Raw genomic sequence first — 52418 nt, 5'->3', positions numbered from 1 at the left:
TTCCATAAATAATATATGGTTAATATATAGGAGGAGAAATAATGAATAAATTCAGACTCTCCCGTCGGTATCACTTTATGCTTACGGATACCGACGAGGTAACAACCGTTATTATTTCTCAGGCAATTTAATATCTTTAAACATGGCTTCAATATCATCGTTGGAACGCAGTGCCACCGCCGTGTCCACCACATCACGCGTCAGATGCGGCGCGAAACGTTGAATGAAATCATACATGTAACTACGTAAGAAGGTGCTGCGACGAAAACCAATTTTGGTGGTGCTATGGCTGAAGATATCGTGCGCATCCACACGTACCAGGTCAGGATCGGAAACAGGATCAACCGCCATACTGGCAATTACACCCACGCCGAGACCCAGACGGACATAGGTTTTAATAACATCGGCATCGGTCGCGGTAAAAACAATACGCGGCTCCAGACCCGCACGGTTAAACGCGGTATCCAGCTCCGAACGCCCGGTAAATCCAAAGGTGTAGGTCACCAGTGGATACTGTGCCAGTTCCTCAATAGAAACCGAAGATTTTCCCGCCAGCGGATGATCCGGCGTGACGACAATCGAACGGTTCCAGTGGTAGCAAGGTAACATCACCAGATCGTCATACAGATGCAGGGCTTCCGTCGCGATGGCAAAATCCGCATTCCCTTTCGAGACGGCTTCGGCAATTTGCGTCGGCGATCCCTGATGCATATGCAATGAAACACGAGGATATCGCTCAATAAAACCTTTAATCACGTTCGGCAAAGCGTAACGTGCCTGGGTGTGCGTGGTGGCAATATACAGCGAGCCTTTATCCGGCCAGGTATGTTCGCCAGCAACGGACTTAATAGCATCTACCTTAGACAGTACTTCGCGCGCAATACGGATAACTTCCTGCCCCGCTGGCGTAACCTGGGTCAGATGCTTACCGCTACGGGCGAAAATCTGGATGCCAAGTTCATCTTCCAGCATACGAACTTGCTTACTGATACCGGGCTGAGAGGTATAAAGCCCTTCCGCCGTTGAGGAGACATTAAGGTTGTGGTTCACCACCTCAACAATGTAGCGAAGCTGCTGTAATTTCATGTTATGCCATCCCGATTCGCGCCATCAAATCATCGTTTCAGTGCAGGCTCGTGGGCGCTGCTAATACGATTTAATAATAAAAAGTCTGTTAACTATAACCACTATATCATTTATATGTACGCTGTATAGGTATGACAAAAAATAATATGCCAGAAACAAAAAGGGCCGCTTACGCGACCCTTTGAGGAGAAATTCAGCCGAAACGCTGTTATTTCTTCCCTTCTACCCATTTACCGTCAACGAAGAACGCGGACCAGCCTGTCGCCTTACCGTCTTTCTCAGCGGCAACGTATTGCTGCTTGGTTTTACGGCTGAAACGAACCATAGACTTGTTACCATCCGGGTCTGTTTGCGGCGCATCTGCCAGATAACGCAGTTTTTCCGGCAGGCGATCGCGGAAGCGGTACAACTCTTCCACCAACGGCGCACGAGTCTCACGTGATTTCGGGAACGTATTGGCCGCCAGGAAGATACCTGCAGCACCATCACGTAACACGAAATACGCGTCAGATTTTTCACACGGCAGTTCCGGCAGCGGAACCGGATCTTCTTTCGGCGGAGCAACTTCACCGTTACGCAGGATCTTACGGGTGTTTTTACACTCGTCGTTAGTACACGCCATGTACTTGCCGAAACGTCCCATTTTCAGGTGCATTTCAGAACCACATTTTTCGCACTCTACGATAGGACCGTCATAACCCTTGATACGGAATTCACCCTCTTCGATCTCGTAGCCGTCGCAGGTTGGGTTATTACCACACACATGCAATTTGCGCTTAGGATCGATGAGATAACTGTCCATTGCCGTACCGCACTTCTGGCAGCGGCGTTTGGCGCGCAATGCGTTCGTTTCCGCGTCATCGCCTTCCAGCACGTTCAATACTTCGTTTTCCGGCACCAGGTTAATGGTGGTTTTGCAACGCTCTTTCGGGGAAAGTGCGTAGCCGGAGCAACCAAGGAAAACGCCGGTACTGGCGGTACGAATACCCATCTTGCGTCCGCAGGTCGGGCAATCAATGCTGGTCAGCACCATCTGGTTCGGACGCATACCGCCTTCTTCAGGATCTTTCTCGGCTTTATCTAACTGCTGAGTAAAATCAGTGAAGAAGTTGTCGAGTACGCCCTTCCATTCGGCTTCGTGATTCGCCACCTGGTCGAGGCTGTCTTCCATCTGCGCGGTAAAATCGTAGTTCATCAGTTCGCGGAAGTTTTCTTCCAGACGATCGGTGACGATTTCACCCATTTTTTCAGCGTAGAAACGACGGTTTTCAACGCGAACATAACCGCGATCCTGAATCGTAGAAATGATCGACGCATAGGTGGATGGACGACCAATGCCACGCTTTTCAAGCTCTTTAACCAGCGAAGCTTCACTGAAGCGCGCAGGCGGCTTGGTGAAATGCTGCGCAGGTGTCAGCTCGATAAGCGTCAAGGTATCGCCTTTGTCCACCGCCGGTAAGATGCGATCTTCATCGCCCTTACGCAGTGCGGGCATCACTTTGGTCCAACCATCGAAACGAAGAATACGACCACGCGCTTTCAGACGGAAATCACCCGCACCCACGGTCAGGGTGGTAGAGTCATATTTCGCTGGCGTCATCTGACAAGCTACAAACTGGCGCCAGATCAGCTGATACAGTTTTTGCGCATCGGCTTCCATATCTTTCAGCGATTCCGCCAGTACAGCGACATCGGAAGGACGGATAGCTTCGTGTGCTTCCTGCGAGTTCTCTTTGCTGGCGTACTGGTTCGCGCTCTCCGGCAAATATTTTTTGCCAAAATTATCACTGATGTAATCGCGAACCATGGTGACAGCATCCTGGCTCAGATTGGTTGAGTCAGTACGCATGTAAGTGATGTAACCCGCTTCATACAAGCGCTGCGCCATCATCATGGTTTTCTTCACACCAAAGCCCAGACGCGTGCTCGCAGCCTGCTGTAGCGTGGAGGTAATGAACGGAGCACTCGGCTTGCTGCTGGTCGGTTTATCTTCACGTTCCAGGACGCTATAGCGCGCTTTTTCCAACAGGCTAACCGCGGCAAGCGTTTGTTCCCGATTTACGGGACGGAACGGTTTATCATTTTGATGCGTCACCTCAAGCGGCAACGCGTCGCCGCCCGGCGTGGTCGTGTTAGCATCAATTTCCCAGAACTCTTCTGGAACAAATGCTTTGATTTCGCGTTCACGCTCAACCACCAGACGCACAGCCACAGACTGTACGCGACCGGCAGACAGACCACGCGCAATTTTTTTCCACAGCAGTGGCGACACCATATAGCCCACAACACGGTCCATAAAGCGGCGCGCCTGTTGCGCATTAACACGATCGATGTTCAACTCGCCCGGTTTTTCAAACGCCTGGCGAATAGCATTTTTGGTAATTTCGTTAAACACCACGCGGCTGTAGCGGGTGTCGTCGCCACCGATGACTTCCCGCAGGTGCCATGCAATGGCTTCCCCTTCGCGGTCAAGGTCGGTTGCGAGATAGATGTGGTCGGCTTTTTCAGCCAGTTGCTTCAGTTCAGAAACAACTTTCTCTTTACCAGGCAGCACTTCATAGCGCGCATCCCAGTTGTGCCACGGGTCAACACCCATACGGTTGACGAGAGCGCCACGTTCATCCTTTTTGGGCTTTTTAGCCGTTTTGGTGGAGGTTGAGTCGGCGCTCTTTTTAGTTGCTGAGCCACTGGTCGGCAAATCACGGATATGACCGACGCTGGATTTCACCACGTAGTCATTACCCAGATACTTGTTGATCGTTTTGGCTTTTGCCGGGGACTCAACGATGACAAGAGCTTTACCCATATTCACCTTTACCTAATTTGATTCTTCCAGAATGCGTCGCACGTTGATTCACCTTCCACTGGCGACGAGACATCGATATGGTCTCTGCGTCGGCGGATATCAACCCCTTAAACTGTTTTGCGCTTGTAATGTAACTCTCATGTAACTGAGTTAACAGGCTTTTTTTCTCACAAACGCTCTAGCACGACGAAGTATTGGTCGAATGTCAAGCAAATCTGTTGCCAGATTGACGAAAGCGTCACACTGTACCTGATAAAATGCGTTACGCAACTTTATTAGCATGCAAAAACAAATCTCGCCAGTTGTAACACTGTCGTAAAACCTTCATTTATGTCAGGGAATATTTGCCCATAAGGCGGGCTCAGCGTAGACTAATGTCCTTGTTTAAGGAGTAAATCATGCATAAAGACACTCAACCCATCGATCGCGAAACACTGCTGATTGAAGCCAACAAAATCATTCGTGAGCATGAGGACACGCTGGCGGGGATTGTCGCCACCGGCGTTACGCAGCGAAACGGCGTGCTGGTTTTCAGCGGAGATTACTTTTTAGACGAGCAAGGGCTACCAACGCCCAAAAGTACGGCTGTGTTTAATATGTTTAAACACCTGGCGCACGTACTTTCTGAAAAGTATCACTTGATCGATTAACTCGAGAAATAATTTGCCGGATGGCGGCAACACCTTATCCAGCCAACATTGATGCCTATTTGTAGGCCGGATAGGATATGTAAGCATCGCTATCCGGCAATGACAATTTTACATCAGTGGCTTCTGCCCCCGCTGCCACCAGCGCATCAGCAAACGATCGGCGCTCTCCGCCGCACTACCGGTAAAACGATCCATCAGCTTTTTACGCTGCAGATAGCGAACGTTCAACACTTCACGACCTTCCATCAGCCCGAGGATCACCTCATCGCTGGTGTTGATCTCATCCACCAGCCCATTTGCCAGCGCCTGTTGACCAAACCAGTGTTCACCCGTGGCAACCTGCTCAATGTCCAGAGTCGGGCGCATACGATGGACAAAATCTTTAAACAAATGATGTGTTTCGTTCAAATCTTCACGGAATTTCTGCCGCCCTTCTTCCGTGTTCTCGCCAAGCAGCGTCAGCGTACGCTTGTACTGTCCGGCGGTGTGCAGTTCGATATCAATATCTTTCCCTTTCAGGAAGCGGTTAAAGTTCGGGATCTGCGCCACCACGCCAATTGAGCCGACGATAGCAAACGGCGCCGAAACAATTTTATCTGCCACGCAGGCCATCATATATCCGCCGCTCGCAGCGACTTTATCTACCGTGACGGTCAGTGGGATCTGCTTATCGCGCAGGCGTTGTAACTGGGACGCAGCCAGGCCATAACCATGTACCACACCGCCCGGGCTTTCCAGACGAACCACCACCTGATCCTGAGGTTTAACAACCGCCAGCACCGCCGTCACCTCTTCGCGTAATGCGCTGACCTCGTGGGCATCCATACTGCCTTTAAAATCAAGCACCCATACACGGGGTTTATCTGATGACGTACTGTCACCCAGTTTCGCTTTTGCCTTGGCGGCCTTCGCCTCCAGCTTCTGTTTCTTTTTCTGCGCCTTATGCCAGAATTTTTGCTGATGCCCATCCAATAAGGCCAGCGACAGGTCTTCCTTCATCTCTTTATATTGATCGCTGAGGTTAATAACCCGCAATTCCCCACGCTGACGTTTGCGTTGTGTCGCGTTTACGATCAGCATCACCACCACTGCAATAGCCACCACGACAGTGACAATTTTTGCCAAAAACAACCCATATTCAGACAACAATTCCACGAGACCCACCTTGGTTAAACAACGCGACTTCCGCTCAGTGTACAACAGGCGTGTCACCTCGTCTTGCTTCATACATCCAGTGCTGAATCAGTAAAAAGCATGACAAAGCGTTCATTTTGCGGTGTTATTGCCTTTGGCTGATTGAAAAAGAACAGGGTTTAAGGCATAAAGCCCAAAAGTTATTGCGAACGAGATGGCCAGGGCGTCGCCGAGGAGTAGCCGTGCATTACCAACCTAAACAAGACCTTTTACAGGGCCGCATTATTCTTGTCACCGGTGCCAGCGATGGTATCGGACGCGAAGCCGCGCAGACCTATGCACGCTATGGCGCGACCGTTATCCTGCTTGGGCGTAACGAAGAAAAACTGCGTCAGGTTGCCCGCACTATCGCCGATGAAAACGGAACACAACCACAGTGGTTTACACTGGATTTACTGACCTGTACCTCTGAAGAATGTCACCAGCTTGCGCAGCGCATTGCCGCACATTTCTCACGTCTGGATGGCGTACTGCATAACGCCGGATTACTCGGCGATATTTGCCCAATGAGTGAACAAAACCCGCAGGTCTGGCAGGATGTGATGCAGGTAAATGTGAATGCCACTTTTATGCTGACTCAGGCATTGCTGCCGTTGTTACTCAAATCCGATGCCGGATCGCTGGTCTTTACCTCTTCCAGCGTCGGCCGCCAGGGACGCGCCAATTGGGGGGCGTATGCCACCTCAAAATTTGCTACCGAAGGGATGATGCAGGTTCTGGCTGATGAGTATCAAAACCGTCATCTGCGCGTAAACTGTATCAATCCTGGTGGAACACGAACTGGCATGCGAGCCAGCGCATTCCCCACGGAAGATCCACAAAAATTGAAAACTCCCGCCGATATTATGCCGCTCTACCTGTGGCTGATGGGCGATGACAGCCGCCGTAAAACCGGTATGACTTTTGACGCCCAGCCGGGCCGTAAACCAGGAATTGCCCAATGAGTGAAGAACGCTATCAGCAACGTCAACAGCGCGTAAAAGATCGGGTTGACGCACGCGTTGCCGCCGCTACGGACGAGCGCGGGATCATCATCGTATTCACCGGAAATGGTAAGGGTAAAACTACCGCCGCATTCGGTACCGCCACGCGCGCGGTGGGCCACGGTAAAAAAGTCGGCGTCGTACAATTTATTAAAGGTACGTGGCCAAACGGAGAACGTAACTTACTTGAACCCCACGGCGTAGAGTTTCAGGTTATGGCGACAGGATTTACCTGGGAAACGCAAAACCGTGAGTCCGACACCGCGGCCTGTATGGCCGTGTGGGAACATGGCAAGCGGATGCTGGCCGACGATGAACTGGATATGGTGGTGCTGGACGAGCTGACCTATATGGTGGCATACGACTATCTGCCGCTTGAAGAGGTCATCACTGCCCTAAACGCGCGCCCTGCCCATCAAACGGTGATTATCACCGGCCGTGGATGTCATCGCGATATTCTGGAGTTAGCGGATACGGTCAGCGAGTTGCGCCCGGTCAAGCATGCGTTTGAAGCGGGCGTAAAGGCCCAGATAGGGATCGATTACTGACAGTAGGCCGGATAAGGCGCTTGCGCCGCATCCGGCTCCACGCTAACGCCTGATGGCGCTTTGCTTATCAGGCCTGGTCATAATTAACCGTTGTTGCTACGACCACCCGGACGACGGCTGCTACCGACCTGTGAGTGGCGCTTCACCGCACGACGGATCTGATTTGCCTTCATGCGACGACGATCTTTCTCGACGGCAACTTTAGAGGTCGTTTCCGGCTTCAGCTCCACCAGTTCACGCAGATAGTTGGTCTGCGCGAGGTCAAGCTCGGTCCAGCCACCACGCGGCAGGCCTTTCGGCAGCGGGATATCACCGTAACGAACACGAATAAGACGGCTTACCTGTACACCTACAGCTTCCCACAGGCGACGGACTTCACGGTTACGCCCTTCGGTCAGCGTGACGTTATACCACTGGTTGATCCCTTCACCACCGCTGAATTTGATCGTTTTAAATGCCGCCGGACCATCTTCCAGCTGTACGCCACGACTCAGATCGCGCAGTTTGGCATCATCAACCTGACCAAACACACGTACCGCATATTCACGTTCAACTTCACGGCTTGGGTGCATCAGACGGTTAGCCAGTTCACCATCGGTGGTAAACAGCAGTAAACCGCAGGTATTCACGTCCAGACGCCCTACGGCAATCCAGCGCGCATCACGCAGTTTTGGCAAACGATCGAACACGGTCGGACGACCTTCCGGGTCGTTACGGGTACACAGTTCACCTTCTGGCTTGTAATAGGCCAGAACGCGGCAGATTTGCTCCGCAGACTCTTTAACCGAAATCAGATGACCGTCGATACGGATTTTCAGACCCGGAGTGACTTCAACGCGATCGCCGAGCGTGGCAATTTTGCCATCAACGCTCACGCGCCCCGCGGCAATAATAGATTCGATTTCACGGCGAGAACCGTGGCCAGCGCGCGCCAGCACTTTTTGTAACTTTTCGCTCATAGAGCTTCCTTTAGATGTCGCCTTCACAGGCGTCGAACAGGAGAATCAACGGCGCCAGTCAGCGCCATTTTAAGGCCGCGTAGTATAGCGGTTCGCGCCCTTATAAGAAAGGTTTAACGTCGCCGACGCCTTCACGCAACACCACCGGAGAATCGTCGGTTAAATCGATGACCGTGGTCGGCTGCTGGCCGAGATAGCCACCGTGGATAATCAAATCCACCAGTTTTTCCAGACGGTCTTTAATCTCTTCTGGGTCTGACTCAGTAAATTCACTGCCCGGCAGCATCAGCGATGTAGATAGCATCGGCTCGCCCAGTGCTTCCAGCAGCGCCAGCGCAATCGGATTCGATGGCACACGCAGGCCGATGGTCTTACGTTTTTCCTGCAACAAACGGCGCGGAACTTCTTTCGTCCCTTTCAGGATGAAGGTGTAGTTACCCGGCGTGTTGTTTTTAATTAAACGGAATGCCACGTTGTCGACAAACGAATAGGTCGACAGTTCGGACAGGTCACGACACATCAGCGTAAAGTTGTGTCCGTCCGGCAGGTGACGGATGCGGCAAATGCGCTCCATGGCGCCTTTATCTTCAATTTTGCAGCCCAACGCATAACCGGAATCGGTTGGATAGACGATCACCCCACCTTTACGCACGATTTCAACGGCCTGATTGATCAGTCGCTGCTGCGGGTTTTCGGGATGAATATAAAAAAACTGACTCATACTTTCCTCTCTGTGATCTCGGGCTGCTCCCAAAGTTGCCAGACGCCTTCTACGCCTGCGGGCAACCAAAGTTTACGGCCCAACTCAATCCATGGGCAGGGTAGATGAAAATCAGACCCTTGCGATGCCCACAGTTGATGCGAACGCGCAAGCGTCGCCAGATGGGTGCGTTCATTGGGAGACTGCTGGCACTGTGCTACTTCCATCGCGTCGCCGCGGTGTTCAGCAAAATGCGCAACCAGTCTTTTCAGCCACTTAGCGCTAAGATCGTACCGCCCAGGATGAGCCAGAACAGCCTTACCGCCAGAATGATGAATGACATCAATAGCTTGTTCTATTGTACACCACTGTGGCGGAACGTAACCGGTTTTCCCACGGGCAAGATATTTTTTAAAGACATCCGCCATGGTTGTGGCTTTTCCACATTCCATCAGGAAACGCGCAAAATGGCCCCGCGTAACCGCCCCGCCATCGGCCAGGCGTAACGCCCCTTCCCAAGCGCCGGGGATATGCGCTTTGTCGAGTCGTTCTGCAATCAGGCGTGCACGCTGCTGACGACGTTCCGTTTGTTGCGCCAGAAACTCACACATCATGGGATGGGCGATATCAATGTTCAGACCCACTATATGGATCTCATGGTTTTCCCAGACCGTTGATATCTCGACGCCAGGGATCAAATTTAAGGCTAAACCTGAACGTGAAATTTCTTCTCTTGCCGCCGCAATGCCGGCCGTGGTGTCATGATCGGTGATCGCCAGTGTACCGACTCGCATCTCTACCGCACGGTGTACTAAGGCTTCTGGCGTTAACCGCCCATCGGAGGCTGTAGTATGACTGTGCAGGTCATAAATCACTGCGTAATTCGTGTCGCTCAAGGCGGCTCCCGTTTCAATAAATGTCGTATCACGCCCATCATAGCGGTTTCGACAAATATACTGAAATCAGGTGTTGACTTTATTCCACCGAACTAGTTAACTAGTACGCAAGTTCACATGAAGAAGGTATCTGAGATGAAAGCAACATTTGTTCTGCACGGTTGGTGGCGCACTTCCTGATTTCGGGCAGTGTCTTACGTCTGCAATATGCAACCAGATACCCGGCCCGCCAAATGAGCGGGCTTTTTTTTGAACAAAATTAATGAGAATAACGATGCAAACTCAAAAACCGACACTCGAACTGCTTGCCTGCGATGCCGCCTACCGTGAGAATCCGACGGCGCTGTTTCATCAAGTGTGTGGCGCACGTCCAGCAACACTGCTGCTGGAATCTGCAGATATCGACAGCAAAGACGATCTGAAGAGCCTGCTGCTGGTCGACAGCGCATTACGCATTACTGCTCTCGGTGACACTGTCACTATTCAGGCATTGTCCGCAAACGGCGCATCGCTGCTGTCGCTGCTGGATGTTGCCCTGCCCGCTGGCGTTGAGAACGAACAACAGCCGAATGGTCGTCATCTGCGATTCCCTGCCGTCAGCCCACTGCTCGATGAAGACGCCCGCTTATGCTCCCTGTCCGTATTTGATGCATTCCGTTTATTGCAGGAGCTGGTTAATGTTCCAGCGCAAGAACGTGAAGCAATGTTCTTCGGCGGTCTGTTTTCTTACGATCTGGTTGCGGGTTTTGAAGAGTTGCCACAGCTTGAAGCGGGCAACCGTTGCCCTGACTACTGCTTCTATCTGGCAGAAACGCTGATGGTTATCGACCACCAGAAAAAAAGCACCCGTATTCAGGCCAGTATTTTTACCCCCAATGATGCGGAAAAACAGCGTCTTAATGCTCGTCTGGCGCAATTGAGCCAGCAGCTTACCGAGCCTGCGCCGCCGTTGCCGGTCACTGAAGTCCCGCAGATGCGCTGCGAGTGCAATCAGAGCGATGAAGAGTTTGGCGCCGTAGTTCGTGGCATGCAAAAAGCGATTCGCGCGGGCGAAATTTTCCAGGTGGTGCCATCCCGCCGTTTCTCGCTGCCCTGCCCATCTCCGCTGGCGGCCTACTATGTGCTGAAGAAAAGTAACCCCAGCCCATACATGTTTTTCATGCAAGACAACGATTTCACACTGTTTGGCGCCTCCCCGGAAAGCTCGCTGAAATACGATGCCACCAGCCGCCAGATTGAGATCTACCCGATTGCTGGTACTCGCCCGCGCGGTCGTCGTGCGGACGGTTCGCTTGATCGCGATCTCGACAGCCGTATCGAGCTGGAGATGCGTACCGACCATAAAGAGCTTTCTGAGCACCTGATGCTGGTTGACCTTGCGCGTAACGACCTGGCACGCATCTGTACGCCTGGCAGCCGCTATGTTGCTGACCTCACCAAAGTCGATCGTTACTCCTTCGTTATGCACCTGGTTTCGCGCGTGGTCGGCGAATTGCGTAGCGATCTGGATGTGCTGCACGCTTACCGCGCCTGTATGAATATGGGCACGTTAAGCGGAGCGCCAAAAGTTCGCGCCATGCAGCTTATCGCCGAGGCCGAGGGTCGTCGCCGTGGCAGCTACGGCGGTGCGGTAGGTTACTTCACGGCGCATGGCGATCTGGATACCTGTATTGTCATTCGCTCCGCCCTCGTGGAAGACGGTATTGCCACCGTACAAGCCGGTGCTGGGATTGTTCTGGATTCTGTACCGCAGTCTGAAGCCGATGAAACCCGTAATAAAGCGCGCGCGGTTCTGCGTGCTATCGCTACCGCGCACCACGCACAGGAGACCTTCTAATGGCTGACATTCTGCTGCTTGATAACATCGATTCTTTTACCTATAACCTGGCGGATCAGCTGCGTACTAATGGTCACAATGTGGTGATTTACCGCAACCATATTCCGGCCCAGACGTTGATTGACCGCTTAGCAACCATGAAAAATCCGGTGCTGATGCTTTCTCCAGGACCAGGCGCGCCAAGCGAGGCAGGTTGCATGCCGGAGCTGTTAACCCGTTTGCGCGGCAAGCTGCCAATCATCGGTATTTGTCTGGGACACCAGGCCATTGTTGAAGCCTATGGTGGATATGTGGGTCAGGCCGGAGAGATCCTTCACGGCAAAGCGTCCAGCATTGAACACGACGGTCAGGCGATGTTTGCCGGTCTGGCGAATCCGCTGCCGGTGGCACGCTATCATTCACTGGTTGGCAGCAACGTACCTGCTGGGTTGACCATTAACGCCCACTTTAACGGCATGGTGATGGCGGTACGTCACGATACCGATCGCGTCTGCGGCTTCCAGTTCCATCCGGAATCAATTCTGACCACCCAGGGCGCGCGTTTGCTGGAACAAACGCTGGCCTGGGCGCAACAGAAGCTTGAACAAACCAATACGCTGCAACCCATTCTGGAGAAACTGTATCAGGCCCAGACGCTGTCCCAGCAGGAAAGTCACCAGCTGTTTTCCGCAGTCGTTCGCGGTGAACTGAAGCCGGAACAACTGGCTGCGGCGCTGGTGAGCATGAAAATTCGTGGCGAACACCCGAATGAAATTGCCGGTGCGGCAACCGCGCTGCTGGAAAACGCCGCCCCGTTCCCGCGCCCTGATTATCTGTTCGCCGATATTGTCGGTACCGGCGGCGACGGCAGCAACAGCATCAATATTTCTACCGCCAGCGCCTTTGTTGCGGCGGCTTGCGGACTGAAAGTTGCCAAACACGGCAACCGCAGCGTCTCCAGCAAGTCTGGCTCTTCGGATCTGTTAGCGGCATTTGGCATCAATCTGGATATGAACGCTGATAAATCCCGTCAGGCGCTAGACGACCTCGGGGTGTGTTTCCTGTTTGCGCCGAAATATCACACCGGTTTTCGCCATGCCATGCCGGTACGTCAGCAGTTGAAAACCCGCACGCTGTTTAACGTGCTCGGCCCGTTGATTAACCCGGCGCATCCGCCGCTGGCGCTGATCGGTGTTTACAGCCCGGAACTGGTGCTACCGATTGCTGAAACGCTGCGCGTGCTGGGATATCAACGAGCAGCCGTGGTGCACAGTGGTGGCATGGACGAAGTTTCGCTGCATGCGCCGACCATTGTGGCAGAGCTGCACGATGGGGAAATCAAGAGTTATCAACTGACGGCAGAAGACTTTGGTTTGACGCCTTACCACCAGGAACAGCTGGCTGGCGGCACGCCGGAAGAAAACCGTGACATTCTTAGTCGCTTGTTACAAGGTAAAGGTGAAGCCGCTCATGAAGCTGCTGTTGCCGCGAATGTCGCCATGTTAATGCGCCTGCACGGTGAAGAAGATTTAAAAGCCAATGCGCAAACCGTGATTAATGTACTGCGTAGCGGTGCGGCCTATGACCGCGTCACTGCACTGGCAGCAAGAGGGTAAATGATGCAAACCGTTTTAGCGAAAATTGTCGCAGACAAGGCGATTTGGGTAGAAGCCCGCAAACAGCAACAACCGCTGGCCAGCTTTCAAGATGATGTTCAGCCTGGCTCACGTGATTTCTACGATGCGCTGCAAGGTGCACGCACCGCCTTTATTCTGGAATGCAAAAAAGCATCTCCATCAAAAGGCGTGATCCGTGATGACTTCGACCCTGCACAGATTGCGAGCATCTATAAACATTATGCTTCCGCGATCTCCGTACTGACCGATGAGAAGTATTTCCAGGGGAGCTTTGATTTCCTGCCTATCGTCAGCCGCATCGCACCGCAGCCGATTCTGTGTAAGGACTTTATTATCGATCCTTACCAGATTTACCTGGCGCGTTTCTACCAGGCGGACGCCTGTTTGCTGATGCTGTCGGTGCTCGATGATGAGCAATATCGTCAACTCGCCGCCGTCGCCCACAGCCTGAAAATGGGCGTACTGACCGAAGTCAGTAACGAAGAAGAGCTGGAGCGTGCTATCGCACTGGGCGCCAAAGTCGTTGGTATCAACAACCGTGACTTACGCGATCTGTCGATTGATCTGAATCGCACCCGTCAACTGGCACCGCGACTGGGTCATGGTGTGACCGTCATCAGCGAGTCCGGCATCAATACTTACGGTCAGGTGCGCGAGCTCAGCCACTTCGCTAACGGTTTTCTGATTGGCTCCGCGCTGATGTCGCATGCTGATCTGCACGCCGCCGTGCGACGCGTACTGCTCGGCGAGAATAAAGTCTGCGGTTTAACCCGGGCTCAGGATGCAAATGCGGCATACGAAGCGGGTGCCATTTACGGCGGCTTGATTTTTGTCCCCACATCACCGCGCGCGGTCAACGTTGAACAAGCGCGAGAGGTCATGACCGGCGCGCCGCTGCAATACGTCGGGGTGTTTCGCAACTCAGATATTACCGACGTGAGCGCAACAGCGGCGGAGCTGGGACTAACTGCCGTGCAACTGCACGGTAACGAAGACCAGTCCTATGTTGACGCCCTGCGCGACTTACTGCCCGCACAGGTGCAAATCTGGAAGGCACTCAGCGTCAGCGAGACGTTGCCAGCCCGTGATTATCAGCATGTCGATAAATACGTCTTCGACAACGGCCAGGGCGGCAGCGGTCAACGCTTCGACTGGTCACTTTTAGGCGGACAATCGCTGGATAACGTTTTACTGGCTGGCGGACTCGGCGCAGATAACTGCGTTGACGCGGCAAAAACCGGCTGTGCCGGTCTCGATTTCAATTCTGGCGTAGAGTCACAGCCGGGCATCAAAGATGCACGTCTTCTGGCTTCGGTCTTTCAGACGCTGCGCGCATATTAAGGAAAAGGACATGACAACATTACTCAATCCGTACTTTGGTGAATTTGGCGGTATGTATGTGCCACAGATTCTGATGCCTGCCCTGCGCCAGCTGGAAGAAGCTTTTGTCAGCGCACAAAAGGATCCTGAATTTCAGGCGCAGTTTACAGATCTGCTGAAAAACTATGCGGGTCGCCCAACCGCACTGACCAAGTGCCAGAACATTACTCAAGGCACCAACACGACGCTGTATCTCAAGCGTGAAGACTTACTGCACGGCGGTGCGCACAAAACCAACCAGGTGCTGGGTCAGGCGTTACTGGCGAAGCGTATGGGGAAAACGGAAATCATCGCCGAAACCGGCGCGGGTCAGCACGGCGTTGCATCTGCTCTCGCCAGCGCACTGCTGGGGTTGAAATGCCGTATTTATATGGGTGCGAAAGACGTTGAACGTCAGTCGCCTAACGTTTTCCGTATGCGTTTGATGGGCGCTGAAGTTATCCCCGTTCACAGCGGTTCCGCAACGCTGAAAGATGCCTGTAACGAAGCGCTTCGCGACTGGTCTGGCAGCTACGATACCGCGCACTACATGCTCGGTACGGCGGCTGGTCCGCACCCCTTCCCGACCATTGTGCGTGAGTTCCAGCGCATGATCGGTGAAGAAACCAAGGCGCAGATTCTGGAAAAAGAAGGTCGTCTGCCGGACGCCGTTATCGCCTGCGTAGGCGGCGGTTCTAACGCCATCGGGATGTTCGCCGATTTTATTAATGAAACCAGCGTCGGTCTGATTGGCGTAGAGCCAGGCGGTCACGGGATTGAGTCTGGAGAACACGGCGCACCGTTGAAGCATGGTCGTGTCGGGATTTACTTCGGCATGAAGTCCCCAATGATGCAGACTGAAGAAGGACAGATTGAAGAGTCTTACTCTATTTCTGCAGGGCTGGATTTCCCATCGGTCGGGCCACAGCATGCATACCTGAACAGCATTGGTCGCGCCGATTATGTTTCAATCACCGATGATGAAGCACTGGAAGCCTTCAAAACGCTGTGTCTGCACGAGGGAATTATTCCGGCACTGGAGTCCTCCCATGCCCTGGCGCACGCGTTGAAAATGATGCGTGAGAATCCAGAAAAAGAGCAGTTGCTGGTGGTTAATCTCTCCGGTCGCGGCGACAAAGACATTTTCACCGTACACGATATTTTGAAAGCGCGAGGGGAAATCTGATGGAACGTTACGAAAACCTGTTTGCACAGCTGAAGGACCGCAAAGAAGGCGCTTTTGTCCCCTTCGTAACCCTGGGCGATCCGTCTGTTGAGCAGTCACTGAAAATCATTGATACGCTGATTGAAGCCGGTGCCGACGCGCTTGAGCTCGGCATTCCGTTCTCCGATCCGCTGGCAGATGGCCCAACTATTCAGGAAGCCACCCTGCGTGCGTTTGCCGCCGGCGTTACACCGTCGCAATGCTTTGAAATGCTGGTGCTGATTCGCCAGAAGCATCCGACGATTCCCATTGGGTTGCTGATGTATGCCAACCTGGTCTTCAGCAAGGGCATTGACGAGTTTTACGCCCAGTGCGAAAAAGTGGGTGTGGATTCTGTGTTAGTGGCCGATGTTCCCGTTGAAGAGTCTGCACCATTCAGAACTGCAGCGCTCCGTCACAATATTGCACCAATTTTCATCTGCCCGCCGAACGCTGATGAAGAACTGCTACGCCAGATTGCCTCTTATGGTCGTGGCTACACTTATCTGCTTTCACGTGCAGGCGTGACCGGTGCCGAAAATCGTGCGGCATTACCGCTGCATCATCTGGTTGAAAAGCTGAAACAATATGATGCTCCACCTTCTTTACAGGGCTTTGGTATTTCTGCGCCTGAACAGGTAGCCGGTGCTATTGAAGCCGGTGCTTCCGGTGCAATTTCCGGCTCGGCAATTGTGAAAATCATTGAGAAAAATGTTGCGGCACCGGAACAGATGCTGGCTGAGCTGAAAGCGTTTGTCAGCGCGATGAAAGCCGCCACCCACCAATAAGCTAAATCAACCGCCAGAAATTTCTGGCGGTTTTATCCTTCTTTCGTGTGCTTCATTCTATACATAGCGCTATCCGCATTCTGAATGGCCACATCAAGTTCACCATTCACCTCTGCAATCCCCCACGATACTGACAATGGCACGGTATGGCCATCCACCACAAACACATGGCTGGTCACCTGCCCACTAATACGTTGCGCGATTGCTATAGCGTCAGTTGCCTGCGATCGAAACAGCAGGATCATAAATTCATCCCCGCCGGTACGAATCACAATATCGTGACTGGTGCGGGTGTTTGACAGCATTCTGTTGGCGATAATTTGCAGCGCACGATCGCCTGCCGCGTGGCCCCAGGTGTCATTGACGGCCTTGAACTTATTACAGTCAAGTAGCACCACCGAGCAGTGTGATAAATCCCGACGCTTGATGATGTCGAGAATTCGGCGGTTAAAACAGCCGGTCAGAGTATCGATATAAACTTTTAGGTCGCTTTCGTTTAGCCATGACTTTAACGAGAAGCTAATGATGATGAAAAAGAACGGCGCCAGCAGGATAACAATCCCGGCATGTGCGTCGCGCGCCATAAAACGGCCTAATGAAAGCGAATAGTGCAGCGCATATTTCTCCGAAAAATTGCGCACCATAAAGCGGGATTGACCGGTACATTTACCGGATAAACAGAGACTCTCATGGTTTGTTAAATTCACCAACTCCACATTCAGCTCCGGTGGAATTTGGTTGTCAAATGCCTGGGCTAACGCTTCCTGCAATTCGGGCTTTGAATGGTCATAGACCAGATAGGCTACGATTTGGTCTGATATCTCTTTGCCAGACAGATCGTAGATATAACTAACCACGCTATAAGCTTTTTCACCGGTAATTTTATCGGTATAAAAATTCGTCGAACTAAGGGCTTTGTTTTTGACGTTTTTTTGCAGTAATCGAGTATAGAAATCGACCGGAGGATAGAAAAAGTTGGTGATATCCCGTGCCATTTCAGAATTAGAGAAACTGAAATTGCGCGAATCGGAAGCCATAAACCAGTAAAAATAATCTGAGTTTTTGGCGATAATATAACGATGTGCATCAAAACTGCCCGGGTTTAGCTCATTGACCATACCACGAATAAATTCAGCCGCTGTATACATACACAGCGCATTGTGGCTGGTTTGCTGGGCAACCATTGTCCCGGTCGCTGAATGCAGCCGCTTTGGGTCGGCGTTAATTCCCCATTCCTGATCATTCCGAGGAACAAATCGAGACATATCGCCACATTGCTCGCCATTTTTGATGTGGTGATAGCGCTCACCAATCGCATCAGCGATCAGCTCATTATCGTTAAAAATGTCCATCATGCGCGCTTGCAGGCGGTTGACACCTTCGCTGGCAGCGGCCATTCGCTGTTCATAAATAATAAACAGAAACAACGACGTAAATACCAACGTAATGAGCCCTGATACCAGCAGTGCCTGCCTGTTTCTGAGCTTATCCTGCACAATCTTCACGAGTCCACCCTGATAGTTAACAGTGTTGCCAAATCGGTTACCCGTTTATGTTGTTGCATAACAGCGTTGTACGTTGATAGAGAATGTTCGCCACCCCGAAGCAGGTAAGTTGATGCAGCCCGCAGTCGCGCGCTTAGGTTACAGTTTTATACAACAAAAGCACATATTTGTTAACATAAGCGCAAACTAATCATCACCTTCAATAGGATACCCTGCCCGTCGAATGGCCTCGCGGCAGTCGTTTACGCCTGCGGCATAGCCCGCCTCAATCTCACAAACCGGACTGGCGCTGCAATAAGGTAGTGTAACCGGAGTCGCAATAAGTTTCTCCAGCGCCTCAATTTTATCCATGCAAAGCAATAACTCACGTGCAGCACTCACGGCAAACGCTGCCGTTTGATCTTCGGAGAACGGTTCCAGAAGTGTTATTTTTTGCTGTAGCAGATGGCGGGTCAACATCATCAGCAATACCCTCAAAGTTGTTTTGCTTAAAGAGTAGCACTACATCAAAGGGAGAAAGGTAGGATGGGATTGTTTAAACGATGGGTCGAGGTAAGGATATTGTCTGAAAACGGTAACAGACAGCTCCGTGCGAATCTCTGGCGAAGATCAGAAAATTTAGTTGATGACGATGGAAAATATCCGAGTTTGTAATAATGGTGCACTCATTTTTTCCATACTGTCTGAGACTGTCAATCATTGGACTATTCTGTGCAAGAAGCGGACCACATAATCTGATGTAAAGCTTCACTGATAATGTCGGGACAGTGATGAGTGAGAAACTCACGTTGTGCTTACACCAGGATTATCTGGAATGATGGAGTTAACATCTCAATTGTTCATAGCGGCGCTGAGTGGATGCAGGATATCGCGGGGCATATTGGACGTATAACGTTTATCGCGTACCTAAGAAGTTAAGGCCAGAGATTTTAATTATTACATTTTCTTTTTTAAGATAGTGGTTTTTATCAGTTTTTTAGAATAGATATATCTGGCCAGACATTCTTCTTCATAACAACTTTATGAGTTAAAAAAATCTGCCATAATGACAGATTCTTTTAATCTATCATTAGAGATTAGCAACGTTATGATATACTTTTTGAACATCATCGTCATCTTCAAGGGCATCAACAAGCCCTGCAAAGACTTCTAAATCTTCTGGTGAAAGTTCAATTTCTGATTGAGCAATCATCTCTAATTCTGTGGTAGAGAATTCAGTAATCCCTGCGGCTTTTAAAGCTGCAATGCCTTTGTGAAGATCTGTAGATTCTGTATAAATAACGATGTTTCCTTCTTCTTCGGTTACATCACGAACATCTACTTCAGCATTAAGCAAAATTTCAAAAATGTGGTCAGGATCTGTCCCTTCAAATACAATCACTCCGGTATTGTCAAACATATAGCTGACAGAACCAGCCGCTCCGATATTCCCGCCTTTTTTATTAAAAATTGAGCGGACATTAGCAATCGTACGGTTAACATTTGAAGTCAATGTTTCAGCGATAATCAGTGAACCACTGGGACCAAAGCCTTCATAACGCCCTTGCACGAACGTTTCATCGCTGCCGCCTTTGGCTTTATCAATGGCTTTATCAATAACGTGTTTTGGAACCTGCGCTTGTTTAGCACGTTCAATAACGAATTTTAAAGATGTATTTAATTCTGGGTCTGGTTCGCCTTGTTTAGCAGCAGCATAAATTTCGACACCAAATTTTGCATATACATTAGACGTTGCACCGTCTTTAGCTGTTTTTTTAGCAACAATATTTGCCCACTTACGTCCCACTGGAATGATCTCCTCAAAAATTCATTTACATAGCCGACAGGTAAATAACCTAGCATTACATTATATCATGACGTATAAATCCTCGTCTATTAAAAATAAAAATATTATAATTTTACGACATGTTACTTTAATTTTATCAATAGTTAACATTATTGATAAATTATCCTCTGGTTCTTTTTTGTTCTTAATAAATGGTCCGCAGCAATAATGCATAAGTGAAGAGAAACAAAAGTGATATTCCAGACAAACACTTCTACTATTAAAGTTGCTGCTGCACTGCTTATAGCGAGGTTTCGACACACAAATTTTGTCAGGCCAGAGGCGCAAAATAATGGCCGTTCAAGACAACGACACGCGTGGAAAAGAATGAAAAAAAACTGGTCACTTGATGACCAGTTTTGCAGGGGTTTTGCAGAAGAACTTAAAAACGATAACCCGCAGAGAACATAAACACCCACGGATCGAGGCGTACACTGTCTCGCTGCTGGACGCCACCCATTTTATAGCTTGCGGTGGTATCGATATCCATGTACCACACCGACATGTTAATCAGCCAGTCACGGTTAATCAGATAGTCCATACCGACTTGCCCTGCTGCGCCCCAGGAATCTTTCAGGCTCAGGTCCGATAACCCCGTTTTTTTACCGTTATCGTTAAAGCCTTCATCGAAGAAGGTCGTGTAGTTCACCCCAACACCTACGTACGGACGCAGTTTACTGCTGGAGTCACCGAAGTACCACTGCGCCATTAACGTCGGCGGTAAATGATGTACGGTGGCAATATCACCCGTTGCAGCAGTGCCGATTTTATGACGGAACGGCGTAGCTGCCAGTAATTCAACACCGATATTGTCGGTTGCCATGTAGGTAAATGTCAGACCCAACTGCGTGTTATTGCTGACATCAAAGCCACCTAAACTGCCCAGCGTACCACCTGCACCTTCCGTCGGCCTGACGGTGGCAGAACCTGCACGAATAAAGAACTCTCCAGCTTCATGCGCAAATGCGTTACCAGAGAGAAGAGTTGTTAAAGCCAATGCTGCAACTGTTAATTTTTTCATGTCCGCTCCATCGTTATGGTTATAAAAGCGGAACGAATATACCCACATTGGAGTAATAAGTGATCTAACATGGATCACATTGACTTTGATAATTTAACATTTATTGATCCAGATTAAGTTAGAACTTGCATTCAAAATCCTGGTTAAATTAATTCAGATCAATTTTGATATATTTTCAATGTGCAAGTACCCCCAGCTCATTGCTGATGGGTGATGGATATCTGCGCGTGATGCGCAGATAACAAACAGCGTTTATGCACGACGCTGAAGTCATAGCCAAAAATTACTGCAGCTTTACAAAGATATGCTTTTCCATACATCGCGCGATGCTGCCACTGTAGAGTTATCCAGGGTACAATTGCCCGCAAATGAACACCTGCAAAACTCAAGGAGAGTGCATGTCTATCACGGCGAAATCCGTTTACCGTGACACGGGAAACTTTTTCCGTAATCAATTCATTACCATCTTGCTGGTATCGTTGTTGTGCGCGTTTATCACAGTGGTGTTAGGGCATGCCTTTTCCCCCACTGACGCACAAATTGCGCAACTCAGTGAAGGCGATCAGTTAACCAGCAGCGTGGGGCTGTTCGATCTGGTGCAAAACATGACCCCGGAGCAACAGCAAATTTTGCTACGCGCTTCCGCGGCGTCGACGTTTTCCGGTCTGATTGGTAATGCCATCCTCGCCGGGGGGGTCATCCTGATGATTCAGCTGATTTCAGCAGGTCATCGGGTCAGTGCGTTACGTGCTATCGGCGCCAGTGCGCCAGTGTTGCCGAAGCTGTTTATTCTGATTTTTTTGACTACTCTGCTAGTGCAAATCGGTATTATGCTGGTTGTTGTTCCCGGTATTCTGCTGGCGATCCTGCTGGCACTCGCACCGGTGATGTTGGTACAGGACAAAATGGGTGTCTTTGCCGCGATGCGCAACAGTATGCGTCTGGCGTGGTCCAATATGCGACTGGTTGCGCCGGCAGTGATCGGTTGGTTGCTGGCAAAAACGCTGCTGTTGCTTTTTGCGCCAAGTTTTGCAGTACTTACGCCGAATGTAGGCGCGGTATTGGCGAATACGCTGAGCAATATGATCTCCGCCGTGTTGCTGATCTATTTGTTCCGCCTGTACATGCTGATTCGCCAATAAACCCTGAACGCATTCCGGGCTTGTTCCCGGTGCTTTTGATGACGGAATCGAAGAATGAAGCAGTTTCTTGATTTTTTACCGCTGGTTGTCTTTTTTGCTTTTTATAAGCTTTACGACATCTATGCGGCGACCTCGGCGCTGATTGTCGCGACGGCTGTAGTGTTGATTTACAGCTGGGTTCGCTATCGCAAGGTCGAGAAGATGGCGTTAATCACCTTTGTCCTGGTGGCCGTATTTGGTGGCCTGACTATTTTTTTCCACAACGATGAATTCATTAAGTGGAAAGTAACGGTGATTTACGGGCTGTTTGCTGGTGCTCTGCTGGTTAGCCAGTGGGTGATGAAAAAGCCGCTGATTCAACGCATGTTAGGTAAAGAGCTGACCCTACCGCAGTCAGTGTGGTCGAAACTTAATTTAGCATGGGCCGTATTTTTCATCCTGTGTGGTCTGGCGAATATCTATATTGCATTTTGGCTACCGCAGAACATTTGGGTCAACTTCAAGGTGTTCGGTCTGACCGCCCTGACTTTATTCTTTACGCTGCTGAGTGGGGTCTATATTTACCGTCATCTGCCGCAAGAAGATAAATCATAATTCATGCTCGCCAGATCTGCGGATCTGGCGAATTTTTATCCCCTCGCGTCCATTGTGCTGACAACCTGACTTACATCTGCTCCGCACGCCGCATCCCCTCTGTTCTCAACGCACAAATTCTAGTAGCATCGCGCCTGTAATCTTTCTCTATAGTCGGTTCTACAATGACAACAACGAATAACACTCCCCAGGGCGAACTGGTTTTACGCACTCTGGCCATGCCTGCCGATACCAACGCAAACGGTGATATTTTTGGCGGCTGGCTGATGTCACAAATGGATATAGGTGGCGCGATTCAGGCCAAAGAGATCGCACATGGTCGTGTGGTAACGGTGCGGGTAGAAGGAATGAGCTTTTTGCGCCCGGTCGCCGTAGGTGATGTAGTGTGTTGCTATGCGCGCTGTGTGAAACGCGGGACAACCTCGATCAGCATCAATATTGAAGTTTGGGTGAAGAAAGTTGCTTCTGAACCAATTGGACAGCGCTATAAGGCTACCGAAGCTCTGTTTATCTACGTTGCTGTTGATAAAGACGGGAAACCACGTCCAATTCCCACGTTGGTCTGATAGCACACGTCAGTACTGCTATCCGGCAATCATCACTCTTGATCATTGCCGGACGGCCTGATGCTTACTCGATCTGCGTTGTGCCGTTTAATTTGAAAACAATATTCACCACAAGTCCGGAACCGGGTTTACCTGCTTCATAACGCCATCTACGCATCGCGTTTTTCACTTCACGTTCAAACATATTGGCAGGCTGTGCCGACAGGATCTCCACATTTTCAACCCGGCCATCCGGCGTTACGTTAAATTTGACCTTTACCCGGCCTTCAATGCGCAGCGCCTGAGCTCGCGCCGGATACTGAGGCTGATTACGGCTTAAAGCGCGTGGACCCGATGGCGCACTGACCACCGGTTTGCTGGTAGTTGCCGGCGCGGTATTGGTCATTGTGCGAGTAGGTGCCGTATTTTCCAGTGGGGAGGCCGGGCGCGGTTCTGCTGGTTTAACATCGCGTTTCGGTTGCTCTTCCACCTTTTTAACCGGTTTTGGCTTCGGTTTAGGCTTGGGCTTCGGTTTTTCAATCACCACCGGCGCCTCTTTTGGTGGCTCTGGAATCGGTTCAGGTTCCGGTTCAGGCTCGACAACGGGTTCCGGCGGCGGCTGAACGGCCTGAGGCGGTTCGAGATCGGCAGGCGCGACCATCGTGACAGAGATCGGCTGCGCTGGCGCAGGTAGTTCAATAACCTGATGTACCGAGGTATACAGCAAACCAGCCACTACGGCACCATGAATGCCGACAGACAGTAACGTTGGCCAGGGAAAGCGACGAGGTAAATCAAGGGTCATTGAAGTCATAATCGTTTCAGTAAAAAAACCAGGCCCTGATTTTAAATGCAAATAGCAATCATATTCAATAAGCCCGTGGTGCTAACTGACATTTAAAACGCGATTTTATGATAAAAAACCACTTTCAGAGTATGGCCTTAACATATCAGTTATCTTTCCGTTGCAGTTGTTAGGCCTTTCCAATAACGTTATTAACGACTTTTACCGTTCAAGGAGCTCTACCCGTGCTGTATGTTATTTACGCTCAAGATATCGCAGACTCTCTCGAAAAACGTCTTTCCGTGCGCCCTGCTCATCTGGCTCGCCTGCAACTCCTTCATGACGAAGGTCGTTTGCTCACGGCGGGCCCCATGCCAGCGGTCGACAGTAACGATCCCGGTGCGGCGGGTTTTACCGGCTCGACGGTGATTGCCGAATTTGAATCTTTGGAGGCGGCACAGGCGTGGGCAGATGCCGATCCGTATGTTGCGGCGGGCGTTTATGCGCAGGTTTCAGTAAAACCTTACAAGAAAGTATTTTAAAAAACAGAACAAACGCAGACATTGGGCACCGCCAGCGGTGCCCTTTTAGATCAGATACTGTGGATTGCAAACAGCAACGAGTTGCGTTGATGGTTGAGAATGCACTTTCTGATAGTGTGGATACGCATATTACGACGCGATTGTCCTTCAAGCCAACGTGCTTTACGGCGGCTAGCCTGACGCAGCATCCGCCAGCGTCCCACTTCCGTTCTACTACGCTTCATGTTAACTACTCTTCCAGTCACTGAGCGGCCATTATAACGCCAGACCGAATGCAGGCCAGTGGTTTTCCCGTGTTTTTATTTGCCAGATTAATCCTGATGCGTAAACTCTTAACAATACGCTTTCAAAAGGATTTTTAAATTTATGACAACCTTCTACACCGTGGTGAGTTGGCTGGTCATTCTGGGTTACTGGGTACTCATTGCTGGCGTAACGTTACGCATTCTGATGAAGCGACGCGCAGTGCCCTCCGCAATGGCCTGGCTGTTGATCATCTACATTCTGCCATTGGTAGGAATCATTGCTTATCTGTCTTTTGGTGAACTTCACCTGGGCAAGCGACGTGCCGAACGCGCCCGGGCGATGTGGCCTTCAACCGCCAAATGGCTGAACGACCTCAAGGCCTGCAAGCATATTTTTGCCCAGGAAAACAGCAGCGTCGCCTCTTCGTTATTTAAACTGTGCGAGCGTCGTCAGGGTATCGCTGGCGTAAAGGGAAACCAGCTGCAGTTGCTCACCAGTTCAGATGACGTGATGCAGGCGCTGATCCGTGATATTCAGCTGGCGCGCCACAACATCGAAATGGTGTTCTACATATGGCAGCCAGGCGGTATGGCCGATCAGGTAGCCGAGTCGTTAATGGCTGCCGCGAGGCGTGGCATTCACTGTCGCCTGATGTTGGACTCCGCAGGCAGCGTGGCTTTTTTCCGCAGCCCTTGGGCAGCGATGATGCGTAACGCAGGTATCGAGGTTGTAGAAGCGCTGAAGGTGAACCTGATGCGTGTATTTTTACGCCGTATGGACCTGCGTCAGCACCGCAAAATGATCATGATCGATAACTACATTGCTTATACCGGCAGCATGAACATGGTCGACCCGCGTTTCTTTAAACAAGATGCGGGCGTCGGGCAATGGGTTGATTTAATGGCGAGAATGGAAGGTCCTGTCGCCACTGCTATGGGCATTGTCTATTCCTGCGACTGGGAAATTGAGACCGGAAAGCGCATTTTACCTCCGCCACCGGACGTCAATATCATGCCGTTTGAGCAGGCCAGCGGCCACACCATTCACACTATCGCCTCGGGTCCTGGTTTCCCTGAAGATTTGATTCATCAGGCGCTGCTAACCGCTGCTTATTCAGCGCGTGAATATTTAATTATGACCACCCCCTACTTCGTCCCCAGCGACGATCTGTTGCACGCGATCTGCACGGCGGCGCAGCGTGGGGTTGACGTCAGTATCATTCTTCCACGTAAAAATGACTCCCTGCTGGTTGGCTGGGCAAGCCGGGCCTTTTTCACCGAACTGCTGGCGGCTGGCGTTAAAATTTATCAGTTCGAAGGTGGCTTGCTGCACACCAAGAGCGTACTGGTCGATGGCGAGCTGAGCCTGGTCGGTACGGTTAACCTGGATATGCGCAGTCTATGGCTCAATTTTGAAATCACGCTGGTCATTGATGATGCCGGATTCGGTGGCGATCTCGCGGCAGTGCAGGATGATTATATTTCGCGTTCCCGCCTGCTTGATGCCCGTTTGTGGGTAAAACGACCACTCTGGCAGCGGATAGCAGAGCGACTGTTTTACTTCTTTAGTCCGTTGCTGTAAAACGTGCCCATCAGACAGTAAACAGGTAGTCATTATGGATATGGATTTGAACAATCGCCTGACCGAAGACGAAACGCTTGAGCAGGCTTACGACATTTTTCTCGAACTGGCTGCGGACAATCTGGATCCAGCCGACATCATTCTGTTCAATTTGCAGTTTGAAGAGCGTGGCGGTGCCGAGTTGTTCGATCCGGCAGAAGACTGGCAGGAGCATGTTGATTTTGACCTGAACCCTGACTTCTTTGCCGAGGTGGTGATTGGTCTGGCAGATACAGAAGACGGCGAGATTAACGATATTTTCGCGCGCGTTTTATTATGTCGCGAAAAAGATCATAAGCTCTGCCATATTCTCTGGCGCGAATAATCAAACAAAAAAGCTGCTCTCGCAGCTTTTTTCATTTTTAACCCGGCAGTTTACTTCCACAGCGGTTACAAAATTGCGCACTATGTTCGTGCTGCGCCTGCTGGCACTGCGGACATTTTCGTTGGTGCCCGCGCTGCTGGAACGCACTGCTCATGTGCGTGGTAATCAATCCCGTCGGTATTGCAATCACCGAGTAACCAATCAGGATAAGCACAGACGCCACCATGCGCCCCAACGGTGTGTGCGGCGTGATATCGCCATAGCCGACGGTGGTTACAGTAACAATCGCCCAATACACCGACGCATTCAGCGTAGTAAACCCATATTTTGGCCCTTCAATCAGATACATCATCGCGCCAAAAACCACCATCAGGATGGCGATAAAGGAATAGAACAGCATCAGCTGATGTCGGGCGCTTTTTAACGCATTCCAGAACACCCGCAGAGAAGGCATAAAGCGCAGCAGCTTGAGAATACGCAGGACACGCAGGACACGCATCGCTCGCCAGGCGAAAACATAGCTCAGACTGATTTCCGGCCATAGCCACATCACATACAGCGGCAGAATGGTGGCAAGGTCAATTATCCCCCAGAAGCTGAACACATATTTAGCGGGGTTAGCCCAGCAACATAAGCGCAGAAGATATTCGAGGGTGAAGACCAGAGTAATAAAGATCTCCAGCCAGACAAAAACGCGCCATTCCTCAAAGGTTAAATGGTATTGCGTCCCTACTCCGGACTCAATGAAGATAACGATAACGCTGAGCAAGGCAAATAGCGCACACATACCTTCAAAGCGACGCCCTGAACGGGTGTTTAAATCAAATAATTTGCGATAGAGCGCACGGCGGACAGAAGAGACTAAACCTGGCACAGATACCTCACCAAAAAAAGGGCTGACCTTTGTCAGCCCTCAGGATTATAGCGGGTCTACTTTCAGGCAGGAAACTGCATGTCGGAAACTTCCTTCCAGAACCGGGCGCGTTTTTGCGCATTCCGGTCCAGCAATCGGACAGCGCGTACGGAACACGCAACCGGAAGGAGGATTAATCGGGGACGGTAATTCGCCTTCCAACAACTGGATAACCTTGTTCCTTTCCTGATCCGGATCGGGGATCGGCACCGCAGACATCAGCGCTTTGGTATAAGGATGCAGCGGGTTATGGTACACCTCGTCATAAGTCCCTAATTCCACCGCATGTCCGAGATACATAACCAGCACACGGTCGGAGATGTGTTTAACCACCGCGAGGTCGTGAGCAATGAAGATTAACGATAATCCCATTTCGCGCTGAAGCTGTTGCAGCAGATTAACCACCTGGGCCTGGATTGATACATCCAGCGCCGAAACCGGTTCATCGCAGATAATCAACTTTGGTTCAAGGATCAGCGCGCGGGCAATACCGATACGCTGACACTGGCCACCGGAAAACTCATGTGGGTAGCGGTTAATCAGGTTGGGCAGTAATCCAACCTTCATCATCATCGCCTTCACACGGTCGCGGACTTCCTGACCAGGAAGATTCGGATGATAAGTTCGCAGCGGTTCGGCAATGATTTCACCAATGGTCATGCGCGGGTTTAACGATGCCAGCGGATCCTGGAAAATCATCTGGATATCGCTGCGCACTTCCCGCCACTCATCGGGTTTCATGCCCAGTAAATCTTTACCCAGCCAGGCAACCTTTCCATCGGTGGCCTTCACCAGGCCGATAATCGCACGGGCAAAGGTCGATTTCCCGCAGCCTGATTCACCGACCACACCCAGGGTTTCGCCCTCATACAGTCGCAGGGTTACGCCATCAACCGCCTTCAGGGTTTTAGACGGTTGCCAGAACCACTGTTTGCCATCTTTAATATCGAAATGGACTTTAAGGTCGGCAATCTCAAGGAGCACTTTACGTTGTTCGGTCACCGTATTCATACCAGTTCCTCCACCGGCTTAAAGCAGGCACGCAGACGGCCTGGGCTAAATTCCTCCAGTGGCGGAGCACTGCTACAGATTTCCATCGCATGCGGGCAACGCGGCTGGAATGGACAACCTTTTGGTAGACGCAGTAAGTTCGGTGGGTTGCCAGGGATAGTGAGCATCTCTTCCCCTTCGGCATCCAGACGAGGTACGGCATTTAGCAAACCAATCGAATACGGATGAACGGGTTTATAAAAGACATCCCGCGCACTGCCGTATTCCATAGTACGTCCGGCATACATCACCAGGACTTTATCGCAAATACCGGCAACAACCCCCAGATCGTGGGTGATCATGATAATCGCGGTGTTGAATTCACTTTTCAGTTCATTCAGCAGCGTCATAATTTGCGCCTGTACCGTCACATCGAGCGCAGTGGTTGGTTCATCGGCAATCAGTAATTTGGGCCTGCACAGCAGCGCCATGGCGATCATTACGCGCTGACGCATACCACCGGAGAATTCATGAGGATACATTTTCATACGCTTACGCGCTTCCGGCATTTTCACCGCATCCAGCATTCTGACCGACTCTTCAAAAGCTTCCGCTTTGCTCATGCCTTTATGCAGCATCAGAACTTCCATCAACTGCTCCCCGACCCGCATGTACGGATTGAGAGACGTCATCGGGTCCTGGAAAATCATCGAGATTTGCTCGGCGCGCAGTTTGTTCAGTTCACGTTCCGGTAAATTCAGAATTTCACGCCCGTTGAACGTTGCGGAGCCCCCGATACGACCATTCGCCGCCAGCAGCCCCATCAGGGCAAAGGCCGTCTGCGATTTACCCGAACCGGATTCACCGACAATACCCAGCGTTTCTCCGGCTCGCAGAGAAAAGTTTAAATCGTTGACCGCAGTTACATCGCCGTCGGGGGTCGCAAACGTCACACGCAAATCTTTTACGTTTAGCAGTGCGTTAGCCTGTTGTTGCGCGAGCGGCGCGGTTGAGGTTTCAATTACGCTCATGGCTGCACTCCTTAACGGTCTTTCGGGTCGAGGGCATCACGCAGGCCATCGCCAATAAAGTTAAAACAGAACAAAGTGACCACCAGGAAACCTGCCGGGAACAGTAGCAGCCATGGTGAGACTTCCATCGAGTTGGCACCATCACTGAGCAGCGCACCCCAACTACTTAACGGTTCTTGCGTACCTAATCCCAAAAAGCTCAGGAAGGATTCAAACAGAATCATGCTCGGCACCAGCAATGAAGCGTATACCACCACTACGCCCAGCACGTTCGGCACGATATGACGGATAACGATACGTACGGTAGATACCCCACCCACTTGTGCTGCTTCAATGAACTCTTTGCGCTTGAGACTCAGCGTTTGTCCACGCACGATACGCGCCATATCGAGCCAGGAGACCATTCCGATAGCGACAAAAATCAGCAGGATATTTTGCCCAAAGAAGGTGACCAGCAGGATCACGAAGAACATGAACGGGAAGGAGTTGAGGATTTCCAGCAGACGCATCATCACCGAGTCAATTTTTCCGCCGAGGTAGCCCGACAGAGAACCGTACAGCGTACCAACAACCACCGCGACTAACGCCGCCGCAATGCCGACCATCAGCGAAATGCGCCCGCCAATTGCCACGCGCACCAACAGGTCTCGTCCCGAAGAGTCAGTACCGAAATAGTGGCCTGATTCCGTATCCGGCGCGCTGGACATCATGCCCCAGTCGGTATCGAAGTAGGTAAACTGCGACAGCATCGGTGCCAGCGTCACGAACAGCGCAATAATTACCAGCACCACCAGGCTTGCTACCGCCGCGCGGTTATGCATAAAGCGTCGACGCGCGTCCTGCCACAGGCTGCGGCCTTCGACCTCCAGCTTTTCACTGAAATTCTCCAGCGCCTCGCTGTTTTTCTTACTTAACATCATAGCGAGCTCCAGTATCAGTAACGAATTTTCGGGTCGATAACGGCATACAGCACATCGACAATCGCGTTAAACACGATGGTCAGCGTACCCACCAATATGGTCAGACTAAGAACCAGCGAATAGTCGCGGTTTAACGCCCCATTGACGAACAACTGGCCAATACCCGGCAAACCATAAATGGTTTCAATAACCATCGAACCGGTGATAATGCCGACAAATGCCGGTCCCATATAGGACAACACTGGCAACAGCGCAGGTTTCAACGCATGGCGGAAAATAATCCGCCGCATCGGCAGCCCTTTAGCGCGCGCGGTACGAATAAAGTTAGAGTGCAGTACTTCAATCATCGAACCACGAGTAATACGGGCGATACTGGCGATGTAGGCCAGTGACAAGGCCACCATCGGCAGGATCATAAATTTCAGCGCCCCGCCGTTCCAGCCCCCGCCGGGTAGCCATTTCAAGGTGATGGCAAATATCATGACCAATAAGGGAGCGACCACGAAACTGGGGATAACCACCCCGGTCATTGCCACCCCCATCACCGTATAGTCCCAACGTGTATTTTGCTTCAGCGCGGCTATCACTCCGGCGCTAACACCGACGAGCACCGCCAGAATAAAGGCTGCCGCACCCAGCTTCGCAGAAACCGGGAAGCTCGAGGCAACGAGGTCGTTAACCGTGTAGTCTTTATATTTAAAGGATGGTCCAAAATCGCCGTGCGCCAGCTGTTTCAGATAGCTGAAATACTGTGTGGAGATGGGATCGTTGAGATGATATTTCGCTTCAATATTAGCCAGCACTTCTGGCGGCAATGCGCGTTCCCCGGTGAATGGGCTACCCGGCGCAAGGCGCATCATAAAGAATGAAATCGTAATAAGAATAAACAGCGTCGGAATCGCTTCCAGACAGCGACGTAATATAAATTTTAACATTGCCCGTACCTTCTGGCGTGTGCCTTTATACCCGTCATACTTCAAGCTGCAAGTGCGTTGGCTTTACTCGCTCACGCCAGTCACTTACTTAAGTAAGCTCCTGGCGATTCGCTGCGTTGCCGCCTTCCTGCAACGTGAATTATTTAGGGTATACCTCTCTTTGTCTAAAGAGGTATATATAGTTCGAAGAAAAAGACACTGTGGGGCAACATGATTGCCCCACGTCTTGCCATTAATGCTTGATAATATACAAGTCTTTAACGTGGATATTATCCATCGGGTCTTTACCGGAGTATCCGCCAACCCATGGTTTAACCAGGCGGGCGTTAACATAGTAATAAACCGGTACAATCGCAGAATCTTTATCCAGCTGCTGTTCCGCTTTCGAATACAGTTCGCTGCGTTGCGCTTCATCCGTCACTTTCAGCGTATCCGCAATCAGCTTATCAAATGCCGGGCTCTTATAGTGGACGGTATTATTGGAGCTGTCGGACAGCACCATATTCAGGAAGGACGTCGGTTCGTTATAGTCCGCACACCAGCCCGCACGTGAAACATCATAGTTGCCCTGATGGCGCGTATCGAGGAACGTTTTCCATTCCTGGTTTTCCAGCTTCACATTAGCACCCAGATTTTTCTTCCAGATAGATGCCGCGGCAATAGCCAGCTTCTTATGCAGGTCTGAGGTGTTATACAGCAGATCAAAGGTCAGCGGTTTCTCAGCGGTATATCCGGCCTCAGCCAGCAGTTTCTTCGCTTCTTCATTACGTTTTTCCTGAGACCACTTGAACCACTCTGGCTCAACCAGTTTCGCGCCATCGGTGTATGGAGGAGTAAAGCTATATGCTGGCAGGTCACCCTGGTTTTTCACTTTATTGACGATAATGTCACGATCCAACGCCAGCTTCAGGGCGGTACGAACACGAACATCGTTGAACGGTGCTTTCTGGTTGTTGATTTCGTAATAATAGGTGCACAGATACGGGTCAACGTGGACTTCGTTCGGGATCTCTTTTTTCAGTTTCTGGAATAACTCAATCGGCATGTTGTTATAGGTCATGTCGATTTCACCGCTGCGATAGCGGTTTACGTCAGTCACTTCAGAAGAAATAGGCAGGTAGGTTACCTGGTTAATAACCGTTTTGGCGTTGTCCCAATAGTTGGTATTACGCTCAAGCACAATGCGCTCGTTCACAACCCAGTCTTTCAGTTTATACGCACCGTTAGTAACGATGTTAGCGGGCTGGGTCCACTTCTCGCCAAATTTTTCAACAGCCGCTCTGGGAACCGGTGAAACGGAAGAGTGCACAAGCAGTTTGTAGAAATAAGGAACTGGTTCGCTGAGGGTAACTTCAAAAGTATGATCGTCGAGAGCTTTTACGCCCAGATCGGTGACCGGTTTTTTACCGGCGATAATATCATCAATGTTGACAATATGACCGTACTGCAAATAACTGGCATACGGTGATGCAGTATTTGGATTAGCCAAACGTTGCCAGCTATACACGAAATCTTGAGCAGTAACAGGCGTGCCGTCAGACCACTTAGCATCTTTACGCAGATGGAATGTCCAGACTTTAAAATCTTTATTTTCCCATTTTTCAGCCACGCCAGGCGATGGTTTGCCATCGACATCACTGATTAATAAACCTTCAAACAGGTCACGGTTAATGTTGGATTCAGGTACACCTTCGATTTTATGGGGATCGAGTGATTGCACTTCCGAACCGTTATTACGCACCAGAGTCTGCTTTTCAGCAAGCTGCACACCCGCTGGCACTACTGCCGCCGTGGCAACATTTCCTGCGACTAGCGCAGTTAAGATCCCCGCAGCTACTAAACTTTTTTTAGTGATGTTAGTCATTGTGTTGTACTCCCTCATTATTATGGCTGGTTTTTTAACCAGACTGTTAATCCTGTTAGGATCCCTGTACGGCACCGGAGATTTTCTGCCGTCAGGTGGTTTATTGTTGTACTGCTTGCTATCACCGACTTTATTTATTCTGGCGATTCGTATGACCGCCTTGCGTCGATTCTCTACGTGCCTCCCCTGCCGGAAACACGCTATTACCCTGTTGAGAGAAACTAACTGCAAATGATTCTCATCAACGTGAATTCTTCTGCATAATACTTGGCCGGAAAGTATCAAATGCGTTTCTTAACCGCCAATACATTTTACAAATTTGTTAACCAATTCTCTTTTATTGGAAATAAATCTCACTTAAAAAGTCTTACGAATGAAGATTTATTATGGGAAGTTCACAAAAATCAATGCATTATGTCGACCATGGTGTTAACCATCCTGTCCTAAGTCAACGCCATGTCAAAATGCACATAAATTTAACAATTGGTTATTAATTAGCACATTCATCTGAAATAAAGGCTGAAATAACTAATAACATTTCGATAATCCTTCAGCAAGCCCCAGAGTATGATGTTAATAAAATAACAGCAGTATCGGTCTTCGCCGGGCGTACTGGGACGTGTTATATCTTTAGAATCAATGGCTAACAGGAGAGTTAATCATCAGCATTTTTTATTATTGCTCTGCTGATTTTCAACTTTAGTGAGAAGTTTTACTGATAATGAAAGGAAACGGAGCCGGACACGACTCCGTTTGCACAGAAGAGAGGTTTCAGGCCAGCAAACCAGGGAAAATGGATTTGATGCCTGTAACGATAAATTCGATACCCAAAGCCATTAACAGCAGCCCCATAATACGCGTAATGACGTTGATACCGGTTTGGCCCAACAGGCGCACTAACCATGGTGCCATGCGGAACAGCCCCCAGCAGCACAGGGCAAACAACGCAATCGCTACAAAAAAGCCAAACAGGTTAATCGCACTATGATATCGCGTACCCCAAACAATAGTTGAGCTTATCGCCCCCGGCCCCGCCATCAACGGCAATGCCAACGGCACAACGCCGATACTTTCACGGATTGCGGTTTCTGATTTTTCCTGTTTGTTTTGTTTATCTTCCCCTAGTTTTCCGCTAATCATTGACATCGCGATAGTCACAACCAGAATGCCGCCAGCGATCCTGAACGAGTCAATTGAGATGCCGAAGAGTTGCAGAATACCATCACCAAGAAACAGCGAAGTCCACAGGATGATTGCGACTGATAGGTTTGCCGTGAGGTTGGTTTTGTTTCGTGCTGCGGCAGTTTGATAGCTGGTCATACTGATAAAGACGGGGATGATCCCTACCGGGTTGACCAACGCAAATAACCCAATGAAAAATTTAAAATAGACAGGAAAATCAAATAGCGTTTGGATCACGGTTAGCTCCGAAGCGTTAGCCGGATAAAATGAGTCATAAAATTGATAAAATCCGCGCTGAAGATACGCCTTTTGTCAGCATACTTCACCTTCTATCTTCGTATATCAATGTAAATACGCTACCAATACTCAGTGTTATTAATATGTATTAAATATGCTAATGTTATTAGCATTCATTACGTCAATTTATTAACACTTAACGAGAAACGCTAAAAGGGCCTGCTGAAAGGTGTCAGCTTTGCGAATTTTTGATCCAGATCACGCAATTACTACTCAGAAGTGAGTAATCTTGCTTACGCCACCTGGAGGTAACGCGTTAGAGTTAACAGGCGCTAGCGTATAAGCTCTTTTAGTAAATCAAAGTAAAGTGGACGTTAATTAACCGTTTGATTTTCAAACCATTACACAAATTTTCGTCGGTCTGTCTATACTCTCGTATCGAGCAGATGATTTACTAAAAAAGTTTAACATTATCAGGAGAGCATCATGGCTGTTACTAATGTCGCTGAACTTAACGCACTTGTAGAGCGCGTAAAAAAAGCCCAGCGTGAATATGCCAGTTTCACTCAAGAACAGGTTGACAAAATCTTCCGTGCCGCCGCTCTGGCTGCCGCAGACGCTCGAATTCCTCTCGCGAAAATGGCCGTTGCCGAATCCGGCATGGGTATTGTCGAAGATAAAGTGATTAAAAACCACTTCGCTTCTGAATACATTTACAACGCTTACAAAGATGAAAAAACCTGTGGTGTGCTGTCTGAAGACGACACTTTTGGTACCATTACCATTGCTGAACCGATTGGTATCATCTGCGGTATCGTTCCAACCACTAACCCGACTTCGACTGCAATCTTCAAATCACTGATCAGCCTGAAGACCCGTAACGCCATCATCTTCTCTCCGCATCCGCGCGCAAAAGATGCAACTAACAAAGCAGCTGACATCGTTCTGCAAGCAGCAATCGCTGCTGGCGCACCGAAAGATCTGATCGGCTGGATCGATCAACCTTCCGTTGAACTGTCTAACGCGTTGATGCACCACCCGGACATCAACCTGATCCTTGCGACCGGTGGTCCAGGCATGGTTAAAGCGGCATACAGCTCCGGTAAACCGGCTATCGGCGTAGGCGCAGGTAACACCCCTGTTGTTATCGACGAAACCGCTGATATCAAACGTGCTGTTGCATCTGTTCTGATGTCTAAAACCTTCGATAACGGCGTAATCTGTGCTTCTGAGCAGTCTGTCGTCGTGGTTGACTCTGTATATGATGCAGTACGTGAGCGTTTTGCGACTCACGGCGGCTACATGCTGCAGGGCAAAGAGTTGAAAGCAGTTCAGGACGTTATCCTGAAAAATGGCGCGCTGAACGCAGCTATCGTTGGTCAGCCGGCATACAAGATTGCTGAACTGGCAGGCTTCTCCGTACCAGAAACCACTAAGATTCTGATCGGTGAAGTGAAGGTTGTTGACGAAAGCGAACCGTTTGCTCACGAGAAACTGTCTCCGACGCTGGCAATGTACCGTGCGAAGGACTTCGAAGACGCAGTCATCAAAGCTGAAAAACTGGTTGCGATGGGCGGTATCGGTCATACCTCTTGCCTGTACACTGACCAGGACAACCAGCCAGAGCGTGTTGCTTACTTCGGTCAGATGATGAAAACCGCACGTATCCTGATCAACACCCCTGCTTCTCAGGGTGGTATCGGTGACCTGTACAACTTCAAACTCGCACCTTCCCTGACACTGGGTTGTGGTTCCTGGGGTGGTAACTCCATCTCTGAAAACGTTGGTCCTAAGCACCTGATCAACAAGAAAACCGTTGCTAAGCGAGCTGAAAACATGTTGTGGCACAAACTTCCGAAATCTATCTACTTCCGTCGTGGCTCTCTGCCAATCGCACTGGATGAAGTGATTACCGATGGTCACAAACGTGCGCTGATCGTGACCGACCGCTTCCTGTTCAACAACGGTTATGCAGACCAGATCACCTCCGTTCTGAAAGCTGCTGGCGTTGAAACCGAAGTGTTCTTTGAAGTTGAAGCTGACCCGACTCTGACCGTTGTTCGCAAAGGTGCTGAGCTGGCTAACTCCTTCAAACCAGACGTAATCATCGCACTGGGTGGTGGTTCCCCGATGGACGCCGCGAAAATCATGTGGGTTATGTACGAGCACCCGGAAACTCACTTCGAAGAACTGGCACTGCGCTTTATGGACATCCGTAAACGTATCTACAAGTTCCCGAAAATGGGCGTAAAAGCGAAGATGGTTGCAGTTACCACCACTTCCGGTACCGGTTCTGAAGTGACTCCGTTTGCGGTCGTTACCGACGATGCAACTGGGCAGAAATACCCGCTGGCAGACTACGCGCTGACTCCGGATATGGCGATTGTTGACGCCAACCTGGTTATGGATATGCCGAAGTCACTGTGTGCGTTCGGTGGTCTGGATGCCGTCACTCACGCTCTGGAAGCTTACGTTTCAGTACTGGCTTCTGAGTTCTCTGACGGTCAGGCTCTGCAAGCGCTGAAATTGCTGAAAGAAAACCTGCCAGCGTCTTACCATGAAGGTTCTAAGAACCCGGTAGCGCGTGAGCGTGTACACAGTGCAGCAACTATCGCTGGTATCGCGTTTGCTAACGCCTTCCTGGGTGTATGTCACTCAATGGCGCACAAACTGGGTTCTCAGTTCCACATTCCTCACGGTCTGGCGAACGCCCTGCTGATCAGCAACGTTATTCGTTATAACGCGAACGACAACCCGACTAAACAGACTGCATTCAGCCAGTACGACCGTCCGCAGGCACGCCGTCGCTACGCTGAAATCGCAGACCATCTGGGTCTGAGCGCACCGGGTGACCGTACTGCCGCGAAAATCCAGAAACTGCTGGGCTGGTTGGAAGAAATCAAAGCTGAACTGGGTATTCCTAAGTCTATCCGTGAAGCTGGCGTTCAGGAAGCTGACTTCCTGGCACACGTGGACAAACTGTCTGAAGATGCGTTTGACGACCAGTGTACTGGTGCTAACCCACGTTACCCGCTGATTTCTGAACTGAAACAGATCCTGCTGGATACCTACTACGGTCGTGAGTATAGCGAAGGTCAGACCGCCGCTAAGACTGAAGCAGTAGCTGCACCGAAAGCAGAAAAGAAAGCGAAGAAATCCGCTTAATTTGCTCAGATAAGTTTTAGCTTCATCATAAACGGTCCCAATTGGGGCCGTTTTTTTCGTCTTGTGTTATGAAAATCGGGGAATACACAATTTAACCATGTGAATAGAATGGCAGTGTAAGAGATGTATTCAGGAAGATGTGAGACCAGCCGTCAGAAAAGAGTCTGACAGGGTAGAGAACATTGACGAAGGTTCCGGCCTACCCTGTGTTTATAAGCGCTCAGAAGAGTACAGGGTTAATCGTGGCTGTGTCGTTCTTGTATCGCCGTCAGAGAGCCCTCAGACTGCGCTTGTTTGTAGTGTTTACGACATACCGACACATAGCGTTCATTCCCGCCGATAACCACCTGCTCGCCCTCGTTATAAGGTCTTCCAGCCTGATCAAGGCGTAATACCATGCTGGCCTTACGGCCACAGAAACAAATGGTCTTTAATTCAACCAGTTTATCTGACCAGGCAAGCAGGTATTCGCTGCCACCAAATAACTCACCACGAAAATCAGTGCGTAAGCCGTAACACAAAACAGGAATATCCAGTTGATCGACAACTTCAGATAATTCATAAACCTGTTGTCGGGTCAGAAACTGAGACTCATCGACCAGTACACAGTGAATTCTTTGCTGCGCATTCTCGGCGCGAATCTCTTCGAACAATGATGAATTTTGGTTAAACAATTTTGCAGGTGACGACAGACCTATACGTGAACTTACTTTTCCAGCACCAAAACGGTCATCAATTTCCGCTGTATATACAACGGCACGCATCCCACGTTCCTGATAATTGTACGAAGATTGCAACAATGCAGTCGACTTACCTGCGTTCATTGCAGAATAGTAAAAATATAGTTGTGCCATTGACCGAAGGCCCTCACCAGGGGAAATAAATATGGGCTGGATTGTATCATATTTCACGAACATGTCGGTGTAGCGTTGGCCACAAAGGCGTATAAATGAGCGGGCAAGCTCGCACAGTGCCGCCTGAATTTAAGTAACGGATAGTGAGAGAGCATACAACCATCGACCAAACAGCCTGAACTCGGACGCGTATATACACACTCTTTCACAAATAGTGCTCATGAAATTTATCAATGTCACTTATCATCATACGGCAATAAAGAAACCCTTCCCATATTGTTATTGAATCTACCCACTGTCGCCGTGTATTAGCGAATTCACGTAAGCAAAACTAATACAAAAGGTTGAAATCACTGCAAAGAGATACTATTTGTACACCATAAAATGTGACCTGAATCTTGAATTTTTACTCTCAGCCGCTGAGAAGCCCCCTCGTCAATAAGCCTTTTTTATGCCCAACATCATGGGGAATTTAAGACAGGAGAATTAATTCTGATACTAAATAAAGCGCAATTTTGAATTCCTTACATTCCTGGCTATTGCACAACTGAATTTATCGCTCTATTATTAGCTCAACAAACCACCCCAATATAAGTTTGAGATTACTACAATGAGCGAAGCACTTAAAATTCTGAACAACATCCGTACTCTTCGTGCGCAGGCAAGAGAATGCACTCTGGAAACGCTTGAAGAAATGCTGGAAAAATTAGAAGTTGTAGTTAGCGAGCGTCGCGAAGAAGAAAGCGCTGCTGCTGCTGAAGTTGAAGAACGTACTCGTAAACTGCAACAATATCGTGAAATGCTGATCGCTGACGGCATTGATCCGAACGAATTGCTGAATAGCATGGCTGCTGTTAAATCTGGCACCAAAGCTAAACGCGCTGCACGTCCGGCTAAATATAGCTATGTTGACGAAAACGGTGAAACTAAAACCTGGACTGGCCAGGGTCGTACACCGGCAGTGATCAAAAAAGCGATGGAAGAACAAGGGAAACAACTGGACGATTTCCTGATCAAGGAATAATTCAGAAATAGTTTGCTTAAAATCCCGCCACTGGCGGGATTTTTTTTACCGGTACTTCGCTCAACCCTACCCGGATTAGGTATAAAAAAACGGCGCTGTTAATACAGCGCCGTTCTGACCAGATAATACCAGAAGGTTACTTCTTAATACCCATCTCGTCTTCCAGCCAGGCTTTAAATTCGGCGCCGAGAATATTATGGCGAATACCATATTCAACGAACGCCTGCATATAGCCCAGTTTATTACCACAGTCATGGCTTTTGCCCTTCATGTGATAAGCTTCAACCGTCTCTTTTTCAATCAGCGTATCGATAGCATCTGTCAGCTGAATTTCATCACCCGCTCCCGGAGGGGTTTTAGCCAGCAGAGGCCAGATATCGGCACTAAGAACGTAACGACCCACAACGGCCAGATTAGAAGGCGCAACATCAGCTTTTGGTTTTTCAACCACGCCAACCATCGGGACGCTTTCGCCCGGGGATAATTCAACGCCTTTACAATCCACAACGCCATAAGCCGTAACATCTTCTACCGGTTCAACCATAATCTGGCTGCTACCTGTTTCATCAAAACGATGAATCATTTCGGCAAGGTTGTCGCGGGATAAATCAGATTCGTATTCATCAAGAATTACGTCCGGCAGGATTACAGCTACCGGTTCATCGCCAACCACAGGGTGCGCGCACAATACCGCGTGGCCCAGACCTTTAGCCAGCCCCTGACGCACCTGCATAATAGTCACATGTGGCGGACAAATAGATTGCACTTCTTCCAGCAGCTGGCGTTTTACACGTTTTTCCAGCATCGCTTCAAGTTCAAAGCTGGTATCAAAGTGGTTTTCAATGGAATTTTTAGACGAGTGAGTTACAAGTACAATTTCAGTGATGCCCGCAGCAATACATTCGTTTACGACGTACTGAATTAATGGCTTATCAACCAACGGTAGCATCTCTTTCGGGATTGCTTTCGTAGCCGGTAACATCCTGGTTCCTAATCCCGCAACCGGGATAACGGCTTTTTTGACTTTTGAATTAAGGGCAGCCATTTAAAACTCTCCTGGACTGTTCATGTATTGAACGTGTTCATCATTCTGTATCGCATCCGAGTATATCAGTACAGCGACAAGCTTCTGGTCTGAAAAGGACGCGCGTCGGTATAATTAAGATAAATACGAATAAAACTGGCGCCGATAGTAGCACTCACAGCATGGGGAGGGTGAACCAATTTCATTTACACGCCTCTCAATTGTTCATTCTGCAGACAACATCAAGCGCAGGCGACCTCCCGCCCCCCAAATTTGGCATTGCCATGACTCACAATGTTGGCTCAGCTGATTAAGATACGTATTACCTAAGGTACCCAGCGGAACGCCATTGCTGATTTGCACTTGGTGGGAACCTGTATTTAATGTCGCATTCAGCCCTGCCGATACCAGAATCAGATTTTTTAATCCGCTGTGGTAATACCCCACCAGCAAGGGAAACTGCCCTGGTAAATTGGCTTGTCGCAACAAATGATTTACCTGTTTCAATAACGTACCTAGCTCTGGCAGTCGCTGATTTTGTTGTGTCAGTTGCTCCTGCAGTAAACCATTAAATAGCGCCCTCAGTAATAATGCAGCCAGGACGCCATTATCCCCTGCCCGCGTCACATCAAGGCAATAGAATGCAAGGTCATGATCAGAAAGCGGAGCAATATCCAACACCAGCCCCGGTTGGTCGGCTGCCACCAATTGTCGATAGTTAATGCGACAGTGCGAGATCACTTGCGACACTGGAGGCTGTAATTCTTTTAGCAACTTCGCAGCTGCAGCAGGATCGTCCACCATCGCATCCCAGTCGCGAAACAGCCGTTCTTCTTCTTCCACGCGTGAATTAAACATATTGGGATAAAGACAGGCAAAGACGGTTTCTCGCAAGCGATTAAGGTCTTTCACCGGCTTCAACAGGACGTCATCCACACCGAGTCGTAACGCTTTGGCTATGTCGGACATGTTTTCCGTCGCAGAAATCACCAGTATCGGGGTCTGATCGCCACGATTGCGTAAATACTCAACCAGTTTGAGACCGTTCATTCTTGGCATAGCCAGGTCGCAGATCATCAGGTCGGGTTTAAAATGCCCAAGCAAGTCCAGTGCTTCAAGTCCGTCACCAGCTACCGCCGTTGTCGCTCCCAAAGAGGAAAACCATGAGTCCATGAGTGAGCGAAATACCGGCTCATCCTCAACGATAAGAATCTGTTTTCCGACCAATGGCTGCGTCATATTCTCCCCCCTGACTGGCTTTAATAAATAGTGGCATGCTATTGCCACTCACGCCTGTCAGAATTAGCTTAAGTGTTGATAAAAAATGCGTTAGACGTTGGTTTTCACCAGGGGTAGAAGCTCATCCATTTTCTTCTCGACCGCTAACTGCCCGGCAGCAATTGCCGCACTGGCGCGGTGAAAATCCAGCGTGGATATTTGTGGACAAAACGGCTGAATCAGAATGTCTGGAGGGTCACCGGCCATGCGGTTACGTTTCAGTCGGTTTTCCAGAACCTGAATAGACGTCGTCATAATCTCCATCGCCGTGGGTGCAGTTACTGCACGCCTGGCCGTAATGTTGCTCAAGCGTTCTTTCAGACGGGCATGCCATGAGAGTTCGTCAGCATCATCACCCGATTCGGCATCGCTATTGACGTTGAAGGAGAGTAAATCTTGTTGCATGAGATGCGCATCGTGTTGCAGGTCGACCGCTATAACAATATCGGCCCCCAACGCGCGAGTCAGGGAGACAGGGACAGGATTCACCACCGCACCATCGACCAGCCAGTAACCATTGTGCGCCACAGGTGACATCAAGCCAGGAATACTGCAGGAGGCCCGGACAGCCAGATGTAAATCACCTTCGGTGAACCAAAGTTCCCGACCCGTACTCAGATTGGTAGCCACTGTTGCGAAACGGCGAGTACATTGCTCAATTGCTTCTACCGGCATCACATTACGGTACTGATTGAATACCCGTTCACCGCGCAGTAAACCTCCCCTGCGCCACGAGAGATCCATCAACCGTAAAACATCCCAATAGCTGAAAGAACAGACCCACTTTTCGAGAGCAGGCAGCTTATTGCAGGCGTAGGCAGCGCCAACCAACGAACCGATGGAGCACCCTGCCACGATATCAACATCAATACCCATATGCTTAAGGGCTTTGATAACGCCAATATGCGACCAACCTCGCGCTGCGCCGGAACCTAGCGCCAGCCCAATTTTTATTTTTCTCATTATACGTACAAACTTCCCCTGGCTTGCAGACGTAGCAACATCGCTACCGCTCAGTTAACATAGTGCCACTCTGGCGTTTTTACGCCGTTTTTATATTCCAGGGAGTACTTTGTGTCTCAGCTTTGTCCCTGTGGTAGCGCTGTCGAGTATAGCCTATGTTGCTACCGTTATGTGTCCGGCGCGCAAGTAGCACCTACGCCGTCACACCTCATGCGTTCTCGTTACTGTGCTTTTGTGATGAAAGACGCAGATTACCTTATCAGGACCTGGCATCCGGATTGTCATGCGGCCGAGTTTCGCGACGACATTATCGCAGGATTTACTCATACCGAATGGCTTGGACTGACCGTTTTTGAACAAGAGACGGCAGACACAGAAAATATCGGCTATGTCAGTTTTGTCGCACGGTTTTCTGAACAAGGTAAAACAGGTGCAATTATCGAGCGCTCTCGTTTTTTAAAAGAAAACGGTCAGTGGTACTATATAGACGGTACACGCCCTCAAATTGGACGAAACGATACCTGCCCTTGTGGCTCAGGTAAAAAATTTAAAAAGTGCTGCGGCTAATCAACGCCCGACAGTATCAATTTTGCAAACATTCTCAACAGGATCACCGCTGCAAATGCATTCATTACAACGAAAAGTGCTGCGTACTATTTGCCCGGACCAAAAAGGTCTGATCGCGCGCATTACAAATATCTGTTACAAGCATGAACTGAACATCGTGCAGAACAATGAGTTTGTGGACCACCGTACCGGACGCTTTTTTATGCGCACCGAACTGGAGGGCATTTTTAACGACGTCACGCTGCTTGCCGATCTGGACAGCGCCTTACCTGAAGGCTCGATTCGTGAATTAACCCCAGCAGGCCGCCGCCGCATCGTCATTTTGGTCACCAAGGAAGCGCATTGCCTGGGCGATTTATTAATGAAGGCCAATTATGGCGGGCTGGATGTTGAAATCGCCGCGGTGATCGGCAATCACGAGACCTTGCGTCCTCTGGTTGAACGGTTTGATATTCCGTTTGAGCTGGTGAGCCATGAAGGTTTAACACGTGACGAACATGATCAGAAAATGGCTGATGCTATCGACGCCCACCAGCCGGACTATGTCGTGCTGGCTAAATACATGCGCGTTCTGACCCCGACATTTGTTTCACGCTTCCCGAATAAGATTATCAATATTCACCATTCATTCCTGCCAGCATTCATTGGTGCTCGTCCGTACCATCAAGCTTATGAGCGCGGGGTGAAGATCATCGGCGCGACGGCCCACTACGTGAATGATAACCTCGATGAAGGCCCAATCATTATGCAGGACGTGATCCATGTTGATCACACCTACACTGCCGAAGATATGATGCGCGCGGGTCGCGACGTTGAAAAAAATGTATTAAGCCGTGCGCTGTATCAGGTTCTGGCTCAACGCGTCTTTGTTTACGGTAACCGAACGATTATTCTGTAATCGATTGATAAGTTAATTGGTTACCTTTACATCTTTACGTGTAAAAATCAGGCAACCAGTTCTTTTTTATCAACGGAATGCTTTACAGGGGCGCATCATTTGATATGATGCGCCCCGCTTCCAACGGAAGCAGGCCAGTAATTAGCATTACCCCGTGGTGGGGTTCCCGAGCGGCCAAAGGGAGCAGACTGTAAATCTGCCGTCATCGACTTCGAAGGTTCGAATCCTTCCCCCACCACCATTATTCACTACAGCGATGTAGTTATCCCGGTGAGCAATGCAGAAGTTTGCACTTGTCGGGGAAGGGTGAGAGCCTTCGATTAAGGCTCGACTCGAGCGAAAGCGAGAGAACGTTGCCAACGGCAACGACCCGAAGGGTGAGGAACGAAGCGACGAATAATCCTTCCCCCACCACCATCTTCTAGCACTGCCTACAATTTGAATTACCCCTGGTGGGGTTCCCGAGCGGCCAAAGGGAGCAGACTGTAAATCTGCCGTCATCGACTTCGAAGGTTCGAATCCTTCCCCCACCACCATCACTTCATAAAGCACCAACAGCAAATCAATCTCTAATGCCCCATATTCCACCCATGCGGGAAGGATGAGAAGTTTCGACTAAGGTTCGATTCGAGCGTAGCGAGAAAGCGTTGCCACAGGCAACGACCCGAAGGGCGAAGCGCGTAGCGCTGAGTAATCCTTCCCCCACCACCATCACTTCATAAAGCAACACACTCAATTCCTCAGCAATGCCTTTTATTTGCCTGATGCGCTGCACTTATCAGGCCTACAGCGCTCGCTGATACCTTCGTAGGACGGATAAGGCGCTTGCGCCGCCATCCGGCAAACAGGCATAAAAAAACCCCGCCGAAGCAGGGTTTTGTCATTCTCAAATATACGATTAGTGACGCGCGCGAACAATCTGGTATTTGCGTGTCAGATATTCGACCGGGACGCTCCAGATGTGTACCAGACGAGAGAATGGGAACAACAGGAACAGCGTCATACCCAGCACCAGGTGCATACGGAAAATGAACGCAACACCATCGAGATACTGAGACGCTCCGCCCTGGAAGGTCACCACTGTCTGCGCCCAGTTCACCAGCTTCATCATCTCGCTACCGTCCATATGCTGGGCGGAAAACGGAATGGTCAGCAGGCCCAGCGCACACTGGATCACCAGCAGTGAGAGGATCAGAATATCCGCTCCGGTGGTGGTGGCCCGCACGCGTGGGCTGAACAGACGACGTTTCAGCAGCAGTACGCCACCAATCAGACACATCAGGCCACTGGCACCGCCCGCAAACATTGCCATCTTTTGTTTCACTTCAAGCGGTAGCCAGGCTTCATACATCCAGTGCGGCGTCAACATGCCAAGGAAGTGCCCAGCAAAGATACCCAGGATCCCGATGTGAAACAGGTTTGACGCCAGGTTCATCCCTTTGCGATCCAGCATCTGACTGGAAGCCGCACGCCATGTATATTGCCCATAGTCATAACGCAGCCAGCTGCCGATCAGAAAGACAGAACCCGCGATGTACGGATAGATGTCAAAGAAGAACGTATTCAGGAAGTGCATTAGTGCTGTCCTCCGGTGGTGATATTCAGATACTGCGGCGCAACGGCCCCGGCAAAACGACGCTGGTGAGCGGAGATTTCCGACTCGCCACACCCCTGATCGGCGAAAAATTTCACCTGCTCTTCTTCCCAGACCGCATCCAGCGCTTGTGGAGTATCATCACGGGCTTCATCCGCAATTTTTTCAGCCACTTTATCGCTGTCGATAACGGTATTCGCCAGTTTTAACAGCAGATCGAACAGCACCGCATAACGGCTTTCGCGCTGTTGCAAACGAGCGCTGAGCAGCGCCAGAATCGGCGCAATATCCTGTAAGCCACCTAGCGCTTCGCTTTTCGGCAGTTGCGCAAGATATTCCAGATACAGCGGCAGATGATCGGGAAGTTCGCGGCTGTCGAGCTGCAAACCGTGCTGCTCATACTGTGCCATCAGGTCAACCATAGCCTGACCGCGATCGCGGGATTCACCGTGAACATGTTCAAACAGCAGCAGCGATGTCGCGCGGCCACGGTCAAACAGTTCGCTGTAGGCGGCCTGCACATCCAGCATGTCCTGCGCGGTTAGATCGCGCAGGAAAACGCCCAGAGTCTGGGCATCCTCTTTATCCAGGTTCTCAGATGACGCGAGTGCATCGAAAAGTTCCTGCTGATGCTGCCACAAGGCAGCATCCGGGTACTCGAGCAGACGCGAAACAATGACGAGTTCAATCATTGGTGCGGCTCCGTTTTGCTGGTCACATCGACAGCGTCGATGCGGCGGCTGTTGAACAGATTGAATTTAGTATCAGAACCGTGGCAACCGTCGCCGAAGGTAAAGCCACAACCGCTTTTCTCCGGGAACGCGTCACGTGCCAGTTCACGATGGCTGCTCGGTACCACGAAACGATCTTCGTAGTTCGCGATTGCCAGGTAACGATACATTTCCTGTGCCTGTGCTTCGCTTAAGCCCACCTCTTCCAACGCACGGGTATCAACTTTGCCGTCAACAGTTTCCGCACGTTTGTAGTGACGCATCGCCAGCATACGTTTCAGCGCCAACAGTACCGGCTGGGTGTCACCTGCAGTCAGCAGGTTCGCCAGGTACTGAACCGGAATACGCAGGCTGTCAACATCCGGCAGAATACCGTTGCTGCCCAGCTCGCCCGCATCAGCAGCTGACTGAATCGGTGACAATGGCGGCACGTACCAGACCATCGGCAGTGTGCGGTATTCCGGATGCAGCGGCAGCGCCAGCTTCCAGTCCATCGCCATTTTGTAAACCGGAGACTGCTGTGCGGCATCAATGACGCTCAGCGGAATACCATCTTTCAGCGCCTGTTCGATAACAGCCGGATCGTTCGGATCGAGGAACACGTCCAGCTGACGCTGGTACAAATCTTTCTCGTGCTCGGTGCTTGCTGCACTTTCGATCGCATCTGCGTCATACAGCAGTACGCCGAGGTAACGGATACGACCTACACAGGTTTCGGAGCAAACGGTCGGCTGACCAGCTTCGATACGCGGGTAGCAGAAAATGCACTTCTCAGATTTCCCGCTCTTCCAGTTGAAGTAGATCTTCTTGTACGGGCAGCCGGTGATACACATACGCCAGCCGCGGCACTTGTCCTGGTCGATCAGCACGATGCCATCTTCTTCACGCTTGTAGATAGCTCCGCTCGGACAGGTCGCCACACACGCCGGATTAAGGCAGTGCTCACACAGACGCGGCAGGTACATCATGAAGGTGTTTTCGAACTGACCGTACATCGCCTTCTGCATGTTTTCGAAGTTCTGGTCTTTGGCGCGTTTTTCAAACTCGCCGCCGAGAATTTCTTCCCAGTTCGGACCGCTGGTGATTTTGTCCATTCGCTGACCGGTGATGAGCGAGCGTGGACGAGCAATCGGCTGCGCTTTGCTGTCTGCCGGGGCGTTATGCAACGTCTGGTAGTCAAAATCAAACGGCTCGTAGTAATCATCCATGCCCGGCAGATGCGGGTTAGCAAAGATTTTACCCAACAGCAGCGCTTTGTTACCCATGCGCGGCTGCAGTTTGCCGTTGATTTTACGGATCCAACCGCCCTTCCATTTTTCCTGGTTTTCCCAGTCGTTCGGGAAGCCAACGCCAGGCTTACTTTCGACGTTGTTGAACCAGGCGTACTCCATACCTTCACGGCTGGTCCAGACGTTTTTACAGGTCACTGAACAGGTGTGGCAGCCGATGCACTTATCGAGATTCAGCACCATGCCGACTTGTGAACGAATTTTCATTTTACGCTCTCCTGTACCTGGTCATTGCCTTCGCCATCCAACCAGTTAATGTTCTTCATCTTACGTACAACTACGAACTCATCACGGTTTGAACCGACGGTGCCGTAGTAGTTAAAGCCGTAGGCCAGCTGCGCATAGCCGCCGATCATATGGGTCGGTTTCGGCGTAATACGGGTCACCGAGTTGTGGATCCCACCGCGCTGCTGGGTGATTTCTGAACCCGGCAGGTTAACGATACGTTCCTGCGCGTGGTACATCATGGTCATCCCGGCCGGTACACGCTGGCTGACAACTGCACGTGCCGTCAGCGCACCGTTGCTGTTGAAGACTTCGATCCAGTCGTTATCTTCGATTCCCAGATCCTTCGCATCGACTTCGCTCATCCACACAATCGGGCCACCGCGTGACAGCGTCAGCATCAGCAAGTTGTCGCTGTAAGTGGAGTGGATACCCCATTTCTGGTGCGGCGTCAGGAAGTTGAGCGCTTTTTCCGGGTTACCGTTAGATTTCTCCCCAATCACCGCTTTCACCGAACGGGTGTCGATTGGCGGACGGTAAACCAGCAGACTTTCACCAAAGTCACGCATCCACTGATGATCCTGATACAACTGCTGGCGACCAGACAGCGTACGCCATGGGATCAGCTCGTGAACGTTGGTATAGCCGGCGTTATAAGACACGTGTTCATCTTCCAGTCCTGACCAGGTCGGGCTGGAGATAATTTTGCGCGGCTGCGCCTGAATATCGCGGAAGCGAATTTTTTCGTCTTCTTTATTCAGCGCCAGATGCGTATGGTCACGACCGGTAAATTCACTCAGCGCAGCCCAGGCTTTAACGGCTACCTGACCGTTAGTTTCCGGCGCCAGCGTCAGGATCATCTCGGCTGCATCAATTGCGGTATCCAGCATCGGCTGGCCTTTTGCCGGACCTTCAGCCTTGGTGTAATTGAGCTTACGCAGCAGATCCATTTCGCTCTGGGTATTCCAGGCAATCCCTTTACCGCCGTTACCGATTTTTTCCATCAGCGGGCCGATGGAGGTGAAACGCTCGTATGTTGCCGGATAATCACGCTCAACGGTCATGATGTGCGGCGCGGTAACACCAGGAATCAGGTCACATTCACCTTTTTTCCAGTCCTTCACGTCCAGCGGTTGTGCCAGTTCTGCGGCAGAGTCGTGCTGAATAGGCAGCGTAACGACGTCAGTTTCTTTACCGAGATGGCCCACGCAAACTTCAGAGAATTTCTTGGCGATGGCTTTGTAGATTTCCCAGTCGCTCTTCGATTCCCAGGCCGGGTCAACGGCCGCAGACAGAGGATGAATAAACGGATGCATGTCCGAGGTATTCATATCGTCTTTTTCATACCAGGTTGCGGTCGGCAACACGATGTCGGAATACAGACAGGTGCTCGACAGACGGAAGTCCAGCGTGACAACCAGATCCAGTTTGCCGTCCAGGCCGTTATCCTGCCATTCCACTTCTTCAGGCTTCACGCCGCTCTGCTGGCCGAGATCTTTGCCCTGAATACCATGTTCAGTACCCAGCAGATACTTGAGCATGTACTCGTGGCCTTTACCGGAAGAACCGAGCAGGTTAGAACGCCAGATAAACAGGTTGCGCGGATGGTTTTTACCGTTTTCCGGCTGCTCTGCCGCAAAGCGAATAGAACCTTCTTTCAGGGATTTAACGGTGTAATCCACCGGCGTCATACCTGCTTTCTGCGCTTCTTCGGCGATACGCAGTGGGTTAGTCCCTAACTGCGGCGCAGATGGCAACCAGCCCATACGTTCAGCGCGAACGTTAAAATCAATCAAATGACCGCTGTAGCGGGATTTGTCTGCCATCGGGGAAAGCAGTTCCTGCGCAGTAACCGTCTCATAGCGCCATTGGCTGGAGTGGTTATAGAAGTAGGAAGTGCTGTTCATATGACGAGGCGGACGCTGCCAGTCAAGAGCAAACGCCAGCGGCTGCCAGCCGGTTTGCGGACGCAGTTTTTCCTGGCCGACGTAGTGGGCCCAACCGCCGCCGCTCTGACCGATACAACCGCAGAACACCAGCATATTGATCAGGCCACGATAGTTCATATCGAGGTGGTACCAGTGGTTCAGGCCCGCACCGACGATGATCATCGAACGACCGTGTGTTTTATCGGCGTTATCCGCAAATTCACGGGCAATGCGCACGATCTGAGAACGTGATACGCCAGTGATTTTTTCTGCCCATGCCGGCGTGTACGCTTTCACGTCATCGTAGCTGGTCGCGCAGTTTTCGTCGTTCAGACCACGTTCCAGGCCATAGTTAGCCATGGTCAGGTCGTAAACGGTGGTCACCAGCGCGGTAGAGCCATCGGCCAACTGCAGGCGTTTAACCGGCAGTTTGTGCAGCAGAATATTTTCCAGCTCTACTTTACTGAAGTGCTCGGTACCTTCGCCGCCAAAGTACGGGAAGCCCACTTCAGCGATATCGTCCTGGCCACCCAGCAGGCTGAGCTGCAGTTCGGTTTCATCACCGGACGTACCGTCGCGTTGCTCAAGGTTCCATTTGCCCTTTTCGCCCCAACGGAAACCAATTGAACCGTTTGGCGCAACCATTTCGCCGTTGCTGTTGATAGCGACAGTTTTCCATTCTGGGTTATTTTGCTGGCCCAGAGAGTCGACCAGATCCGCCGCACGCAGCATACGACCAGCAGCATAGTAACCGTCACGCTCTTCGAGCATCACCAGCATTGGCATGTCAGTATAACGACGAACGTAGTCGGTGAAGTACTGGCTCGGGTTATCGAGGTGGAACTCGCGCAGCATGACATGGCCCATCGCCATTGCCATCGCAGCATCGGTTCCCTGCTTCGGTGCCAGCCACAGGTCGCAAAGTTTGGCGATTTCTGCGTAGTCCGGAGTAATCGCTACCGTTTTGGTGCCTTTATAGCGAACTTCAGTAAAGAAGTGTGCATCCGGAGTACGGGTCTGCGGTACGTTAGAGCCCCATGCAAGAATGTAGCTGGAGTTATACCAGTCGGCAGATTCCGGTACGTCGGTTTGCTCGCCCCAGGTTTGCGGGGAAGCCGGCGGCAGGTCGCAGTACCAGTCGTAGAAGCTCAGGCAGGTACCGCCAATCAGCGACATATAGCGTGCGCCGGAAGCATAAGAAACCATCGACATCGCCGGGATCGGAGAGAAGCCTGCAACGCGGTCAGGGCCATAGGTTTTGATGGTGTAAACGTTAGATGCAGCAATCAGTTCATTCACTTCCTGCCAGGAAGAACGAACAAATCCACCACGACCGCGCGCTTGTTTGAAGCTTTTTGCTTTGTCGGCGTCTTCGATGATGGATGCCCATGCGTCTACCGGATCGCTGTGCAGTCTTTTTGCTTCACGCCACATCTTCATCAGACGTTTGCGCATCAGTGGGTATTTCAGACGGTTAGCGCTGTAGAGATACCAGGAATAGCTTGCACCACGTGGGCAGCCGCGAGGCTCGTGGTTAGGCATATCTGGACGCGTGCGTGGGTAGTCAGTTTGCTGGGTCTCCCAGGTCACCAGACCATTTTTCACATAGATTTTCCAGCTGCATGAGCCCGTGCAGTTTACCCCGTGGGTTGAACGCACGATTTTGTCATGCTGCCAACGCTGGCGGTATCCGTCCTCCCAGTCCCTGTTGGTATTGAGAAGCTGGCCATGCCCATCGGCAAAGGTTTCGCCCTTCTGCTTGAAGTAGCGAAACCGGTCCAGGAATTTACTCATCGGTTTTCTCCTGTAGGAGCCTGACGGCTCTCTGATAAATCGACATTGCTTGATTGAGAGCGAAGGTAACGCTCTGAAAGGGCGTGAGAATTGATAACGATCAAGGCATGCAGGGATGAAAAATGGAGGTTGGTTTTTACATACCCCCAAAGTGGGATATTGTTTTTTAACGTAATATTTTGAATTTAAAGGATTTTAAATAATTCACTTATCATACAAATGTTAAATTCTTTATAA

At 50.4% G+C, this 52418-nt stretch carries 46 protein-coding genes, 2 tRNA genes, 2 other RNA genes, 1 pseudogene and 1 other annotated feature; of the genes and pseudogenes, 24 read left to right on the top strand and 27 right to left on the bottom strand.

Annotated elements, in window-relative coordinates; all coding sequences use genetic code 11:
• Positions 1-111: 111 nt before the first annotated feature.
• Both cysB and topA read right to left on the bottom strand, forming a co-directional pair.
• Positions 112-1086 carry an HTH-type transcriptional regulator CysB gene (gene cysB / locus BZK40_RS22175; protein WP_003020610.1) on the bottom strand — a complete coding sequence of 325 codons (975 nt, stop codon included), beginning with the start codon at positions 1084-1086 and terminating at the stop codon, positions 112-114.
• Positions 1087-1294: 208 nt separating this feature from the next.
• On the bottom strand, positions 1295-3892 hold the full coding sequence (gene topA / locus BZK40_RS22170) for a type I DNA topoisomerase (protein ID WP_003833325.1): 2598 nt from the start codon (positions 3890-3892) through the stop codon (positions 1295-1297).
• Between the two features lie 398 nt (positions 3893-4290).
• On the opposite strand from topA, the gene BZK40_RS22165 reads away from it, so the two are divergent.
• Positions 4291-4542 carry a YciN family protein gene (locus BZK40_RS22165; RefSeq protein ID WP_003020616.1) on the top strand — a complete coding sequence of 84 codons (252 nt, stop codon included), beginning with the start codon at positions 4291-4293 and terminating at the stop codon, positions 4540-4542.
• 108 nt (positions 4543-4650) lie between these two features.
• Here BZK40_RS22165 and sohB read toward each other — a convergent pair whose 3' ends face one another.
• On the bottom strand, positions 4651-5697 hold the full coding sequence (gene sohB / locus BZK40_RS22160; protein ID WP_032934465.1) for a protease SohB: 1047 nt from the start codon (positions 5695-5697) through the stop codon (positions 4651-4653).
• Between the two features lie 221 nt (positions 5698-5918).
• Here sohB and BZK40_RS22155 point away from each other — a divergent pair, with 221 nt between their 5' ends.
• Together BZK40_RS22155 and cobO are read left to right on the top strand one after the other, a co-directional pair.
• Positions 5919-6680 carry a YciK family oxidoreductase gene (locus BZK40_RS22155; RefSeq protein ID WP_079935307.1) on the top strand — a complete coding sequence of 254 codons (762 nt, stop codon included), beginning with the start codon at positions 5919-5921 and terminating at the stop codon, positions 6678-6680.
• Positions 6677-7267: a cob(I)yrinic acid a,c-diamide adenosyltransferase gene (gene cobO / locus BZK40_RS22150; RefSeq protein ID WP_003833333.1), complete on the top strand. Its 591-nt coding sequence runs from the start codon at positions 6677-6679 to the stop codon at positions 7265-7267. Before BZK40_RS22155 ends, cobO begins: the two co-directional genes overlap by 4 nt.
• A gap of 83 nt (positions 7268-7350) precedes the next feature.
• Here cobO and rluB read toward each other — a convergent pair whose 3' ends face one another.
• The 3 genes from rluB to rnm form a co-directional block, all read right to left on the bottom strand.
• Positions 7351-8226 carry a 23S rRNA pseudouridine(2605) synthase RluB gene (gene rluB / locus BZK40_RS22145; protein ID WP_003020625.1) on the bottom strand — a complete coding sequence of 292 codons (876 nt, stop codon included), beginning with the start codon at positions 8224-8226 and terminating at the stop codon, positions 7351-7353.
• Between the two features lie 100 nt (positions 8227-8326).
• A complete protein-coding gene (locus tag BZK40_RS22140) occupies positions 8327-8947 on the bottom strand; it encodes an L-threonylcarbamoyladenylate synthase (RefSeq protein ID WP_003833336.1) in 621 nt (206 codons plus the stop codon).
• Positions 8944-9822 carry an RNase RNM gene (rnm, locus tag BZK40_RS22135; RefSeq protein ID WP_008784938.1) on the bottom strand — a complete coding sequence of 293 codons (879 nt, stop codon included), beginning with the start codon at positions 9820-9822 and terminating at the stop codon, positions 8944-8946. The genes BZK40_RS22140 and rnm overlap by 4 nt, the downstream gene beginning before the upstream one ends.
• A 135-nt stretch (positions 9823-9957) precedes the next feature.
• Between rnm and trpL the strand changes: the two genes are divergently transcribed.
• The 6 genes from trpL (at position 9958) to trpA (ending at position 16626) form a co-directional block, all read left to right on the top strand.
• A complete protein-coding gene (trpL, locus tag BZK40_RS22130; protein WP_012905981.1) occupies positions 9958-10002 on the top strand; it encodes a trp operon leader peptide in 45 nt (14 codons plus the stop codon).
• Positions 9979-10073, top strand: a sequence feature (Trp leader region). It overlaps the preceding gene by 24 nt.
• 23 nt (positions 10074-10096) lie before the next feature.
• Entirely contained in the window at positions 10097-11659 is a 1563-nt protein-coding gene (locus BZK40_RS22125) for an anthranilate synthase component 1 (protein ID WP_079935306.1), read from the top strand.
• Positions 11659-13254, top strand: coding sequence for a bifunctional anthranilate synthase glutamate amidotransferase component TrpG/anthranilate phosphoribosyltransferase TrpD (gene trpD, locus BZK40_RS22120; protein ID WP_003020639.1), 1596 nt, complete (start codon positions 11659-11661; stop codon positions 13252-13254). The genes BZK40_RS22125 and trpD overlap by 1 nt, the downstream gene beginning before the upstream one ends.
• 3 nt (positions 13255-13257) lie before the next feature.
• Complete coding sequence (trpCF, locus tag BZK40_RS22115; RefSeq protein WP_079935308.1) at positions 13258-14616, top strand: bifunctional indole-3-glycerol-phosphate synthase TrpC/phosphoribosylanthranilate isomerase TrpF; 1359 nt, start codon at positions 13258-13260, stop codon at positions 14614-14616.
• 10 nt (positions 14617-14626) lie between these two features.
• Positions 14627-15820 (top strand): tryptophan synthase subunit beta, encoded by a 1194-nt coding sequence (gene trpB / locus BZK40_RS22110; RefSeq protein WP_003020645.1) that lies wholly within the window; start codon positions 14627-14629, stop codon positions 15818-15820.
• Positions 15820-16626, top strand: a complete 807-nt coding sequence (gene trpA / locus BZK40_RS22105) for a tryptophan synthase subunit alpha (RefSeq protein WP_079935305.1) — start codon at positions 15820-15822, stop codon at positions 16624-16626. The genes trpB and trpA overlap by 1 nt, the downstream gene beginning before the upstream one ends.
• 32 nt (positions 16627-16658) lie before the next feature.
• Here the strand turns inward: trpA and BZK40_RS22100 are convergent, their stop codons facing one another.
• The 4 genes from BZK40_RS22100 to ompW all read right to left on the bottom strand — a co-directional run bounded on the left by BZK40_RS22100 (position 16659) and on the right by ompW (position 20977).
• On the bottom strand, positions 16659-18131 hold the full coding sequence (locus tag BZK40_RS22100) for a GGDEF domain-containing protein (RefSeq protein WP_079935304.1): 1473 nt from the start codon (positions 18129-18131) through the stop codon (positions 16659-16661).
• Between the two features lie 186 nt (positions 18132-18317).
• On the bottom strand, positions 18318-18593 hold the full coding sequence (locus BZK40_RS22095; protein ID WP_032943616.1) for a hypothetical protein: 276 nt from the start codon (positions 18591-18593) through the stop codon (positions 18318-18320).
• Between the two features lie 607 nt (positions 18594-19200).
• Positions 19201-19917: a YebC/PmpR family DNA-binding transcriptional regulator gene (locus BZK40_RS22090; RefSeq protein WP_003020658.1), complete on the bottom strand. Its 717-nt coding sequence runs from the start codon at positions 19915-19917 to the stop codon at positions 19201-19203.
• A 421-nt stretch (positions 19918-20338) separates the two neighbouring features.
• On the bottom strand, positions 20339-20977 hold the full coding sequence (gene ompW / locus BZK40_RS22085) for an outer membrane protein OmpW (protein ID WP_071446265.1): 639 nt from the start codon (positions 20975-20977) through the stop codon (positions 20339-20341).
• 292 nt (positions 20978-21269) lie between these two features.
• Here ompW and BZK40_RS24905 point away from each other — a divergent pair.
• From BZK40_RS24905 to yciA, 4 genes and pseudogenes are all read left to right on the top strand, one after another.
• Positions 21270-21347: pseudogene (locus BZK40_RS24905) on the top strand (YkgJ family cysteine cluster protein); the annotation flags it as partial.
• 28 nt (positions 21348-21375) lie between these two features.
• Complete coding sequence (locus tag BZK40_RS22080; RefSeq protein ID WP_003020663.1) at positions 21376-22119, top strand: YciC family protein; 744 nt, start codon at positions 21376-21378, stop codon at positions 22117-22119.
• A gap of 54 nt (positions 22120-22173) precedes the next feature.
• A complete protein-coding gene (locus BZK40_RS22075; protein WP_048235264.1) occupies positions 22174-22713 on the top strand; it encodes a septation protein A in 540 nt (179 codons plus the stop codon).
• 164 nt (positions 22714-22877) lie between these two features.
• Positions 22878-23279, top strand: a complete 402-nt coding sequence (gene yciA / locus BZK40_RS22070; protein ID WP_008784945.1) for an acyl-CoA thioester hydrolase YciA — start codon at positions 22878-22880, stop codon at positions 23277-23279.
• Positions 23280-23343: 64 nt separating this feature from the next.
• Here the strand turns inward: yciA and tonB are convergent, their stop codons facing one another.
• On the bottom strand, positions 23344-24072 hold the full coding sequence (tonB, locus tag BZK40_RS22065) for a TonB system transport protein TonB (RefSeq protein ID WP_168150127.1): 729 nt from the start codon (positions 24070-24072) through the stop codon (positions 23344-23346).
• Positions 24073-24287: 215 nt separating this feature from the next.
• On the opposite strand from tonB, the gene BZK40_RS22060 reads away from it, so the two are divergent.
• Complete coding sequence (locus BZK40_RS22060) at positions 24288-24584, top strand: YciI family protein (protein WP_048211485.1); 297 nt, start codon at positions 24288-24290, stop codon at positions 24582-24584.
• A 50-nt stretch (positions 24585-24634) separates the two neighbouring features.
• Here BZK40_RS22060 and BZK40_RS24290 read toward each other — a convergent pair whose 3' ends face one another.
• Positions 24635-24808, bottom strand: a complete 174-nt coding sequence (locus BZK40_RS24290) for a YciY family protein (RefSeq protein ID WP_003020684.1) — start codon at positions 24806-24808, stop codon at positions 24635-24637.
• Positions 24809-24950: 142 nt separating this feature from the next.
• Here BZK40_RS24290 and cls point away from each other — a divergent pair, with 142 nt between their 5' ends.
• Positions 24951-26411: a cardiolipin synthase gene (cls, locus tag BZK40_RS22055; protein ID WP_003020687.1), complete on the top strand. Its 1461-nt coding sequence runs from the start codon at positions 24951-24953 to the stop codon at positions 26409-26411.
• 34 nt (positions 26412-26445) lie between these two features.
• Entirely contained in the window at positions 26446-26775 is a 330-nt protein-coding gene (locus BZK40_RS22050) for an HI1450 family dsDNA-mimic protein (RefSeq protein WP_003020691.1), read from the top strand.
• A gap of 37 nt (positions 26776-26812) precedes the next feature.
• On the opposite strand, the gene BZK40_RS22045 is transcribed toward BZK40_RS22050, so the two are convergent.
• The 7 genes from BZK40_RS22045 to ychE all read right to left on the bottom strand — a co-directional run bounded on the left by BZK40_RS22045 (position 26813) and on the right by ychE (position 34847).
• A complete protein-coding gene (locus BZK40_RS22045; RefSeq protein ID WP_003833361.1) occupies positions 26813-27649 on the bottom strand; it encodes an ion transporter in 837 nt (278 codons plus the stop codon).
• A gap of 45 nt (positions 27650-27694) precedes the next feature.
• Positions 27695-28699, bottom strand: coding sequence for a murein tripeptide/oligopeptide ABC transporter ATP-binding protein OppF (gene oppF, locus BZK40_RS22040; protein ID WP_008784949.1), 1005 nt, complete (start codon positions 28697-28699; stop codon positions 27695-27697).
• Positions 28696-29709 carry a murein tripeptide/oligopeptide ABC transporter ATP-binding protein OppD gene (gene oppD, locus BZK40_RS22035; RefSeq protein WP_003833364.1) on the bottom strand — a complete coding sequence of 338 codons (1014 nt, stop codon included), beginning with the start codon at positions 29707-29709 and terminating at the stop codon, positions 28696-28698. The genes oppF and oppD overlap by 4 nt, the downstream gene beginning before the upstream one ends.
• Positions 29710-29720: 11 nt before the next feature.
• Positions 29721-30629, bottom strand: a complete 909-nt coding sequence (gene oppC / locus BZK40_RS22030; protein WP_003020701.1) for an oligopeptide ABC transporter permease OppC — start codon at positions 30627-30629, stop codon at positions 29721-29723.
• Positions 30630-30643: 14 nt separating this feature from the next.
• Entirely contained in the window at positions 30644-31564 is a 921-nt protein-coding gene (gene oppB / locus BZK40_RS22025) for an oligopeptide ABC transporter permease OppB (protein WP_003020708.1), read from the bottom strand.
• Between the two features lie 232 nt (positions 31565-31796).
• Positions 31797-33428 carry an oligopeptide ABC transporter substrate-binding protein OppA gene (gene oppA / locus BZK40_RS22015; RefSeq protein WP_048216252.1) on the bottom strand — a complete coding sequence of 544 codons (1632 nt, stop codon included), beginning with the start codon at positions 33426-33428 and terminating at the stop codon, positions 31797-31799.
• 771 nt (positions 33429-34199) lie between these two features.
• Positions 34200-34847, bottom strand: coding sequence for an NAAT family transporter YchE (ychE, locus tag BZK40_RS22005; RefSeq protein WP_003020714.1), 648 nt, complete (start codon positions 34845-34847; stop codon positions 34200-34202).
• Positions 34848-35333: 486 nt separating this feature from the next.
• On the opposite strand from ychE, the gene adhE reads away from it, so the two are divergent.
• Complete coding sequence (gene adhE / locus BZK40_RS22000) at positions 35334-38012, top strand: bifunctional acetaldehyde-CoA/alcohol dehydrogenase (RefSeq protein WP_008784953.1); 2679 nt, start codon at positions 35334-35336, stop codon at positions 38010-38012.
• 236 nt (positions 38013-38248) lie between these two features.
• Here adhE and tdk read toward each other — a convergent pair whose 3' ends face one another.
• Positions 38249-38866 (bottom strand): thymidine kinase, encoded by a 618-nt coding sequence (gene tdk / locus BZK40_RS21995; RefSeq protein ID WP_008784954.1) that lies wholly within the window; start codon positions 38864-38866, stop codon positions 38249-38251.
• A gap of 610 nt (positions 38867-39476) precedes the next feature.
• Here tdk and hns point away from each other — a divergent pair.
• Entirely contained in the window at positions 39477-39890 is a 414-nt protein-coding gene (gene hns, locus BZK40_RS21990) for a histone-like nucleoid-structuring protein H-NS (RefSeq protein ID WP_003020723.1), read from the top strand.
• A gap of 136 nt (positions 39891-40026) precedes the next feature.
• Here hns and galU read toward each other — a convergent pair whose 3' ends face one another.
• From galU to rssA, 3 genes are all read right to left on the bottom strand, one after another.
• Positions 40027-40935, bottom strand: coding sequence for a UTP--glucose-1-phosphate uridylyltransferase GalU (galU, locus tag BZK40_RS21985; RefSeq protein ID WP_079935303.1), 909 nt, complete (start codon positions 40933-40935; stop codon positions 40027-40029).
• Between the two features lie 204 nt (positions 40936-41139).
• Positions 41140-42153 carry a two-component system response regulator RssB gene (rssB, locus tag BZK40_RS21980; protein ID WP_032943688.1) on the bottom strand — a complete coding sequence of 338 codons (1014 nt, stop codon included), beginning with the start codon at positions 42151-42153 and terminating at the stop codon, positions 41140-41142.
• Between the two features lie 90 nt (positions 42154-42243).
• Complete coding sequence (gene rssA / locus BZK40_RS21975; RefSeq protein WP_008784956.1) at positions 42244-43155, bottom strand: patatin-like phospholipase RssA; 912 nt, start codon at positions 43153-43155, stop codon at positions 42244-42246.
• 111 nt (positions 43156-43266) lie between these two features.
• Here rssA and BZK40_RS21970 point away from each other — a divergent pair, with 111 nt between their 5' ends.
• The 6 genes from BZK40_RS21970 (at position 43267) to BZK40_RS21945 (ending at position 45331) form a co-directional block, all read left to right on the top strand.
• On the top strand, positions 43267-43722 hold the full coding sequence (locus BZK40_RS21970) for a YchJ family protein (RefSeq protein ID WP_008784957.1): 456 nt from the start codon (positions 43267-43269) through the stop codon (positions 43720-43722).
• Between the two features lie 55 nt (positions 43723-43777).
• Entirely contained in the window at positions 43778-44620 is an 843-nt protein-coding gene (gene purU, locus BZK40_RS21965; RefSeq protein WP_003020737.1) for a formyltetrahydrofolate deformylase, read from the top strand.
• Positions 44621-44776: 156 nt separating this feature from the next.
• Positions 44777-44861: transfer RNA gene (locus BZK40_RS21960), tRNA-Tyr, on the top strand.
• Between the two features lie 44 nt (positions 44862-44905).
• Positions 44906-45037, top strand: a non-coding RNA gene (locus BZK40_RS21955) — RtT sRNA.
• Positions 45038-45071: 34 nt separating this feature from the next.
• A tRNA-Tyr gene (locus BZK40_RS21950) sits at positions 45072-45156 on the top strand.
• Positions 45157-45200: 44 nt separating this feature from the next.
• A non-coding RNA gene (locus BZK40_RS21945) (RtT sRNA) lies at positions 45201-45331 on the top strand.
• Between the two features lie 187 nt (positions 45332-45518).
• Here the strand turns inward: BZK40_RS21945 and narI are convergent.
• The 4 genes from narI to BZK40_RS21925 are packed head-to-tail and all read right to left on the bottom strand — an operon-like array spanning position 45519 to position 52181.
• Positions 45519-46196: a respiratory nitrate reductase subunit gamma gene (gene narI, locus BZK40_RS21940; protein ID WP_003833386.1), complete on the bottom strand. Its 678-nt coding sequence runs from the start codon at positions 46194-46196 to the stop codon at positions 45519-45521.
• Complete coding sequence (gene narJ, locus BZK40_RS21935; protein ID WP_048216248.1) at positions 46196-46906, bottom strand: nitrate reductase molybdenum cofactor assembly chaperone; 711 nt, start codon at positions 46904-46906, stop codon at positions 46196-46198. The genes narI and narJ overlap by 1 nt, the downstream gene beginning before the upstream one ends.
• The gene (gene narH, locus BZK40_RS21930; protein WP_003833388.1) at positions 46903-48441 is read right to left on the bottom strand and encodes a nitrate reductase subunit beta; all 1539 of its coding nucleotides are present in this window, start codon (positions 48439-48441) and stop codon (positions 46903-46905) included. Before narH ends, narJ begins: the two co-directional genes overlap by 4 nt.
• On the bottom strand, positions 48438-52181 hold the full coding sequence (locus tag BZK40_RS21925; protein WP_079935302.1) for a nitrate reductase subunit alpha: 3744 nt from the start codon (positions 52179-52181) through the stop codon (positions 48438-48440). The genes narH and BZK40_RS21925 overlap by 4 nt, the downstream gene beginning before the upstream one ends.
• Positions 52182-52418 lie beyond the last annotated feature (237 nt).

It is taken from the genome of Citrobacter portucalensis (assembly GCF_002042885.1).
In the GTDB taxonomy this organism is placed as follows: domain Bacteria; phylum Pseudomonadota; class Gammaproteobacteria; order Enterobacterales; family Enterobacteriaceae; genus Citrobacter; species Citrobacter portucalensis.
Note: the sequence above shows the minus strand (reverse complement) of the source record. Positions and strands in the feature narration are given on the sequence as shown.

Bases quoted from the DNA above. Each gene is read 5' to 3' on its own strand.
- cysB (WP_003020610.1), bottom strand. From the start codon at position 1,086: ATGAAATTACAGCAGCTTCGCTACATTGTTGAGGTGGTGAACCACAAC.
- topA (WP_003833325.1), bottom strand. From the start codon at position 3,892: ATGGGTAAAGCTCTTGTCATCGTTGAGTCCCCGGCAAAAGCCAAAACG.
- BZK40_RS22165 (WP_003020616.1), top strand. From the start codon at position 4,291: ATGCATAAAGACACTCAACCCATCGATCGCGAAACACTGCTGATTGAA.
- cobO (WP_003833333.1), top strand. From the start codon at position 6,677: ATGAGTGAAGAACGCTATCAGCAACGTCAACAGCGCGTAAAAGATCGG.
- rluB (WP_003020625.1), bottom strand. From the start codon at position 8,226: ATGAGCGAAAAGTTACAAAAAGTGCTGGCGCGCGCTGGCCACGGTTCT.
- BZK40_RS22140 (WP_003833336.1), bottom strand. From the start codon at position 8,947: ATGAGTCAGTTTTTTTATATTCATCCCGAAAACCCGCAGCAGCGACTG.
- BZK40_RS22125 (WP_079935306.1), top strand. From the start codon at position 10,097: ATGCAAACTCAAAAACCGACACTCGAACTGCTTGCCTGCGATGCCGCC.
- trpD (WP_003020639.1), top strand. From the start codon at position 11,659: ATGGCTGACATTCTGCTGCTTGATAACATCGATTCTTTTACCTATAAC.
- trpCF (WP_079935308.1), top strand. From the start codon at position 13,258: ATGCAAACCGTTTTAGCGAAAATTGTCGCAGACAAGGCGATTTGGGTA.
- trpB (WP_003020645.1), top strand. From the start codon at position 14,627: ATGACAACATTACTCAATCCGTACTTTGGTGAATTTGGCGGTATGTAT.
- trpA (WP_079935305.1), top strand. From the start codon at position 15,820: ATGGAACGTTACGAAAACCTGTTTGCACAGCTGAAGGACCGCAAAGAA.
- BZK40_RS22095 (WP_032943616.1), bottom strand. From the start codon at position 18,593: ATGATGTTGACCCGCCATCTGCTACAGCAAAAAATAACACTTCTGGAA.
- ompW (WP_071446265.1), bottom strand. From the start codon at position 20,977: ATGAAAAAATTAACAGTTGCAGCATTGGCTTTAACAACTCTTCTCTCT.
- BZK40_RS22080 (WP_003020663.1), top strand. From the start codon at position 21,376: ATGTCTATCACGGCGAAATCCGTTTACCGTGACACGGGAAACTTTTTC.
- BZK40_RS22075 (WP_048235264.1), top strand. From the start codon at position 22,174: ATGAAGCAGTTTCTTGATTTTTTACCGCTGGTTGTCTTTTTTGCTTTT.
- yciA (WP_008784945.1), top strand. From the start codon at position 22,878: ATGACAACAACGAATAACACTCCCCAGGGCGAACTGGTTTTACGCACT.
- tonB (WP_168150127.1), bottom strand. From the start codon at position 24,072: ATGACTTCAATGACCCTTGATTTACCTCGTCGCTTTCCCTGGCCAACG.
- BZK40_RS24290 (WP_003020684.1), bottom strand. From the start codon at position 24,808: ATGAAGCGTAGTAGAACGGAAGTGGGACGCTGGCGGATGCTGCGTCAG.
- cls (WP_003020687.1), top strand. From the start codon at position 24,951: ATGACAACCTTCTACACCGTGGTGAGTTGGCTGGTCATTCTGGGTTAC.
- BZK40_RS22050 (WP_003020691.1), top strand. From the start codon at position 26,446: ATGGATATGGATTTGAACAATCGCCTGACCGAAGACGAAACGCTTGAG.
- oppF (WP_008784949.1), bottom strand. From the start codon at position 28,699: ATGAATACGGTGACCGAACAACGTAAAGTGCTCCTTGAGATTGCCGAC.
- oppD (WP_003833364.1), bottom strand. From the start codon at position 29,709: ATGAGCGTAATTGAAACCTCAACCGCGCCGCTCGCGCAACAACAGGCT.
- oppC (WP_003020701.1), bottom strand. From the start codon at position 30,629: ATGATGTTAAGTAAGAAAAACAGCGAGGCGCTGGAGAATTTCAGTGAA.
- oppB (WP_003020708.1), bottom strand. From the start codon at position 31,564: ATGTTAAAATTTATATTACGTCGCTGTCTGGAAGCGATTCCGACGCTG.
- oppA (WP_048216252.1), bottom strand. From the start codon at position 33,428: ATGACTAACATCACTAAAAAAAGTTTAGTAGCTGCGGGGATCTTAACT.
- adhE (WP_008784953.1), top strand. From the start codon at position 35,334: ATGGCTGTTACTAATGTCGCTGAACTTAACGCACTTGTAGAGCGCGTA.
- tdk (WP_008784954.1), bottom strand. From the start codon at position 38,866: ATGGCACAACTATATTTTTACTATTCTGCAATGAACGCAGGTAAGTCG.
- hns (WP_003020723.1), top strand. From the start codon at position 39,477: ATGAGCGAAGCACTTAAAATTCTGAACAACATCCGTACTCTTCGTGCG.
- galU (WP_079935303.1), bottom strand. From the start codon at position 40,935: ATGGCTGCCCTTAATTCAAAAGTCAAAAAAGCCGTTATCCCGGTTGCG.
- rssB (WP_032943688.1), bottom strand. From the start codon at position 42,153: ATGACGCAGCCATTGGTCGGAAAACAGATTCTTATCGTTGAGGATGAG.
- rssA (WP_008784956.1), bottom strand. From the start codon at position 43,155: ATGAGAAAAATAAAAATTGGGCTGGCGCTAGGTTCCGGCGCAGCGCGA.
- purU (WP_003020737.1), top strand. From the start codon at position 43,778: ATGCATTCATTACAACGAAAAGTGCTGCGTACTATTTGCCCGGACCAA.
- narI (WP_003833386.1), bottom strand. From the start codon at position 46,196: ATGCACTTCCTGAATACGTTCTTCTTTGACATCTATCCGTACATCGCG.
- narJ (WP_048216248.1), bottom strand. From the start codon at position 46,906: ATGATTGAACTCGTCATTGTTTCGCGTCTGCTCGAGTACCCGGATGCT.
- narH (WP_003833388.1), bottom strand. From the start codon at position 48,441: ATGAAAATTCGTTCACAAGTCGGCATGGTGCTGAATCTCGATAAGTGC.
- BZK40_RS21925 (WP_079935302.1), bottom strand. From the start codon at position 52,181: ATGAGTAAATTCCTGGACCGGTTTCGCTACTTCAAGCAGAAGGGCGAA.